Here is a 57,671-nt window from a genome sequence, read left to right as displayed (position 1 = left end):
AGATTCCGGAATTGAAAGCATTAAAGACCTGGAAGGCAAAACGGTAGCCACGCCGGCCCGGGGGTGCACCCATGATATTTCCCTGCGCATTCTCATGCAAGCCGCCGGACTTAAAATGCAAGACCAGGGTGGGACAGTGAAGCAGGTTACCCAGACACCGGCAGATATGCTGACCCTGTTCCAGCAGAAACAGCTGGATGCGGCGGTGGTTTCCGAACCATGGGCCTCGCAAATGGAGGCGTTGGTGGGGGCAAAAGTGATTGTCGATGCCGGCCAAATGCCCTGGCAAGGCAATCTGCCCAGTACCGTTCTTGTTTCAACCAAAAAATTTGTGCAGCAAAACCCAGAGGTCGTGAAGAAGATTCTGAAAGGGAATGTCGATGCCATCAATTTCATTCAGGAAAATCCTGCGGAAGCAGCGGCTTTAATTAATCAAAATTTAACCCAATTGACGAAGAAGAAACTGACGCCGGAAGTCGTGCAAAAATCCTTGGCCCGCACCCATATCACCTCTGACTTGGACCCGCAAATCCTCGCAGACATGGAGCAAAAGGCTCAGGAATTTAAGCTCGTCCAGGGTAATATTGATACCAAAGGTCTGGTTGACTTGACGTTGTTGAAACAAGTTTTACAATTGAAAGAAAGCAGGTAGGGTATGAAAATTTTTGATGACGTCACCGAACTGATTGGCCAAACACCGGTCGTAAAATTGAACCGGCTGGTTCCTGAGGATAGTGCCGAGGTTTATGTCAAATTGGAATATTTTAACCCCAGCCGCAGTGTCAAAGACCGGGCCGCCCTGAACATGATCCTGGCGGCTGAGGCTGCGGGATTACTAAAGCCTGGGGCAACCATTATCGAACCAACCAGCGGCAATACTGGAATTGGCCTGGCGATGGTGGGGGCTGCCCGTGGTTATACAACCATCCTGGTGATGCCGGATACCATGACCAAAGAGCGGATTGCCATTCTCAAGGCCTATGGTGCCGAAGTCGTCTTAACCCCGGGCCATGAACGCATGCCGGGTTCGATCAAGAAAGCCGAGGAGATTGCGGCATCCATCCCGGGTAGTTTTATTCCCAACCAGTTTATCAATCAGGCGAACCCGGACATGCACCGCCGGACGACCGCCCTGGAAATCATTGAGCAAATGGCTGGGCAGCTCGATGCTTTTGTGTGTACGGCAGGCACGGGGGGAACGATAACCGGAACCGGAGCAGTTTTAAAAGAAAAAATCCCGGGCATCAAAATTTATGTGGTGGAACCCTTGGGCTCGCCGGTGCTGTCCGGAGGCAAACCGGGTCCGCATAATATCCCGGGCACCAGTCCCGGTTTTATTCCGGAAACCCTCAATACCAATGTCTATGACGAGATTTTTTTAATTGCGGACGAAGAGGCCGCCCAAATGACGCGCGCTTTGGCCCGCAGGGAGGGGATTCTGGCAGGGGTTTCCGCCGGAGCGGCGGTCCATACGGCCCTTAAAGTTGCGAAGGGCCTGGGTCAGGGTAAAAAGGTTCTGGCTATCGCGCCGGATACCGGCGAACGTTATTTGAGTGCCAATGTATTTGCGTAAAGAGAGTCTTTTTAGATGTGAGAAATAACACTTGAATCATCCGCAAGGAATTCGAAGAGAAAACAGGAGGGGAAGGATATGGAAATAACGGTTAAACATGTGCAGGGCATGCACTTTCAGGGCACTGGGAGTACGGGTAAAATCATCGAGGTTGACCGCCCCGTTGACGCCGGCGGGGACGGCACCGGGGCCGGACCCATGGAACTGGTGCTGATGGCTGTGGCCGGTTGCAGCGGGATCGATATTGTCGATATACTCCGAAAAATGCGGGTGAGCCACTCCCGTTTCGAGATGTTTGTGACTGGGCAACGGGCAGATGACCATCCGCGGGTTTTCACCGGCGTTCATATCGTCTACAGGTTCTGGGGGAGGAAGTTACCGTTGAATAAACTGGAACGGGCGGTCTCGCTGTCGTTAAGCAAGTATTGCAGCGTAGCCAACATGGTGAACAAGACCGCTGAACTGACTTATGCAGTCGAGGTGGCAGAGGAAGAATAACTCTCACGTTTGGTTAGATCAATGGGTTTCCCCACCCAAAAGGCGAAGATAACCAGCAAGGCAAGAACGGTGAGCGGAAATGATGCTTTGCTTTCCCCGCCTTTTAATACTTTAAAGGAATTGGCATTGCCCTTGCGGATGATTTTTATGCCAAATTCCCAGAGTTTTTTCAGGAAAGAGCCAAAGGAATTCTCCTTGTGGCTTTTTTGTCATGCTTTTCCCAGTAGTTATCTTTATAGGATACGGCGCTGGTGTCCGCAATTTTTTCGCTGCTGTAATAGCCGCCTCCGGTGGGGGCATGCACCTTGCCCTGCTTCTCCAGATAGATAATGCCTTCGAGCAAATCGCCGTTGGCTGCATCCAGGGCGGCTTTGGCTTCCTCGTAGCTGATAAATAGTGAAATCCTAAGTAAATATTAGATGGGTTTAGCTATTGGTATTCTTATCTTAGATCATGATTGTGGCAAGAAATATGTGCAACAATTTACAAATCGGTCCGGAAGTACTATCCTATATCCAGAAAGCCTGAGCAAAATTAACCTTTCATAAAAAAGGCTATAGGGAAAAGAGGAGTAATAACAAAAATGAATCCGTACTTGTGGCTTTTAAGCATTGGGCATCTGATTGTCGATTTGGGCCAGGGGGTCCTTCCTATTTTAACGCCCTTACTGGCCCAAAATTTTCATTTAAGCTATTTTCAAATCGGGACCATCACTTTGGCATTTACATTTAGTTCGGCCATTATCCAGCCGGTTTTCGGAGTCTTGAGCGACCGCTACAGCATGCCCTGGTTAATGCCTTTAGGGCTTTTCCTTTCCGGCTTCGGCTTGGCTCTGACCGGAATCATTCACTCTTACGGCTTATTGCTGCTGGTAATTTTATTAAGCGGAATCGGGGTGGCCGGATACCACCCGGAAGGGTCGAAGGTAGCCCATTACGTAAGCGAAGAGGGCAAAGCCGGAGTCTCGATGGCGGTCTTCTCCGTCGGGGGGAATCTCGGCATTGGCCTTGGCCCCATGCTGGGCATGTTTGTCCTGAGTTTTAACGGTCTGGGCTCCATTCATGGTGTCATGATTCCGGGATTATTGGGTGCTCTCCTCTTTATGTTTTTCCACCCAAAAATTAAGAAAATCCTGGCGCAACACTCGCTTCAGCAAAAAAAGAGCACGGCTCAAACCGCTGCCGGTGGCAATAGGCTGGGCAGCTTTACCTTCCTCATGCTGTACGTCACCATCCGGTCCTGGATCCATGCCGGTCTGATCTATTTTATTCCCTTTTACTTTCCCGGTTTCAAAGGGATTGCCGAGCCGGAATATCTGGTGAGTACGTTTTTGCTGGCCGGGGCTTTAGGCACCGTGTTGGGCGGGCCTTTTGCCGACCGTTTCGGCGGCCGGAGCGGTCTGTTAGTTTCCATGATCATTTCCCTTATGGCAATTTATCCTTTTGTGCATTTAAGCGGCACTTGGCTGCCCGTATTAGCTTTTATTGTCGGCGCCTCCCTGATCTCAACCTTTTCCACCACGGTGGTTTTCGGGCAAAGCCTTTTTCCTGAAAATATCGGGCTGGCTTCGGGGCTCTTACTCGGTTTCGGGGTCGGGATGGGCTCGATCGGAGTCACCCTGCTGGGAGCGGTCGCGGACCGCATGGGCCTGCCCTTTGTCATGAACGTGATCAGCCTGCTTCCGGTTCTCGGGATTATCCTTGCCTTTACCCTGCCGGATGTCAGGGCCGGGGGAACTGTAGCGAAGGCGGGAAAAGCCTTGCAGCAGCAGGCCTAATGATAGTTTGAGCTCCTAACAATATTTTGAGATAATATGAATATATCGACGTTGGGGGTGGATAAGATGCCGCATATTAGACCGAGCTCTGACCTGAGGAATAGGTATAATGAGATATCGCATTTGCCATAAATATTCTGAACCTGTGTATATCACAAAAAACGGTCAAGGTGATTTAGCGGTGATGAGCATTGAGACCTACGAACGTCTCGTCGGCAAATTTGAACTATCTAAGCATCTGAATGAAGGCATGGACGATATCAGGAGTAATAGAGTTTTACCCGCGGAGGATGTATTCCGCCAAGTCGAGCGTGAGATTAAGGAATGATAAGTTACAAATCGTTCGGATTCTGTATGTAAGACGGGATTGGGTTAATCTGCTTTAAGTCATTCTAATTATGGGTCGCGAAGTTGTCGTTGCGATTACGGAAGGCAAACTGGACTTTGGCCCGTGAGAGCAGATGTTTTACGGTGAATTCGACGGTTGCCGTCGCAAACGTGTATTGGTCAAGATTATTGGGGAAGGAAGCTCACGCCCAAAGCGTTAGTTGATGAGGACGCAGGTTTGGAATCATTTGGGAGATTAATTGTCCTAGAGGGAGTGGGTACGGTAGGGTGAACAGGCCGTGAAGAAGTTTTGGGTGTTGAGTTAATACTGGGTCGTGAGTTAGTGTGATTCTAAAGAAAAGTGAGACGGTAGTTCGGGTCGATAGACCGCTGGTTGTTTAGGGCATTAAAATGAATCGTTCAACTATGTCGAATCCTGAGGGGGTCATCCTGTGGGGGTCAGACCCCGGGCGAGCGACCGACCCCGGGCGAGCGACCCCGGGCGTGCGCGGGCGTGCGAAGTGAGCAGTGGGCATACCTATTTTTGCCGGATGCTATAGCATGTGCTATATTTACAATGGGGTGTTTCTGATGCAGTATTGTGATATTGTTAAAGCTGTGAGAGTTAACTTAGGAATTACACAAGAACAACTTGCGCGTGAATTAAATATCAGCTTTTCGACAATTAACAGATGGGAGAATGGTCACACCATCCCTAGCAAGTTGGCAATAATGCGTTTTATAGATTACTGCTTACAACGAGACGTTGACAATACCATCATTGCCGTGTTGAAAGACTTATAGAATCTAGCACCTTGTAGAGAATTAAGCTCTTACTCAAAAATTTGGTACGAAAAAAGTACATGGAGGTTAACTATGCAAACGGTATTCGAACTCTGTAAACCGAGAGCGAGTGTTTTCGTTGATACGACCAGAGATGATGTCTTAAACCTCAGCGATCTAGTTGAGGATAGAATTGATGTGGATAAGTTTTTCAACGAAAACTTCCAGACCAAAGGGATGGAAATCCTCTTAACCACTGCATTTAAGCGATTCAAAGGGGAATCGAGCACCGGGGTAGTCAAGTTAACCCAAGCTATGGGCGGCGGCAAGACCCATAATATGTTGGCGCTTGCTTTATTGGCTAAAAATAAAGAATGGCGCAAGAAAATTTTGGGTAAAGAGTATGATTCAATCAGTGATATTAGGGTTGTGGCCTTTTCTGGGCGGGAAAGTGATGCGGATTACGGGATTTGGGGCAGCATTGCCGAACAGCTGGGCAAAAAAGAAGTCTTTAAAGATCTTTATACCCCTCTCAAAGCCCCGGGCGAGAGTGCGTGGATCAAGCTCCTGCAAGGGGAAAAGACCTTAATTCTGCTGGATGAGCTGCCACCTTATTTAGAAAATGCTAAAGCAATTACCGTGGGCAATTCTGATTTATGCAAGGTCACGATTACGGCGTTGTCAAACTTATTCTCTGCCTTGGGTAAAGAGCAGTTAGCTAATGTCTGTTTAGTATTCTCGGATTTAAAAGCTACATATGAGTCCGGTAGCGAGATGTTACAATCAAGTTTTAAAGAACTGGAAAATGAGGCGAACCGTTCAGCGATTAACATTGAACCTGTGGCTCTGAACTCTGATGAGATTTATGACATATTAAAGAAAAGACTATTCGAGAGCTACCCATCCAGCAATTCAATGGCTGTGAACGAAGTGGCGGTGGGGTATAAAGAAGCACTTACCAGAGCCAACAAAACAGGGCTAACCAATTATACAGGTGAGAAAGTTTATTTAGGCATCAAGGATTCCTATCCTTTTCACCCATCGATCAAAGAATTGTATGCGCGGTTTAAGGAAAATCCTAACTTCCAGCAAACCAGAGGCCTAATCAAATTAATGCGGCAGATTATCCGGCAGTTTTATGAAAACGGAAGTGCCAAGTTTAAGTATCTGATTAATGTATTTGATATTGATCTTAACGACCGTAATATGCTGTCCTATATCAAACAAATCAAGCCTTCGCTGGAAGCGGCGATTAGTCATGACATTGCCCAGGCCGGAAAATCGGTTGCTGAAGGAATTGATGCGGAAAACGAATCTGACAAGATAACCTATGCCCAGGATGTCGCCAAATTACTACTAATGTCCTCCTTGAGTGAAGCGACACATGGTTTATTGGGGTTGACGGAATCGGAAATTCTCGGATACTTGTGTGAACCACAAGTTGAACTAAATAACTACAAAAAGGATTTGGAAGAGATCAAGACCCAAAGCTGGTATTTGAAAATGGATAATCGCGGTCGCTTGTATTTCCAGAATACCAAAAATATGATCGCGGAGATGAATACGCTCGTTGAGTCTTACAACAACGAAAGCGCGAAGAAAGAGCTCAAGAAATTCCTCGAGGAAAACTTTAAACCCGAGGATAAAAAATGTTATGAACTCCTTTATGTATTACCGGCGATTGATGAGATCCAGCTTGACATGAACAAAATTTCCCTGGTTATATTTGAACCTTACGCCGGCAATAAGCTTCATCCTGACCTGCAGGCTTTTTATGATAACGCAACGTTTAAGAATCGCGTCATGTTCCTCTCGGGCCAGCGCAACGTCATGGAAAAGCTATATCACAACAGCAAACGTCTAACCGCGATCCGCCAGATCATTGCCGGTATGAAGGGAGAACATGTTCCGACAACTGATCAGCAATACAAGGAAGCCGACAGCCAACACGATAAAGTACTGCAAGCGTTATTGCAAAGTATCCGCGAAACATTTATCACCTTGTATTTTCCGACCAGGAAAGGGATTATGTCCGAAGACTTTAAGCTGGAATTCAAGGAAAACTCCTTCAAAGGTGAGGAACAAATCGTCAAAGTCTTAGCCAGTCAGCAGAAGTTCTTCGACTATCAAGCCGATGACCGCTTTATGGAAGAAATGCGTGAACGCTGTGAGGATCAATTATTCACACAAAAAGAAATGACCTACAATCAGATTAAGGAGCGGGCTGCTACCGAAGTGCGCTGGCCGTGGTATTATCCCAATCAGCTTGACGACTTAAGAAAGGATTCCCTAAAAAAAGATAAATGGCGGGAAATCGGCGGATATCTTGTGAAAGGACCTTTTCCGAAAGAGCCAACTTCCGTAATCGTCGAGCAGACCGATTATGATCAGAAGACCGGGGAATTTACCCTGAAAGTGCGTGGGGTCAGAGGCGACAAAGTGTATTATGATATCGGAGCCGAGCCAACAACCGCTTCAGCAGAGGCCCCTGCGATATTTGTTACCAAAGAACCGCTGATGAACTTTATTTGTGTAGATACGTCAAATGAGCATCCTACCGGACCGGTTAAAGAATTCATCTGTTCTGTTCCACTAAAATACGATCAGAGAAGAAGTGTTAATGGCAAAATCCTTCAGCTGCAGACCCATAAAGATTTTGAAATACGCTATACTACAGATGGCAGCAGTCCAAGGGAAAATGGCGGTATCTACACGGGCGAAATCGTACTGCCGAAAAATTGTAAGTTTGTCCGAACCTTTGTGACATACAAAGGCCGACCCATTGAGGAAAAAGATATTGCTATTGCCGAGACTAAGGGGGAGTACGAGTTTAAGATTAATGACAGTGCCCCCCTGGAGTTTGAGTGGAACATTCAGAAGAAATGCAAAGATACAGAATCGACGTATCAGGAACTGGCGAAATTAAAGAAGCTGGAGGGCTCGTTCATTCGGCATTTCACTGTCGTCATCTCGGAAAAAGAAAACAATAGCAATTATATGGAGATTTCTACGGCAAAAGTTCCGTATGACGCGGATAATTTGCAGGCTACAGTAGACCTAATCCGGGACACAGCTTTCAAGAATAAGGAAGTTACAGTTGAATTTGATTACAAAACTATTTTGTTTACCTCCGGTCTGCAGTTTAAGAATTGGATCGAAGTAAACAAATATGACATCACGGAAATACAAAAAGAAGGAAAGATAAGACAATGAGTGTTCGGGAAATAACCTACGGCTTCGGAGTTAACCCTCAGCAGAATGCGAATCATTTCTTTGTTGTTTTGCCAGCGGATAAAGAACAACCTGTCCAAGTCTATGAACGTTTTCAATGGACTGACGGTAGGGAACAGAAGTTAGAAAAGGCGGACCGATTAAGAATGGAAATTTCTCGATATAAATGGAGTAAAGTCAGTGCCGATTTAACATCTGAATTTAATGCTCGCCTGCGGAAAGATAGGTTAAGAGCCGGACGATTTGTCGTTGGTGGAACTCCGGTGGAAAAACTATTCGGCAAAGAAATGATGGTCTTGCTTTGGGGGATTGAAGACTGTGATCCTTCGGTCATTCCGACCGCTATTAGAAATTGGAAAGGGTTAATGCCTGAAGAGCGTTGGTGGCTCTATACCATGACTAACGCCAGTACGGGACAACTCAAAGACAAAAGAGGATGGCGGATCGCTCTTCGGTATGCCTTATGTGAAAATCCTATCAGGGAAAATCCGCAACTCAGTCTGCTGGAAATGTTCGAGGAGGAATAAAAGTACGATGACAGTTTCATTTATAGAAAAGCAGTTTCCGGTTTCCAAAGTGAGTAAAGAAAGTTATAAAGAACGTAAAGCTGGAGCGAGTCAAACTTTAACAGGTCTTGGTAAGTGGTGGGGTAGGAAACCCTTGGTTTTAGCACGGGCTGCAATCCTTGGATGCTTGATGCCTGCCAGTGATAATCCGAAACGAGATATGGAGATCTTTCTCAAGATTATGAGCATGGATAATCATGGCCTTGAGCTGCGTAAGGAAAAATCCTATACAGCAACCGAAATGTATGAAATCGCAATGAATAGTAAAAAACTACGCCACCGCATTAACGACTGGTTTGACACTACTGGGGACAAGGTCAAGCTTAACATTGGTGTGAATAAACGAGAGGTAGAATTCGCTGTATTTAACACACTAGGGTACGATGAAAAATTAACGAAGTGCATCCGGCCGGAGCAGCTGGAAAATCTCGACGAACAAACATGGAACGAAATCAATCAGCATCTTGGCACCTCGGCTCAAAGTCTCCAAGAGCTAGTCGAGCAATTGTCGGTAAAAAGGTATGGTCGGAATGTCGTCGTAGGGGATTGTTTCTGTGGTGGTGGGAGTATCCCTTTTGAAGCGGCGAGAATGGGTTGTGACACTTTTGCCAGTGATCTTAATCCAGTGGCAGGGTTGCTAACTTGGGCGAGTATCAATATTCTAGGAGCAAGTGATCAGGAACTGCAGGAAATCAAGCGATTTCAGCAAGATGTCTATAAAAAGGTTGAGCAGGAGATAGCAGATTTAGGCGTTGAGCATAATGAACAGGGAGACAGGGCCTTTGCATATTTGTATTGTGTCGAAGCCAAATGTCCAGAATGCGGGAAAAGGGTGCCACTTGCACCTAGTTGGGTCATCGGAAAAGGAACCAAAACTGTCGCCAAACTTGTAGAAAATGACAAGAGCTTTGACATTGTCGTTAAGATGGGGGCTACTCCTGCTGAGATGAAGGAAGCTGAAAACTCCGGAACAGTAGGAAATAATGGTCTAAAATGTCCCTCGTGCGGGAAAACCACCCCAATATCATCGTTGCGGCGAGATCGAAGGGGTGAAGGTGGCAATATAATCTATGGACTCAGAAAATGGGAAAAAGCCGAGGTTGATTTTCGTGAAGATGATATCTATAGTGAGAGACTCTATGCCATAAAATATGAAAAGGCTGATGGTAAGCGCTATTATCGGCATCCCAATGAAAGAGATCTACAAAATGAAGCCAAAGTAAAACAAATTGTCGCTGATCATATTGTTTCTTGGCAGGAACAGGGATTAGTGCCGAGCATGGAGATAGAGAGCGGGTTAGAAACCGAAAGGCTTTATAAAGAACGTGGGTGGACTCATTGGCATCATCTTTTTAATGCTAGGCAATTACTGTCGATGGCCTATTTATTGAAGGAAATCTTCACTTTATCAAGGTCAAAAAGGGATAAAGTAGCAGGAATTCTAGGAGTAAATAGGTGTGTAAACTATAATTCAAGACTATGTAGATGGTTAAGTAACGCTGATACAGAGCACGGAAAAGACACATTCTATAACCAAGCTTTGAATACTATATTTAATTATTCCACCCGTTCATTTTACGATTTGAGTGGAACCTTTTCTATCGAAGGAAAGACTTCAACTGTGCAAAAATCAAATAATAAAGAGGTACTTATAGGCGATTCACGTGATATTAATAGATTTTGTAACATTTGGATAACTGATCCACCATATGCTGACGCAGTTAATTACCACGAATTATCTGAGTTTTTTTTAGCGTGGGATAATACACTTATACAGCAAACATTACCCAATTGGTATACTGACAGCAAAAGGATTCTAGCTGTAAAAGGGAATGAACTTTTTTCACAAAGTATGATTGATATTTATACGAATCTAGCTAATCATACTTATGATGACGGAATGCAGGTTGTAATGTTTACCCATTCTGATCCCACAGTCTGGGCACAGCTAGCATTGATTATGTGGAAATCAGGGCTTAAAGTCACCGCTGCTTGGAATATTGCTACAGAAACTGACAGTGGCGGGCTTAAAGACGGTAACTATGTCAAAGGAACTGTTTTACTTGTCTTAAGAAAACAAACCGAAAATGAGACAGCGTATCTTGACGATATAAATTTTGATATTAAAGACGAAGTCAAAGAGCAAATCGATTCAATGCGGGCTCTTGATGACAAGGAAGAGCCAAATTTCTCGGATCCGGACTATGTCCTTGCTGCTTATGCGGCGTCTTTGAAAGTGTTAACATCTTATAAAAAGATCAGCGGGCTGGATCTTGACTATGAGTTGGACTTAGCGATCAATAATCCGTCAAAATCCAAAGTCGTGGCGATTATCGAAAATGCGAAGCGTATTGCTTATGATTTTATTATTCCGGTAGATTTTGATACCTATTTGTGGAAAGACCTAACCCATGCGGAACGGTTTTATATCAAAGGCTTGGAAGCGGAAAAACATAACAACTACCAAATCTCCACGTATCAGGAGTATGCACGAGGATTCTCGATCGGATCCTACAGTCAGCTGATGGCCAGCGAAAAAGCCAATACCGCCAGGTTGAAAACGCCCACCGAATTTGCCATGCGAACCGTAAGTGACATTCCGGATTTTGAAAAATCGGTATTGCGCACCGTTCTAGCAGCAATTTATATTGCGATCAAGGAAGACGGGGTGCCGGAGAAAGGATTATTCCATCTTAAGCAGCAGGTTCCGGATTACTGGGGACGCCGGGATATGATCAAGCAGTTGCTGCTGGTCTTAAAGGATACAAAAGACATTGAGAATATGCCGCATTGGGCTGAAAGTGCGGAAATGGCCGACCATCTGTACGTTTTGGTCGATAATGATCACGTTTAATAAGTAGGTGAGCAGATGATCAATCGGTATTCGTCTAGGCGCAGCAAACTTAGCCAAGCCTTTCTGAACGAAAAATTAAAGAATGCTGTGAGTTATGATCGGATCGCCGGATATTTCTGCTCATCTATCCTGGAGATCGCCGGGGAGAGTATAGAGAATGTCACTGGCAAGGTTAGGATTATTTGTAATTCCTCCCTGAATGCGGAAGATGTGCAGATTGCAGCCTATGCTAATCTCAGAATGAAACAGGAATGGTGTGAGTATTTACCAGAGGAAAAGTATTTTGATGAGAACTCCGCTCTTAGATTAAGAAAGCTTTATGCCTTATTATCATCAGGGAAACTCGAAATTAAGGTTATGCCCGATGAGATCTATGGGCTGATGCATGGTAAAGCAGGCGTTATAACTTACCGGGATGGAAGCAAAACCTCTTTTTTAGGTAGCATCAATGAAACCAAAAGTGCCTATACAGTTAACTACGAAATGCTTTGGGAAGATGACAGCCCGGAAGCTATTGTTTGGGTGCAGGAAGAATTTGATTTCTTCTGGAACAGCAGATACGCCGTCAATCTCTGTGATTTTGTAATTACCGATATTGACCGGATTTCTAAGCGTGTTGTGATTCCTCTGAAAGATTGGCGCGAAGATAGCGATGATGTTGTGCCGGCTGTGGCAGTAGAGGAGACGGTATACCGCCGAGATTTTGGGCTATGGGAGCATCAGAAATACTTTGTCGAGCTAGCTTTTCGTGAACACAAGCAAAAAGGTGGCGCTCGCTTTCTATTAGCCGATATGGTTGGGCTGGGGAAAACGATTCAGCTCGCCATGTCAGCCAAACTGATGGCCTTATATGGAGATAAGCCTGTCTTAGTCATCGTACCTAAAACGCTAACTTATCAGTGGCAAGAGGAACTTAAAACATTATTGGATATGCCGAGTGCCGTTTGGACTGGCCGAGGCTGGATCGATGAAAACGGCTATGAGTACCCTGCTGATAGCAATCGGAGTATTTTAAAATGCCCTCGCCGCGTGGGTATTATTTCGCAAGGACTGATTACACGGAAGTCAGAAGCGGCCGAATTGTTAAAACAGCTGAAATATGAATGCGTTATCCTCGATGAGGCACACCGGGCAAGGCGGACCAACGCTGCGAAGGACCCAGACTTGCATAAGGCGCAACCTAATAATTTGCTCGCTTTTTTAAATGAGATTACTTTTCAGACGAAAAGCTTGTTGCTTGCCACCGCGACCCCGGTCCAGATCAATCCAATTGAGGTCTTTGATTTATTGCACGCGTTATCCTTGCCAAATGAGGCTACCAAAGTATTGGGAGATAAGCACAGTATTTGGAGAAAAAGGCCGCAAACCGCTTTGAACTATGTCTCTGGTAATGTGGATGTTCCTACTTTGGAATCGGAAATGTGGGAGATTGTCCGGAATCCGTTTCCCCAGAAAATCGAGAATAACCGCCGTATTGAAATTATCCGAAATCAATTGGATATTTCCGACGATACTTTTGTCTTGCCGCAAAACATGTATTCAGAATTGCGCTTAGCGCAGAGACAGAAAATTAAGGAGTTATATTTTGACGATAACTTTGTGCAAAACCATAATCCGTATATCCGTTCAATTATCCGTAGAACAAGGAAGTTTTTAGAAGAGACTATAAACAAAGAGACAGGCGAGTATTATCTGGAAAAGATCGAAGTTGAACTCTTCGGAGAGAAGGATGAAGAGGCTCTTGAGCTTATGGGGTATTTGTATCAAGCGTATAAGACCGCTGAGGAATTCTCTACCTTGCTTTCTTCGCGCGTAAAAGGTGGCGGTTTTATGTCAACATTGATGCTCAGACGAATTGGTAGCACCATGCTTGCCGGCGAAAATACGGCCAAGAAGATGCTAGCTTGGACTGCAGAAGGAAAAGAACGCATTAAAGATTTGTATGATGATCTTTTCGATGAAGATGATGAGGATGATGAAGAAAGACGCAGTGAGATTAAAGAGCTTACCTTAGAAGAAGTTCGCTGTTTGGAAAAACTGGTTAAGGTCTTAAAAAACAATAGAGATACGGATCCTAAATATGAAAGAGTACTGAGTATACTGCAAAATGGGGTTAATGACGAAGGGGCTTGGAAAGATAAAGGTTGCATTATTTTTTCACAATACTACGACAGTGCTAAGTATGTTGCCGAATTATTATCCAAAGACTTAAAAGACACGCGGATTGCTTTGTATGCCGGTGGTGATAAGTCTGGGATATACGAGAAAGGCAATTTTCGCAAAGAGACTAAAGAAAATATTAAGAAGGCAGTTAAGAATCATGAACTAAAAATTCTCGTGGGTACAGATGCTGCCTCAGAAGGCCTAAATCTGCAGACGCTTTCCACCCTCATCAATCTTGACTTACCTTGGAATCCCACACGCTTGGAGCAAAGAAAAGGACGCATTCAGCGGATTGGCCAGATCAGCAAAAAAATATTGATCTATAACATGCGGTATAAGGATTCTGTTGAGGATAAGGTGCATCTAAAGTTATCGGAAAGGCTAAAGAGTATTCACGATATTTTTGGCCAAATCCCCGAAGTCCTTGAGGATGTCTGGATTGCGATGGCCCAAAACGATGAGAAACGCGCTGAGGAAGCGATCAATAAAGTACCGAAACGGCATCCTTTTGAACTGAAATACGAGCAGAATATCCTTAAGACCCAGGACTGGCAGTCGTGTACTTTTGTTTTGAATAAAGAAGAAAAGTTGAAGGAACTGCTGAAAGGTTGGTAAGCCTGTTTGGGGTTGAAATGGTTGATTAATATTTTGCCAAAAGACTTTGAGTATCCTAAGTCTTATGATGTTATGAAAGCGAACAATGAGCGGGATTTTAATATTAGTCAAGAGTAGGGAGGTGTCCTATGAATGCCAAAATTTCCGATATAGTAAAGAAGTTTGCTACCACTCCGTTTCTGTTCGTCGGTTCCGGGTTGACCCGTCGATATTATAATTTGCCCGCTTGGAGAGGCCTGCTCGAGATCTTTGCCCGGAGGGTAAAGGATGATGACTTTGCCTATATGAGTTATGAAAGCAAAGCCAAAGCAAGCAATCCACAAGCTGGGCTGTATCCGAAGGTTGCTGAACTTATCGAAAACGATTTTAACGAAAAATGGTTTACCACTCCGGCAATGCGACAGCTAAATGAGGCTTACTTAAAGGAAGTAAAAGAAGGAGTTTCTCCTTTTAAAGCTGAAATTGCCATGTATATCCAGTCTCATTCGGGACTCGTTGGAGAATACCGTGATGAAGTGGAGAAATTACGTACTATTTCAAAGAACAGTATCTCTGGGATCATCACGACCAACTATGATCGTTTTTTGGAGTCTGTGACAGATAATTATGCTTGCTATATAGGGCAGGAACAGTTAGTGTTTTCGGCTATCCAAGGAATTGCTGAAATTTACAAGATACATGGCTCTACTTCACAGCCCGATAGTATTGTGATAAACGAAGTAGACTATTTGGAGTTCGATAAAAGAAGCGCTTACTTGGCGGCAAAACTAATGACTATCTTTTTAGAGTATCCGATAATTTTTCTCGGCTATTCTATAGGGGATCCCAATATCCAAAAGATTCTAAAGGCCATTGTAGAGTGCTTGTCCGTTGAAAACGCTAAGAAATTAGAGAATCGCTTTGTGTTTATCGAATACGAAAAAGGGTTTGGAAGTGTTGAAATAGCTCCCCATACAATGACATTTGATGGCAAAATGATTTCAATGACCAAAATTAAGCTTGAGAATTTTGCTTTGCTTTATGATGCATTGGCAGAAAAGAAAACGAAATTACCCGTGAAGCTCCTCAGGATGTTTAAGCAAGAGTTTTATAATTATGTATTAACCAATACACCGACGGCAAATTTACGTGTGGCCGGAATAGATGATACCAGAGTCGAGGATGAGGAGTTAGTCCTAGCTATTGGTAAGGCAACCGATTTTGGGCTCAAAGGTTTAAAAGGCCTAACCAGCAATGAGTGGTATCGAGATATCGTTATGGATGACCTAGAGTTCACTGCAGATGAATTATTGGAATTTGCTTATCCAAGTATTATCGTGCAAACCAATAGGCTTCCATTGAATAAGTATTTGTCTCAAGCGACCAAAGATTTTCCTAGATGCAGAGAAGATGCTGCAGCAAATGAATTTGAGAATATCATTAGCAACAGTATTAAAAAGTACCGCCATAGAGTAACTATTCCAGATCGAAGTGTCAAGGGAATTATTGCTGATAAGCAAAATTCATTTGAAAAGGCGACAAGATTAATAGCCCATTTAGAACAAAATGAAATAAATGTAGATGACTTAGAATCCTACCTTAAATCCATTTTTCTTAACAACGAAAATATATTAGAAATGGCAACAACTGCTGAAAAAACAAATCTTCGACGTTTAATTCGAATTTATGATTATCTCAAATTTGCGCAAAAGTAAAGGAGCCTTGGTTAAAGTGAATAGCATTTATCCACCGCTCCAAAGCTCCTTTGGTCCGACACAAAGCACAGTACAAATGGAGTGCTAATCAGATTAACACATATTTGAGAGTGCTTTATTAACTAGTTTATGCAACAATAATGTTGTTATTAATAATACAATAATAAAGTTGATTTGTCTATACTGGTAAGCCTATCCAAGCCTATCCACAAATCGGGAAATAGAATAGAATCTTTCTCCGAAAATAAGAGTCTCGGGTTGATTAGGATAGGGCAATAAGCAGAAATAAATTTGTGGTTCGTTTGATAGTACAATTAATTTCAGGTGGGAAGCGAATTCATGTAAATGTATGTTGGGATTACCGATTATGACCGGTTTAAAACACTAAAACAGGCCCAATGTGATGAAGTGAACTTCTGGAAACCGGGAAGTCATGCTTATTTTTGATGCATTATCCTCTCTATGTCGTTCTATTTTGATGAACAGGACTGGATACCGGTTCCACAGGACTGGAGTCGCAATATTATTCAAGGTAAAACATATGACTGGTCCGAGGAGACTGGTCTGGCATTATATAAACAGGTGCAAGAAAAACTAAGATTTCAGAGTATGACACTGAAAATGTTTGTCTTTGATAGTGAGATAAGATTCTACGCCTTTTACGAGCAAAAAGATAAAATCGAAAAAATCTTGGAGAGCTTTCATGGGAAAGACTTAATGCTAGTATGGGGTATTCAGAAATTAAAACAATTTAGGGATGTTTTCAAAGAATATTTGTCCTGAATTATAAGAATGGGGGTAAGCAATTTTGTTTGACTACATACTAACGTACTCGAAAATCAAGTTTTACCCGTTGGAGCCGGTTAAGGAAGACATCAAAATTGAGGATATTGCTCATTCCTTGTCATTGATGACTAGGGCTAATGGGCATTGCAGCCATTTTTATTCCGTTGCACAACATTCGGTCAATTGCTGTCAAGAGGCTAAAAGCCGAGGGTATTCTGAACGGGTCCAACTCGGTTGCCTTTTGCATGATGCCAGTGAAAGCTACATATCTGATTTAACAAGGCCGGTAAAACGAAACTTGCCGGAGTACTTTGCCATTGAGGAAAAGCTGCAAAGTGTAATCTATGACAGATTTGGGTTGGATAATTTATGTCAAGAAGAACTTAAGCAGATTGAAGAAGTTGACGACGCTCTGCTGCATTATGAGTTTGAAGAATTAATGGATTTTAAACTATTAGATGCTCCGCCAAAACTGGTCACTGAGCATGACTTTAGCCAAAGGGATTTTGGCAGCGTGAAAAAAGAGTTTCTAGCTAAATTTAATGCAATAACTCGTAAGAAAACTAGTATTAAATGCGTAGGCATTGATGGTTGTAAAGGTGGCTGGGTTGTTGTTACATTAACTGATACAAGCTTTGAAATTAATATGATTAAGAACATTGGTGAGGTCTTTAATGCCCATAACGATTACGACAGTGTAATTGTTGACATGCCAATCGGATTGCCGGAGAGTACTACTGACGTTCGTCCGGACGGTGCCGTCAGATCGCTCTTAAAAGGCAAGGCTTCAAGTATTTTTAATACCCCATGTAGGCAGGCTGTTTATGCAAATAGTTATGATGAAGCCAATGAAATCAATAAGCGGATATTGGGGAAGGGACTGAGCAAACAATCCTATGCAATTTGCGGAAAGATTAAAGAGATAGATAAGTTTGTAAGTGATTTTCCGGAGTATAAAAATCACTTAGTAGAGAGCCATCCGGAGTTATGCTTTGCGATGCTCAATTCGGGAGAGCCAATTTATGACAACAAGCATACATATCAAGGCGCAAGAAAAAGAATAGAGCTGCTAAGCAGGTATTACGATAAAACGGAAGAGATAATTAGCTATGCTAACAATTCTCCAAAACTCATGAACTGCTTGGATGATGTAATTGATGCACTTTGCATGGCGGTTACCGGTATGATTGCTCATGATAACCTATTGAAGACTATCCCTGAAAATCCTATGATGGATAAACAGGGTATATTGATGCAAATGGTTTATGCAGAGAGAATGTAGAAGGCGAGCTGCAAGAGGAAGCAACTGTTGCATATTTTGCAACAGTTCAAAATGAAAGCCAAAGAAAAGTTGAACGGAAGGTTGCGTACTAGGAACCTCCTAAATCTGAGGGTAAGGGAATTATATGCAATTATTAGCTGTAATTATTGCCTTGATCATAGTTTTGCTTTTTGGCTTTTGGTCAGGTCGACGAAAACAAAAATTAACGAAAAAGCAAGAAGTAAAAGTTTACCCCTTGAGAAAGCGCAGCCGGGCTAATTTGCGGAGGATTAAATAAGCCAGTAAACTATATTGCGTATGGAAAACAGTTAAAGCTTTTTTATTCCTACCAATACACGGTGTGGACCGGGAGTTCCGGGTGGAAGAAAGGCTACCCGGTCTCCCGGTTTAATCAGTCCTTCTCCTAACGGGTAAGCTTTGTGATTAATGAACACGGCTTCTATTTTTTCCAGGGGTAAATTCAACATAGTGGCTAATTCTATTGGGTTACACTCTCGTTCAAGTTTAAAATAATAAGGTATGGGCCAGTTCCGCTCTCGAAAAACATCACGCAAAAACATGAATGCCCGAATCTCAACTGTGTCCGGAACAGTAGTTTCCTGAGAATTGTTGTTTACCATGTTCACCCTCCATGATTCTTCTCGTTCAATTAAGCCTGCTCTAAAACCTTAGTATATATTAATCAGCTCTCCATATCCATAACATTCAAATATACGGTCATGATCCAAAAAGGAAATTGCTCCTGGGCCGCTGGCAGGGCATTTACTTTTGTGAATTTGACGGGCCCCCGTTTTCGTACCTGTTTTGTAAAGATTCTAACCTGTAGTTCGTAAAAGGCTTCACTATGCGCATTATTTGTATAAAAAAACCAGCGGGGTTTAATGGTTTCCGCTGGCGAGTGTAAGTCTTATCTTTTCTTCTTTTGTCGTATTTCAGCCTGAATCCAAACGGTTTAGATAAATCCGATGATACCTTGCAAAAGCATTATAACAAAGTTGCTTACAACCGGAATGAGCAGGGATACCATGAAGATATCTTTGTAGGAATCCTTATGGGTAAGACCAACGATCCCCAACAGAGTGATGACGGCGCCGTTATGGGGCATCGTATCCATGCCGCCGGAAGCAATTGAGGCAACCCGGTGGAGGAGTTCGGGACTGACACCTACCCGGTTGGCCCACTCCAGGTACTGTTTGCCAAAAGCATCAAGGGCGATGCTCATGCCGCCGGAGGCAGAACCGGTGATGCCGGCCAGAACGTTTACCGCTACAGCTTCCGAGGGAAGCGGACTGCCGGAATGCCCGATGCTGAGCAGGGCATCGGAAATAGTTTTGAAGCCGGGCAATGTTTTGATAACGTTACCATATCCCACCTCTGAGGCGGTGTTCATCACAGCGAGCAAGGAACCGATCGCTCCGGCGTTAATCGCCTTGGCGACATTTCCTTTGATTGCTCTGGGATTAATAGCTATGGCAATCAGGATACCAACCACGAGAGCAATGATTAAGGCCCAGTTGTTCATTGTCCCGACAATTCCTGCTTTAGGAATGCTGTAGGGAGGCTGGGTTACCCAGGAACTGATGTCCCAATTTGGAAATACTGCTTTTTGCAGAATGAGGGTGATGACGAGAACAGACGCTAAGGGAATTAGAGCTACCCAATGATTGGGCAAAGTTTTACCCTCGAGCGAATCCGGTTCGTTCAGAGTATGTCTCCCATAGCCTTCCCCGGCGGCTTGCGCCTTGCGTTTCCGATATTCCAGCCAAAGCATGCCTGCGCCAAAAATCAGAATAGCAGCCAGAGTTCCGTAGACCGGTGCAGCAAACAAGTCGGTGTTAAAAAACTTCATGGGAATGGCATTCTGGATTTGCGGTGTCCCGGGAACCGCTGTCATGGTAAAAGTAAAGGCACCCAGGGCAATGGCTCCGGGCAGGAGCCGTTTGGGAACGTTGGCTTCACGAAAGAGGGAAGCGCCGAAAGGATAAACGGCAAAAGCCACCACGAAAAGACTGACACCGCCGTAGGTCAGGATTGCGGCTGACAGTACCACAGCCAGGATGGCCTGTTTGGCTCCGACCTTACTGACAATAGCTTTAGCAATAGACTGAGCCGCTCCCGATTCTTCCATCACTTTGCCGAAAACCGCTCCGAGCAGGAAGAAGGGAAAGTAAACCTTCGCATAATTAGCCATGTTCGGGAGGAAGACCTCCGTATATGTTGGCATTAACGCCATACCGGACAATACGGCTGCCAACAGGGCAAAGACAGGAGCAAAGAAGATGACGGAAAAGCCGCGATAAGCCATATAAATCAGTAGTGCAAGGCTTAATATAATACCTAAAACCGCCAATTTAATACACCTCCATTTGATTCAAAAAAATCCTAACCCCTTCACGACTTGCCTCTATCTCTCCACCCTAAAAATTCTCTAAACCTGCAGCTCCGCTAAATCCTTAAATAGCTCCAAGGCGGCGGGATTCGCCAAAGCATCCCGGTTGAGGACCGGCTCATTGTGGATGATATTCGCAACAGCCATTTCCACCTTTTTCCCGTTTAGCGTGTAAGGAATATCCTTGATCGCCAGGATCTTGGCCGGCACATGCCGGGGTGTGGTGTTTTCCCTGATCGTCTTCTTAATTCTTTTTTGCAACGCTTCATCCAGTTCAATCCCCTCTGCCAGCTTGACAAACAGGATCACCCGCACGTCATTATCCCACTTTTGCCCGACTACCAGACTATCCTGGATTTCGGGCAGGGATTCTACCTGGCGGTAGATTTCCGCTGTGCCGATGCGTACACCGCCGGGATTCAAGGTCGCGTCGGAACGGCCGTAGATAATCACGCCGCCAGTTTCGCTAATCTCCACATAATCTCCGTGCCGCCAAACATTGGGATATACGTCGAAATAGGCCTTTTTATACTTGATTTGGTCCGGGTCGTTCCAGAAATAAATGGGCATCGAAGGAAACGGGGCGCTGCAGACAAGTTCCCCCTTGTTCCTCAAGAGCGGTTGGCCTTGACTGTCATAGCTTTCCACTTTCATGCCCAGGCCGCGACACTGGATTTCACCTGAATAAACGGCTCCGTTAGGATTGCCCAAGGCGAAGCAGGAAATGATGTCTGTCCCGCCGGAAATGGAAGAGAGACAAAGATCTTGCTTGATATCCCGGTACACAAACCGGAAACTGTCCTCAGAGAGCGGGGAACCAGTCGACAGAATAGCTTTTAAGCGGCTTAAATTGAAAATCTCTCCCGGTTTTAACCCTTCCTTTTCCACGGTACTTAGATACTTGGCGCTTGTGCCAAAAACAGTGATTCCTTCGTCCTGCGCACACTGCCAAAGGGCTCCGGCATCCGGATAAAAAGGCGAGCCGTCATAGAGGACCAAAGTTGCGCCCACGGCCAAAGAACTGACCAGCCAATTCCACATCATCCAACCGCAAGTTGTGAAATATAGGATGGTATCTTCTCTTTTCAGATCGGTATGGAGCATTAATTCTTTCAAATGCTGAATCAATGTCCCCCCTGCGCCATGCACAATGCATTTAGGCACACCGGTCGTCCCCGAAGAATACATGATATACAGCGGGTGGTTGAAAGGCAGCTGCGTAAACTCGATTGCCAGACCATCCTCGGGCGCCAGAAACTCATCAAACAAAACCGATTTTGCCACTCTCCGGATGTCCGGTTCTTTTTCGGTGTACGGAACCACCACGACTTTTTCAATGCCCGGTATTTGGTGCAAGATTCCGGCCACCCGTTCCAAAGAATCTAAAGCCTTACCATTGTAGTAGTAACCATTGGCGGTAAAGAGCACTTTGGGTTGGATTTGGCCAAACCGGTCCAGTACTCCTTTGATCCCAAAATCAGGCGAGCAGGAAGACCAAATGGCTCCGATACTGGTCGTTGCCAGCATGGCAATGACTGTTTCCGCCATATTCGGCATAAAGCCCGCCACCCTGTCTCCTGTGGTTACGCCCATGGCACGCAAGGATTTGGCCAGCCGCGCCACCCGGTCATAAAGCATGCCATAAGTTAGCCGGACTGCCTCCTGTCCTTCTCCCTTAAAGATCAGGGCGATCTTGTCATCCCGATAACGCAGCAAGTTTTCCGCGAAATTTAATTCCGCGCCTGTAAACCAGCGGGCAGCCAACATATTATCAAAATTCTCCACAACCTGGTCATAGGTACGGGAAACTTTAATTCCGCCAAATTCCCACATTGCCGCCCAAAAAGCCGGGGCATCCTGAATTGACCACTCATATAATTCGTGATACGATGATATCTGCTGCTGATATTTTTGATTAACCAGTTGCATAAATTCCGTCATATTGGTCTTGGCTTTGCGTTCTGATGACGGTTCCCACAATTTTTCCTTCATTCATCCCGCCTCCAGTAAATCCTGTCCGACATTTTCTCCGCCCTTATAGCTGGCTCCACCCCCCGTCAATGGTATACCCTTGAGCCGTAATGGAAGCAGCGGCATCGGAACACAAGAATAAAGTCAGATAGCCGATCTCTTGCGGAGTGAGCAACCGCTTTTGGGGTACCGGGCGCAGGATCACTTCCTGCAAAGCCTGTTCTTCCGTTATCTGGTGGCTCTGGGCCAGACCCTTCAGTTGATTGCGCACCAGCGGGGTATCGACATATCCGGGACAGATCGCATTGGACGTAATTCCGTTAGTAGCTGTTTCCATCGCAATTACCTTGGTCAGCCCTAATAACCCATGTTTGGCCGAAACGTATCCCGCTTTGAAAGCGGAAGCAAGCTTGGCGTGGACAGAGGCAATATTGACAATCCGTCCGAAGCCCCTGGATTTCATGCCTGGCACCACAGCCTGCGCCAGTAAAAAGGGGCCAACCAGCATAACTTCCAACATGCGGCGGTAAACCTCCGGGGCAAAGTCCTCCAGAGGTGACACATGCTGAAAACCGGCATTATTGACTAAGATATCTATTTGTTCCTCCTTTACTTTTTGGCTAAAGTCTGGCTGGGTAATATCGCCCGCAAACACTTCCACATTACTCACGGCCGCAAATTCCTGCAACTTTTCTGCGGAAACATCGTTAACCAGTACTTTGGCTCCGGCGTCATGGAGAGCCCACGCAATGGAGTTGCCAATGCCTGAGCCGGCACCGGTAACCAGGGCAGCTTTCCCCTGCATGTCGACTGAAAAATTCATGGTTTAGCAGCACCTCCAATTTTAATGATTGTGACAAAACTAAGTTTCTAACGTCGACGTTGCCAGTTAAACAGAGCAAAAGCCATGCCAACTCGCAGGCCTTGCTCGCAAGAAGAAAAAACCCCGCACTTTAACCGGTGCTGCGGGGGCAGTTTAATCTAATCTGAAAATAATTTGAAGTGTAGCAATTCAGCAACATCTATAGATTAGAAATTTACTGAATACTTAGACTACAAGGCTTCGCCTTGTTGATGTAGCGCAGTTGCTACATGCTGCAGCTGCGCTACATCAATCAACCTACCTGTTGTCCAGCAAACCGTATTTCTCCATTTTACGGTAAAGATTTGTGCGATGAATCCCTAATATTTCTGCGGCTTTGACTTTGTTGCCGCCTGCAGCTTTCAATGTCCTGATAATTGCCTCTTTTTCCGCTTCGGCTAATTCCTGAGCCAGAGAATTCAACTGACCATTGCCTTGTCTTCTCATCGGTTCCCTTAGATATAGGGGTAAATCCTCCAACATAATCTTATTTCCTTCGGCTACATTCACTGCCCGTTCCAGGACATTTTGCAGTTCCCGGACATTACCCGGCCAGGAATAAGTCAGGAAAAGCTCCAGCACAAGAGGATCGAGTGCTGTCTCGGTCAAACCCAATTCCCGGTTGAATTGATCTAAAATGTACTTGCTCAGGAGGAGAATGTCTTCTCGGCGTTCGCGCAACGGTGGGATTGTGATCGGAAAAACATTTAGACGGTAATAGAGATCCTGCCGGAATTCTCCGGCCGCGACCATCTCCTCCAAGTGGCGGTTTGTCGCGGCGATTACCCGGATATCCAACTGTTGAAGCAGATTACTGCCCACCCGTTCTATTTCCTTTTCCTGTAACACCCGCAGGACTTTCGCCTGCATGGACAAAGGCAAGTCTCCCACTTCATCCAGAAAAATCGTCCCGCCATTGGCCAATTCAAACTTGCCGGGTTTGCCGCCTTTTTTGGCTCCGGTAAAAGCCCCCTCGGCATAACCAAACAGTTCAGCTTCCAGCAGTTCCGCCGGAATAGCGCCGCAATTGACGCGGACAAAAGGATTGCCACTGCGGGAACCTGCGGCATGAATGGCATGGGCAAACACTTCCTTGCCGGTGCCGCTTTCCCCACGCAAAAGGACCGTAGATTTTGTTTGGGCCGCTTTCTCCGCCAGTTCTTTGGCTTTCACTAGGGACTGACTGTGGCCGATTATATTCCCAAACGTATAACGGTGTCGTTGATAACGCTGCAGTTCTTTTTCGTAAAATTTCAACTTGTGTTCAAGTAAATGGAGTTTTTCCATTAAGGTGCGTAATTCCTGGACATCCCGAAACATGACTTTGCCCACAGCCCCAATGATCCGGTCGCCTTCACGCAGGGGCAGACGCATGACCACAGCTTCTTTTCCATGCAGGTTCATGGCCTCGCCGATTTCGGCCTTGCCTGTGCTGGCCACAATTTGCATTCTGCTGTTGGGGATGATTTCCGTCACGTGCCTCCCCACCGCTTCTTTGGGATCTATTTGCAAAAAACGGCAATAGGCATTGGTGATTCTGGTGACAATTCCCTGAGTGTCCGTCACCACAACCCCGTCATAGGCTTGTTCAAAAATCTTTTCCAGGCTGGTAAGCTCGGTTTGGGTATCTCTTAATTTGGCTTGGAGTGCTTGCAATTCGCGGCCGTCCTGAAAAATGACCATAACTCCAACCAATTGACTTTCTTTGTAATAAGGTGAATAGTTGGCAATAACCAAATGTTCGTTTATAATTATATGTTCGGAACAGGGGGTTGAGGTTTGCAAGACTCGTTCCAAACACGAATTAGAAAGAATGCCGGTAAATTTTTGGCCAATTGCGTTGGTTGCTGAGAAGTTAAGCAAACGGGCTGCCGTCTGGTTACAAAGAACTATTTCTGTTTCCGTGTTCATAACTATAATTCCGTTTGTTGCGCTATCCAAAATAGCAGTGATTTCGCTAACAGCAGTTATTTCGCTTCTTTCCCAAGCCATCTATCTCACCTCTAATAACTATTGCCCCAGCCAGTCCGGCTTTTCCCCTGTTCTTGTATACTTAACCTTATTTTACAGCTCAGGAGCCATCAACCGCAAATAGACATGATGTTGCATATTTTGCAACAGCTCAAAATGAAGTGGGTTAGAATCTGATCTTAAAAAGGACGCTATTTGGCATACAAGCACCGTAAAAACACAGTAGATCGTTGAAATCCTAAACTTTTTAATCCCGTATCAGAATACGGGGTTTTTATTTTCGTTTCTTTTGAGTCGAATAGTGTCAAAATAATACATATTCTTTTAATTGAAATAATATTATAATCATTATAAAATAATACTTAAAATAAGCATAATTTAGAAGGGGGATATCAATATGTTAATCAAGATAAACCTCATTCTGAAGTCCAAAACCAAGTTGGAGTAACTATGAGACAATCATTGATTATATTACTATCGTTCGGGTCTTAATCCAATTGTGAATTAAGGAAGACCAACAAGAAATACTTGATCAAATTGACAAGCTTACTGACTTTGTAAATTTATACTTAAGAAAAGAAAAAGTTTTCAATTAATTGGGGAAGAGGGCGAAAACGGTGAAAATAATTACGAAAAGAGAGGAATTGAAAGCTTATCTTGGTGCGGAAGTTCAGGAGTTGCTCTTTAGCATATATGACGGTTTTGTCAGAGTGATAGACCCAGTCAAAAACAGTGTTGAAGTAACGACTAGCGATCTCATTGGGCTTCAAAATAAGCCGGGATCTACGTGTTTTGAAATATGGAATAAGAATAAAGTGTGTTCAAATTGTACTTCCCTCCGTGCAATGGTTAACAATGAGCCCATAAGTAAGATTGAAACCAGAGATGGTCTGGTTTATCTGGTTCATTCAATACCTTTTAAATTGCCTGAAGGTAGAAAAGTCGTACTTGAAGTGTTAAAAAGTTTAACCAAAATCCCTGTACAATTAGGTATCTACAATTATCCGGATACTGATTTTATAACCTTGTTGCATACGGTAGACAGATTAAACGAAAGAGTGTACAGAGATGCCTTAACCAATGCGTTTAACAGAGAATATCTAACAGTAAAATTAGCGGATTTAATTACAAAAGGAAATTGCACTTTGCTAATGGTTGACATAGATAACTTTAAAAGAATTAATGACACCTATGGTCATCCTGTAGGGGATGCCATCCTTAAGAAATGCGTCGGCGTGATTAGTTCGCATTTAAGATACAACGATATAATTGTCCGCTATGGCGGAGACGAATTTTTAATAGTCCTTGTGAATATTGGTAACAAGGAAGCGAAAGAGATAATTTCCCGTTTGCAGCAGGCTGTTAAGGACGATTCGTTTGAGTATGAGAATATGTCTATTAATTATGATGTTAGTATTGGAAGTTATACTGTTAAAAAGAGAAATTTAGATTTAGCCGAGATAATGAAGAGAGTTGATCATTCGATGTATGAGGTTAAGAGACAAAAGCAAAGTATGTGAAAGACTGCTAACAGGACAAGAATCGCGGCCCCGGCCATTTCTTGGCTCGGAGACGGTTGAACTCATCTTACGGACGCTGACAAGGCGTCTTTTTACTTTTAGCAGGATTTGCTTATATGATGGTTGAATAAGTATTTGATAATTGATTAGTGATTGAACACTGGGGGTATCATTATGTTTAACAGTAACAGGATAAAAAGTATTTAATAAAAATCAGTTGGCACAAATCAGGTGTCCCAACAATCAACTCAATATGCAACTTCAAATTTTGGTTATGCAGTGATGTTTGATGTCGAGACAACTGGACTTAGCCCGTCAAGGAATGAAATTATCGAATTTGCAGACACGGGAACCAAGAGTTGATATATCCCATTGTGCTTTGGCTGATGTTAATGCATGTATCGAACTTCTTGAAAAGGCCAAGATGTTGGCATCAAAGAGCAGAAATTTTACCCAAAGAGGAATCCCTCAAAATCTATAAAAAAGGAGAACCATACGTGATTCACGAGATACGACTTCAGACTAAGAAACGAGACGATATGCTCGACATAACGGCGCAGGTTGAGAAAATTCTGGCTCAGGAGAATGTTCAAGAGGGACTGGCCGTAGTCTACTCATCCCACACCACGGCAGGGATAACGATCAATGAAAATGCCGACCCGGATGTCCAGAAAGACTTTCTGCGCAGGCTTGATGAGATTTATCCATGGAATATGTCTACAGACCGGCACATTGAGGGCAATTCCGCTGCCCACATGAAAGCAAGTACGGTAGGGGCATCCCAGACGGTTATCATTCAAAACGGGAAATTGCTCCTGGGCCGCTGGCAGGGCATTTACTTTTGTGAATTTGACGGCCCGCGGCCGCGTACCTGTTATGTAAAAATTCTTAAGTAAGTGAGGAATTATCACCATGGGCAAAACAGTGGAATATTCACAGGTAGTCATGTCAAACGTTATGCTGCCGCAGCATGCTAATCCGGCAGGGAACGTTCACGGCGGGGAGATTATGAAATTAATAGATAGTGCCGGTGGAGTGGTAGCCCACCGGCATGCCCGCTGTAACGTTGTTACCGCAAGGGTAGACGAACTTGAATTTATTCATCCGGTTCGCGTTGGGAATATTGTAACTTGTTATGGGAAATTGACTTTCGTCGGTAAAAGCTCAATGGAAGTTTCAGTCACTGTCACCGTTGAAGATGTCTTAAAGGAGGAACCGGCAAAGATTGCCTTAAAGGCATACTTAACTTTTGTTGCATTAGATGGAACCGGAAAACCAAAACAGGTACCGCCTCTGGAAATTGTCAATGAAGAAGAGCGCCGCTTATTTGAGGAAGGGCGGCAGCGTTATCTTGCATATAAGCAGCGTAGGAACAAAACTAGTTCTTAACTGTTTTGGCAAATGGGGATTTTAGGCCAGGAAGTTCACCCTGGATTGCTTAAGGAAAATTCAGAGTGTTTCATGGCAATAATTTTAGTTCGGGACCACTCGCTATGTAGGTGTTCGTCCACGAAATTATGTTGTAAGATTTTTAATAGCTCTTGATCCTGATGGTTATCTTGGGTCAATTTCTCGATTAAAACTTTATAATCTTTCATTGCTTTTTGCTCTAACAGGATATTCATGGAAAGTGTCTCATCTAAACCCGCCATGGAAATAGCACTTCCCGCGAGCTTACCGATAATGTGTGAAATCATATCGCCCAAGACTGTGGGCTTGCCTCCGAGTTCTTTGATTTTTTCGGCGATGTTATCCGCATGATCTTGTTCAACGCAGGCTAAACGTTCAAAGACCAAACCGCTGTACGTACCTTGAAAGGCTCTGTATTGGGCATGATATAAATCCACTTGATTCAGTTCTAAGCTATAAAACCAGTTGAGCTTTGAAATTAGTGCGTCTGTTTCCATGGTATAATGCCTCCGTTCAATCTTAATATCCCATGAAAACAGGCCGTTTATGTAAAGGCGGGTAGCACCAGGATAATCGAATAATCCTTCTTGGATAATATTTGAGTAAGAAGTCACTGCCAGAGTTAACACCCGGCAGTTTTTTTGCGGAAAGACGCGATGTATACACTATATTTTCTTAAATCTATACCAAATGTCCCGCGGATTGTGGTATTATTTTGAGTATGTAGGTTCTTTTTGACGCATTTATAGTTACATTCCGAACGGTAAGCTTATTTAACCCAAAGATAACTTAACATCTAGCGTTTAATAATGAGAGAAAGAGGAGGATTACCAATGACCAAGACCAAAACGATGGATGGCAACGAAGCAGCGGCCTATGCATCCTACGCCTTTACCGAGGTGGCTGCGATTTTCCCGATCACTCCATCTTCGCCCATGGCCGAGTTTGCCGACGAATGGGCGGCCCACGGCGAAAAGAACATTTTCGGCCAGTCTGTGAAAGTTGTCGAGATGCAATCCGAGGCCGGTGCCGCCGGGGCAGTACACGGTTCTTTGCAAGGGGGCGCGTTGACCACAACCTACACAGCTTCCCAAGGCTTGCTGCTTATGATCCCGAACATGTATAAGATTGCCGGGGAACTGCTTCCGGGAGTCTTTCACGTGACCGCCCGGTCCTTAGCGGCTCATGCTTTGTCCATCTTCGGAGATCACCAGGATGTGATGTCTGTACGGCAAACCGGTTTTGCCCTGCTCTCATCTGCCAGTGTTCAGGAAGCCATGGACTTAGGCTTTGTGGCTCACTTAAGCGCGATCAAGGGCAGGGTGCCGTTCTTGCATTTCTTTGACGGCTTCAGGACGTCTCATGAAATCCAAAAGGTCGAACTCATTGACTATGAAGATGTCAAAGGATTGGTTGACTACCAGGCGCTCCAGGAATTCAAAAACAGAGCGCTGAATCCGGAGCACCCGGTACTCAGAGGCACTGCCCAAAACCCGGACATCTACTTCCAGGGTCGGGAAGCCTCCAACCGTTTTTATGACGCGGTACCGGAAATTGTTGATAGCTACATGCAAGAGCTCAAAAAACTGACCGGCCGCGAGTATCATCCGTTCGATTATTACGGGGCGCCGGATGCGGAGAAAGTCATTATCGCCATGGGTTCGGTTTGCGAAACCATTGAAGAGACCGTGGATTATTTGATGGCGAAAGGGGAAAAAGTAGGGGTTATCAAAGTCCATCTCTATCGTCCTTTCTCGGCCAAGTATTTCTTCAACGTCCTGCCGAAAACCGTCAAAAGAATTGCGGTGCTGGACCGGACCAAGGAACCCGGCTCCTTAGGTGAACCCCTCTACCTGGATGTCACCAATCTGTTCTATCAAAGTGAACTGAAGCCTTTGATTGTCGGCGGCCGCTACGGGTTAGGCTCCAAAGATGTCACTCCTTCCCAGATCATGGCCGTGTTTGACAACCTCAAACAAGCCGTGCCGAAGGACCGCTTCACCATCGGCATCAATGATGACGTTACCCATACTTCTTTACCAGAAGGCGAAGCCATCCAAACTTCTCCCGAAGGAACCATCGCCTGCAAATTCTGGGGTCTGGGCTCAGACGGAACGGTCGGCGCCAATAAAGAAGCCATCAAAATTATCGGGGACCACACCAACCTCTACTCCCAGGCTTACTTCCAATATGACAGCAAAAAATCAGGCGGGGTCACGATTTCCCACCTGCGCTTTGGCAAGAAGCCGATCAAGTCTCCCTATTACGTGACGGACGCCAACTATGTCGCCTGCCATAATACCGGGTATGTCTACCAATACGATTTGCTGCAGGGCTTAAAGAAAAACGGCACATTTGTTCTTAACTGTCCCTGGACAGAGGATGAACTGGGCGCTAAACTGCCGGCTTCCATGAAAAAGTATTTAGCGAAAAATAACATTAACTTCTATATTATTGATGCTGTCTCCATTGCCGGGGAAGTTGGGCTGGGCGGCAGGATTAATATGATCATGCAGGCTGCCTTTTTCAAACTGGCCAATGTGATTCCGGTGGATGAGGCGATCGGCTATCTTAAGAAATCTGTGGAAAAAGCCTATGGCAAAAAAGGCCAAGGCATTATCGACATGAATCATAAAGCGATTGACCGCGGCATTGAAGCCTTGGTCAAAGTAAATGTCCCCGCAGATTGGGCAGATGCCATGGATGAAGCAGCGGCTGCAGCGGATGAACCGGCCTTTATTAAGGATATCTTACGGCCGATGACCCGTCTTGAAGGGGATAACCTCCCAGTGAGTGCCTTCACGGGCATCGAAGACGGCACCTTCCCCGCCGGAACCAGCGCTTACGAAAAACGCGGCATCGCTGTAAGCGTGCCGGAATGGCAGGCCGAAAGCTGCACCCAGTGCAACCAGTGTTCCTTTGTCTGCCCCCATGCCGCGATTCGGCCGTTCCTCTTGAATGAAGACGAAAGCCAAAAAGCACCGGCCGGCTTTGTAACCAAAAAAGCCATCGGCAAAGACTTTGAAGGGCTGCAATACCGGATTCAAGTCAGCCCGCTCGATTGCACCGGCTGCGGCAACTGTGCCGAAGTTTGCCCGGCCAAACAGAAAGCACTCGTGATGAAACCCGCTGCCGAGCAGACGGAAAGTCAAAATCCCAACTGGGCCTTCGCAACCACGCTCAGCAATAAAGGAGATCTGGTCAAACCGAATAATGTGAAAAACAGCCAGTTTGCCCAGCCGCTCTTTGAATTCAGCGGTGCCTGCGCCGGCTGCGGTGAGGCGGCTTATATCAAACTGCTTACGCAATTGTATGGCGACCGCATGATGATTGCCAACGCCACCGGCTGCAGCTCGATCTACGGCGGCAGCGCTCCTTCCGTTCCTTATACCACCAATGCCGAAGGCAAAGGACCCTCCTGGGCCAACTCCCTCTTTGAGGACAATGCCGAGTTCGGTCTGGGCATGTACCTGGGAGCGAAGAGAAACCGTGAAAAACTCGCTGATTTGGCGCAAGAAGCGATTGAGACTGCTATCAGCGACAGACTGAGAGACGCTTTGCGTGAATGGCTGACCGGCATGGATGACGCTGCTGCCTCCAAAGCCGCTGCGGCCAAGCTTATCCCGGCGCTTCAGGCAGAAGCCGCAGGCAATGACCTGTTAGGGCAAATCCTGGCCAAAAAAGACTATCTCATTAAGAAATCTCAATGGATCATCGGCGGGGACGGCTGGGCCTACGATATCGGCTACGGCGGTTTAGACCATGTCCTGGCCTCCGGGGAAAATGTGAATATCCTGGTTCTGGATACGGAAGTTTACTCCAACACCGGCGGCCAGTCTTCCAAGTCGACCCCGACTGCTGCGGTAGCTAAGTTCCAGGCTGCAGGCAAGCGCATCCGCAAAAAGGACCTCGGCATGATGGCCATGAGCTACGGCTATGTGTACGTCGCCCAGGTGGCCCTTGGTTCGAACATGGCCCAAACCTTGAAGGCCATCCAAGAAGCGGAAGCTTATGACGGGCCTTCCCTGATAATCGCTTATTCGCCTTGTATCAACCACGGCATCAAGTCCGGAATGGATAAGAGCGTCCTGGAAGCTAAGAAAGCGGTTGAAGCCGGATACTGGCATCTCTACCGCTTTAATCCGGAGCTGGCCGATCAAGGGCAAAATCCGTTCAGCCTTGACTCCAAAGAACCGGTCTCTTCCTTCCGCGATTTCATCCTGGGTGAAGTCCGGTATGCCTCCCTCCAGAAAACTTTCCCGGAGGTAGCCGATCAACTCTTCAACGCTGCCGAGCAGGATGCTAAGGTCAGGTACCAATCATATAAGCGGCTGGCGGAGTAAAGTTTTCGCCGGTGGAACACTAGGATAAGCTGAAACACAGAAAGAGAGATTGATCAGAATCTGGTCAGTCTCTCTTTTTCAATGGGGTAATTCCAAGGAGATTTAACTCCCGCACAAGCTCCCACTGAAGATAATTCGAACAGATGCTATCAACCACATCAATGGTATTGCTTTCCTTGTCTGCTACCTCGTACGGAAAATACTCGAAGCCGGCACTTGCGGAAATGCGGCCGCTGTATTCGTATTTGCCAAGGAGCAAATGGAGAAAAGTTGTCTTGCCTCTGCCGTTTCTGCCGGTAAAGCCCAATTTTCAATAGAGCTTTCGAGTACAGCTAAATCCCGGGCTTGGGGTTCTCCTGCTCATAAATCTTATCCAAACTAACTCCTAATCCGGCAAAATGATAGGAGAGCGCGGTCTCATGGTTTTTATAGGTGGTGCTGTCAGAGATATTGTTCTCCTCAAACAGGTAGACAGTGACTTCCTTATTGAGAGGATTAATGATCCAGTATTCTTTAATTCCGGTGGCCATATATAAATCCAGCTTCTTAATTAAATCCTTGCTGCGGGTACTTTCGGAGATGATTTCCACCACCAGCGCGGGAACGCCCATATAGTAGTCTCGCTCATCTAGTTTCTCTTCCAGGTCACAGATAACCATCAAATCCGGCTGAACGACGTTAATATTCTCCTGACTTCTCTTTAAGGTGATATCAAAGGGGGCCAACATGGGCCGGCATTTTTTCCCCTGAAACCAAGTATAAAAGATGAAGTGAAGCTCCCCGAGGATCTTCTGGTGAAGTGTTCCAGGTGAAGCAAGGAGATGAATTTCCCCGTCAATGTATTCGTAGCGCTCATCACTGTTTTCAGTCAGCTTGAGGAACTCTTCGTAGGAAGCTTTGCGCGGCCAAACCTCGTAATGCTCGGCCTGCTCCCTGATCAATCCATCCTCAAGCGAAACCTCGTCCGGATCATCACATGAGGAAAGTTTGGCCACTTTGCGGCCGTTGCTTGTGATGAAAATATCTTCTCTGGCGGCGAGGCGCAGGTATTTTCCGAGATTGTTTTTGAGGTCGGTTGCATTGACTATCACTAAAAAACACCTCCAATTAGCTATTTTAGCTAAAATGGCTAATTGGATTATACCAAAATATTTCCAGAGAGTCAAAGGGAGCCGGCGATAAGGCGGAACTGCTGGATTTCAAACTTACTGCATTTTTTGGATATTTTAGGAGGAAAGGATAGGAAGCGTGTTGAATGCTTAGAAAAGAATCTTTTCATTCAACGAGTACCAAGACTGCTGTAAATTGAATGCTCTTACCGAATGGGAGGAAGAGGATGAATTTTATTGGAAATCTTATCTGGCTGTTATTAGGCGGGATTATTGCGTCTGTTTTATGGTTTATAGCCGGTTTAATCCTGTGCGTCACAATTATTGGGATACCATTTGGTTTTCAATGTTTTAAGATCGCGCAATTCGTACTGTGGCCTTTTGGCAAGGAGATAGAACTGGGTCACTTCGGAGCGGGAGGGCTGCTTTTGAACCTGATCTGGCTCGTCTTTTTCGGATGGGAGTTTGCCGTAGCTCATCTTGCAATAGGACTAATATTTTGTATTACGATTGTGGGTATACCTTTTGGAATTCAGCATTTTAAATTTGCTAAGCTGGGGCTCATACCATTTGGGGCCAAAATACGATAAAGCGGGAGGAGAATAGAAATGTATTCTGATATTAACGAAAGATTAGAAGAAAACCGACAGGGCATAGCACGCCTGCATAAAATTGATGCCATTCTGCAAGAGTTGGAATCGGAACAACGGAATCTAAAACGCAGGGAGAAAGAGCTGAAAGTTATCCTGGAAAAAGAAAATCAGGATGTGGAGAAGCTTGAACATACAAGCATGGCTTCACTTTTCTATGCGATGTTGGGCAGTCTGGATGAACACGTTGAGAAGGAACGCAGAGAAGCCTTGGCCGCACAGCTGAAATATGAACAAATGAGAAAAGATTTGGAGGATATAAAGGATCAGATCACAAAATTGTCCGCTGAACGCTCGGGCTATCTTGAGTGCCAAAAGAAATATGACCGGCTCTATGTGCAAAAGAGAGAAATCCTCTTGCGGGAAAATGGAGAAACGGCTCAAAAGATACTCGAACTAACAGATAAATTAAACCTCGCGAAAGTGAATCTTAAAGAAATCAATGAAGCTTTATCCGCTGGAAATGCAGTGCTAGACAGTCTCAACCGTGTTCTAGGCAGTCTTGACAGTGCTGAAGGATGGGGGACTTGGGACCTTATAGGTGGGGGATTGCTCACGGATCTGGCCAAACATTCCCATATTGACGATGCCAAGGCGGAAACAGTAAATACCCAGAGGTTGCTGCGCAATTTTAGGACAGAGCTAACCGATATCAAAATCGACTCAGAGATCGTCATGGAAACAGACGGCTTTGGGAAATTCGCAGACTTCTTCTTTGACGGACTGATCGCAGATTGGTTTATGCAATCGAGAATTCATGAATCCCAGTCAAGCACCGAGGAGGTAAGAGCCCAGGTGCTGAGCGTTATGAACAAGCTTGAGCACATGAAAACCCAGGAAATAGCCATTCTCAAAAGGCTTGAAGCGGATATCAGTGAGCTTATTGTGAAAGCGTGATAGCAAGGGTGAGCGTCGGTGTTTATTACCAAGAAGGGAGACATAGTTGCCATGAGTATAGAGCTATATGAGCGACAACAGGCTTTAATTGAGCTTTACAGCAAGTTGTTAGAGGCTGAGGCAGAAATCGCTGACGGCGCGGAGGGAAAAGATTTTTTTGAAGTGGCCGAAAAATTGAGGGCTAGTGTTCATGGAACGGGATAGTATCGGTTCGCTTCAGCAAATGCCGGAGCGCTGTCCACTAGTAAAAAACACCATGCTGCGATTGAAAGGATATCGGAGCATGGTGATAGAGAATTACGTGGTGTTTTATATTGTGAGCGGCGATACCGTGCAAATAAGACGTATACTTTACGGCCGCAGGCAGTATGAATATTTGCTCTGAGAAAACTAATCGTTCTGGTCGCTCTCGATGAATTTTTTGAGAGCAGACAGTTTTTCATCCCAATAGTGTTCAAAAAAGGCAAGCCATAGTTTAAGTTCCACCAGGGGTTCCGGCTGAAGCTGGTACCGAGTTTCCCGACCGGCCTTCTGACTGATTACAAGGCCCGCATCGGAAAGAAATTGCAGATGCTTGTTCACAGCAGTACGGCTGAGTGAGAAGCATTCCGTAATCGCAGCAATCGACATTTCCCTCTCGGCAAGCAAGTGTAAGATCTTGCGCCGAGTAGGGTCGGCGATTGCCTCAAATACATCGTGCCTAAACCCTGAGGAAGCCATCTAAGCCTCGAGATATGAGGGAAGCTTCTCTTTAACGGTTTTCTCCCAGCCGCCGTCCATCATGTTGCGAACGACAGTATGTGGTTGCCCGAACTCTGTGACTTTGTCTGCAGCCCAGCCGGAATGAATCAGGGTAAACTCCGTTTTTCCGTCCCCTAACTCTTTTAATTCAAAAACAAGGTGCCAATCTTTACCCCAGTCAAAACCGATCCGCTTCGGTGGGTCGAGTTCCGTTACTTTACAAGGTGAATCCCCGAATTGACCTGTGTGCAGTACGAAGTCATGTCCTAAAATAGGTTCAAAAGTATTAGGCATCCACCAAGCACTAATACCTTCTGAGGTTGCCGCAGCTTTCCATACTTTTTCAATCGGAGCATTGATAACAACCGTCTTTCGGATTTCCGGGAGTGTTTGCATGATCATACCCTCCAAATTTAATATGACACCAGAAGGTGTCATAAGTTATTATAACACCATTTTGTGTTATGTCAATGCTCATGTCCCGCTCTATGGGAACTGGTGATTCAAAATGGCGAACATTAAACTAAGTTTTGTCGATAATAATCGGAAAAAGTATTGACGCAGTCAGAGGCATTTGTTATTCTAAGCTAGCAATGCTGTAAGGTATTCCTGCTTCCGCTTGTGGCTTTTTTTATTTATTGAGGGAGGTTAAGATGTTCACGTTAGTTGATTTAGTCCAACCGGAGACTCTGGAAGACGCTTATCAATCGCTGATAAGCAAGAGAAGCAATACTGTTCTTGGCGGCTGTGCTTTTCTAAAGCTGGGTTCTAAGAGAATCATGACGGGTATTGACTTGTCCAAACTGAACCTGAACTACATCAGAGAGCAGCATGGTTTTATCGAGATTGGAGCTATGACAACCTTTCGGGATGTGGAAACAAGTTCACTTTTAAAAGAGTCGTTCAACGGGATTCTGCCGCAAGCGGTTAGTCAGATTATCGGGGTGCAATTTCGCAATGTCGTAACCGTGGGAGCCTCTGTTTTCTCTAAGTATGGTTTTTCAGATTTAATCACGGCTTTGCTCGTTCTCGACACAGAAGTCGAGTTATATCATGATGGCCGCATGAGCTTACAGGAGTTCTTAAATCAACCACCGAAGAAAGACATTCTTACGAAGGTATTCATCAAAAATGACCAGAGAATAGCTTCCTGCCAAAGCCTCAGAAATTCCGCCAGTGATTTCCCGATTCTCAATGCTGCAGTATCCCAAGCGGACGGACGCTGGACAATTGCTGTAGGAGCCAGACCTTTAAAAGCTGAATTAGCCCTTCAAGCCTCGGAACTCTTGTCTCAGGCTAATGTCTTAAACGATGAAACGATCGAGGATGCGGCTAAAGCGGCTTCAGAAGAATTGACCTTCGGGACGAATGTCAGAGGCAGCGCTGAATATCGTCAAGCCATGAGCAAAGTCCTTGTTCAGAGAGGGATCACGGAGGTGCTGGCATGCTAATCAATCTGAGTATTAATGGCAAAGACGTGAGGATAGACGTAGCAAAAGATGAATTCTTAGCAGATACCTTAAGAGCGCAGGGTTTCTTAAGTGTCAAAAAAGCATGCGATACCAGTTGCTGTGGACTTTGCACCATCTGGATCGACGGCAAGCCTACGTTGTCCTGCTCCGTGTTGAGCATAAGGGCCGACGGCAAAAAACTCACAACGATCGAAGGCCTGCAGCAAGAGGCCGCGGAGTTTGCCGAAGTGCTCACGGCTGAAGGGGCAGAGCAATGCGGCTTCTGTAGTCCGGGCTTTACGATGACCGTATTGGCCATGAAAAGTGAACTGAAAAACCCGAGTGACGATGAAATTGTTCATTATTTAACCGGGAACTTATGCCGCTGCACCGGCTATATGGGCCAGCTCAGAGCGGTTAAAAAGTATTTGGAGGTGCTAGCGTGAAATTTGTAGGACAAAGCATCTCCAAAATTGACGGGATGGCTCTGGTGACAGGCAAACCCGTTTACACGGACGACATCGCCCTCAAAAACGCCTTAGTTGTCAAGCTGCTGCGCAGCCCCTATGCTTTTGCTAAAATCAAATCCATCGACACCTCCAAGGCCGAGCAGCTGGATGGGGTCGAGTGCATCCTCACCTATAAAGATGTTCCCCAGGCCAGATTTACCTTAGCCGGGCAGTCTTATCCGGAACCTTCTCCGTATGACCGGCTCATCCTTGAAGATATTGTCCGTTATGTCGGGGACGAAGTAGCCATCATTGCTGCTGTGGATGAAAAAACCGCTCTCAAAGCGATGAAGTTGATTAAAGTCGAGTATGAGGTTTTTGAACCTGTCTTGGATTTTGAAAAGGCGATAGGGCATACATCGGTGGTCCACCCGGAAGAAAACCTCTCGACCAACTTTGAAATAGGCTTGCAGAAGGAAAAGAATATTGTGGCTTCACACCGCTTTGAAGTCGGGGATGTGGACGGCGAATTGGCCCAATGCGATGTGATCGTTGAAGAAACGTATTATACCCAAGCGCAAGCCCATGCTATGATGGAGACTTACCGCACGTTTACCTACCTTGACCATATGGGAAGGCTTGTGGCCATTAGTTCCACTCAGGTTCCCTTCCACATTCGGAGACAATTAGCGAGAGCCCTGCAAATTCCCGCCAGTAAGATCAGAGTTATTAAACCAAGGATTGGCGGGGGTTTCGGAGCTAAGCAAACCGGTGGGGGCGATGTTTTTGCCGCTCTGGTCACGTTAAAAACCGGGAAACCGGCAAAGATTATCTATGACCGACAAGAAACCTTTTCCTGTACCACCAGCCGCCATGCGATGCGCATTAAGGTTAAAATGGGGGCAGATAAGGAGGGCTTGATTAAAGCCTTGGAACTTCAAGTCCTATCGGATACAGGAGCCTACGGAGAACATGCCTCAACCGTGCTCGGCTGTGTCGGGGAATATACACTCCCGCTTTATAAGGCTAAAGCGCGGCGCATCACGGGACATGCTGTCTATACCAACAAGATGCCCGGGGGGGCGTTCCGAGGGTATGGAGCAACCCAGGGTACCTTTGCGGTCGAATCTGCCGTGAACAAACTTGCGGAGAAATTAGGACTGGACCCAGCCGCAGTCCGTCTGAGAAACATTGTCAAAGCCGGTGATACCCTTATTAATTACCCCAACCATCCTTTAGGAAGCTCAACTCTTGATCAATGTATTCTTAAAGGTCAGGAACTGATCGGGTGGAAGGATAAATACCCTGTGCGTCAAGTTGCCCCCAACAAGGTCAGAGCACTGGGCATGGCGGTCACGATGCAAGGCTCGGGCATCGCCAACATTGATACCTCAACCGCTGAGATAAGACTCAATGATGATGGCAATTTTACGCTTCTGATCGGTGCTACTGACATGGGCACAGGCTGTGACACGATTCTCACGCAAATGGCTGCCGAAGTCTTAGAAACTTCGATGGAACAGATTATTGTCAACGCCGCAGACACCGACATTTCTCCGTACGATCCGGGTTCTTATGCCTCCAGCACCACCTATGTTGCGGGCATGGCGGTTGTGAAGGCGGCAGAGGACTTAAAGCAGCAAATCCTAGCCCAGGGTGCACGGTATTTGGAAGTATCCGCTCAGGATGCTGAACTGGACGGGAATGTTGTCAAAACGCTTAAGGGAGACAAGGAAATAAGCCTGTATCAGATTGCTGAGCTGTCTGTGTTAGGAACGGGCAGACAGCAATTAGTAGGGCATTCAACCTATGGCAATGAAATATCGCCCCCGCCATTCGTCGCCGGTTTTGCCGAGGTTGAAGTCGACTTGGAAACCGGGAAAGCGGAACTTGTCGATTATGTTGCCGTTGTGGACTGCGGTACCGTCATTAACCCCAGCCTGGCCAGGGTCCAGACCGAAGGTGGAATTGCTCAGGGAATCGGAATGGCGCTGTACGAAGACGTGAGGTACGATCAAAAAGGGAGAATGCAGACCAACTCTTTTATGCAGTATAAGATTCCTTGCCGCAAAGATATCGGTACGGTTCGCGTTTTCTTTGAGAGCAGTTTTGAACCTACAGGACCGTTTGGCGCTAAGTCCATCGGGGAAGTCGTTGCCAATACTCCTGCACCGGCCATTGCCCATGCGGTATACAATGCAGTTGGAGTAAGGGTACAAAGCCTTCCGATCACTCCGGAAAAAGTGTTTATGGGTATGCAGGAACTTGCAAGGCTTTGATTTTATTTGTTATTGACCATACGGGAATCCTCTGTTAAACTCAAACTAAGTTTACAACTGCATAGAGTTCATATAATCGCGGAGATATGGTCCGCAAGTTTCTACCAGGCTGCCGTAAATAGCCTGACTATGAGCGAAAATGTACCTAGGGCGTTTTGGATAAAAACCCAGGCGGGCAGGTTTCACTCATTTTGATCTGAAATCTTCCATCTGGGTTTTTTGTTTTACTTAAAAGAGTATTACTTATTACTTATTACCTAGTACTTACTTCCAATCACCCTAACAATGTGAGTGTGGTGTGTCATATGCTGGAAATCCCCAAAATTGATAATGAAGAACTATCTTCTAACGCACGGAAAGTCTTGCTTAGCATGCTGCGTGAAGGAACATTTGATGAAGCTGGGAAATTGCCGGCAGAAGAAGTGCTTGCGCAAAAGTTAGGTATTAGCAGGACAGTTATACGTGATGTGCTTGCATCCCTTGAAGGAGAGGGTTTTATAACCCGCCGGAGAGGAATTGGAACGATTGTCAATAAGCATGTTCTGAAAGTAAATTGCCGGCTGGACCTTGAAAAGGAGTTTCTTGAAGAAATCGCAGATGCTGGGTATCATCCTTCCATTGCCTATGTAAAACCTAGCATTACTCAAGCGAATCAAGTGGCGGCCCAACGGCTGTTAATCAATGAAGGGGATAGTCTTATTACAGCAGAGCGCCTTATCCTTGCTGATGATAAACCGGCAATACTCTGTGTTGACCATATTGCCCAGTGGGCTTGTAGACCTATCTATGCTTGAAGAGTGGAAGTTAATACGATTTAACGAGGATAAGTCGATCTTAGAAATAGGCTCCTTAGTCACTCATGCTAAGCTTGAAGAGCATCCTCTTATTAAACAGTTTTGTCCGGCTTTGAGTATGGCTGCATCAGTTGTTGGGAGTCCTCAAATACGAAACCGGGGGACAGTCGCAGGCAATCTGCAGAGCGCTTCCCCAGCCGCAGATTGTGCCCCGCCGCTTTTAGCTGTACGCCTGGAATGGTCTTAGCTTCGAAGGCTTTATTGGATAAGAATCCAAACCCCACTGATGAAGAAATTCGCAGGGGACTTTCCGGGAATCTTTGCCGCTGTACCGGTTATCAAAAAATTGTGGATGCGGTTAAAGAGGCAGCAAAAAGTTAAACCGCATCTTATTCCCCGCTCTCCAGCAGCCGCTCCACCACCTCAGTCTTCGGCGTGAGGTATAAGGTCCAGTTCTTATCGTAAATAACCATACCCGGCTTTCCTTCTTTGGGTTTCTTAATATTCTTCACATGGGTGTAGTCCACCGGGACTTGGGATGAACCCCGGGCTTGGCTGAAGTAAATCGCCAGGGCTGCGGCTTCTTCCAATGTGGCGTCATCCGGGAATTCCTCTCCGTCTGCCAAAGGCACGATCACATGGGAGCCGGGGATTTCTTTCACGTGGAGCCAAAGATCGGTAGGTTTGGCTTTTTTCAAAGTAAGCCATTCGTTTTGCTTGTTATTTCTTCCAACCAGAATCTGGCGTTCTGTGCTTGAATAATAAGAACGTGGAACCGGGTCCGGCAGTTTGCCGGATTTTTTGTTTCTTTGACCGGGGCCGCTCTTAGCTGCCACATAACCTTGTTCAGCGAGTTCGGTGTGAATTTCCTCAAGCTCTGGCAGGCTGGCCGCTTGTTCCAGGCTTACGAGCAAAGATTCAAGATACCTTAACTCCGCGAGCGCGCTCTCTTTAAGCGGCTCTGTTTTGTTCAGCGTCGCCTTGGCTTTGTTATAAAGGCGGTAATAGCGCTGGGCGTTTTCGTTGGGAGTGAGCTGGGGGTCGAGGGGAATCGTGAGCTGGGGCAGGTTGGCTTCGTAGTAATCTTCGACGGTGGTTTCAGAGGCTCCCGGCTGGATGCGGTAGAGATTGGCGGTCAGGAGTTCGCCCCATTTCTGGTAGGCGAGGGAGCTGCGGGCTTCAGCCAAGGTTTCTTCATAGATGTTCAGTTTTTTGCTTAGATGGGCTTGATGCTCCTGAACCACCTTTTTGAGGGAGCCCCGTTTGGCTTCTAAGGTGTTGCCCGAGCTTTTAAGGTCATAGAAACGGGAAATGCACGCATTCAGGCTGGCGAAGCTTTCGCGGCTTAGGCTTTGATACTGCTGGAAGGGGAGAAATGTAAAAGCGGAAGCCTGCTTAGTCATATAATAAAGGCAAGGTTCAATCGGACTCTCCGGTTGCGGACAGGCCAAACGGCGGTAAGACTGAAAGAGGCGGCTTAAGTCGATGTCCCCGCATTGTTCGAGCCGGGTGTCTTCGACCAGTCCGGCCTGCAGCACCAGTTCGCGCGCCAGTTCCGGGCTGACTCCGGCCAGGCGCTTAAGCAGGATGCCGGTGAGCTTGGAACTGAGGTTTTCGCTCTCATCCTCTCTGTTATCTTCGCCATATAGGGCGGCGCGCCAAGTGTCTTCGTCTGAGGTTGGCTCTAACTTGCCCTGAGAGGGCGGGGTGAGGTAAGGGCGCCCGGGAAGTACTTCCCGGTAACGGCTTAGAGCATGCGAGTAGCGTTTGAGCCCGTCAATAATATTAACTCGTTCAACGAGAATCAAGTTGCTGTGCTTGCCCATGATTTCCAGGTGCAAATGATACGTAGCCAGATCCCCGCGCTCGTTATAGTTCTGAAACACGAACGTAATCAGCCGTTCCAACCCCTCTTGTTCCACGGCGATGATTTTAGCACCTTCCAAGTGTTTGCGCAGAATCATGCAGAACATAGGCGGAGTGACGGGGTTTTTCTTATTCACCGTGGTGATATGAAAGCGCGCGGCAGTCGCGCTGGCATTGAGCAGGAGGCGGTATGAGCTGCCTTGGCCGCGCAGCAAGAGATGAACTTCTTCTTTTTCCGGCTGATGGATTTTATCCACCCGGGTTCCGATAAGCTGGGGTGCAAGCTCTCGGACTAAGTAGTAGAGTGTGACGCCGTCGAGGGCCATAACGGGAACTCCCTTTCGTTGAAAAAGATTGATAGGAGTCAGGAGTCAGCTAGAAATCGCTACTGAATTCTGACTACTGAATTCTGAATACTAATAGTAAATTTTCGCCCTCTAAGTATACCAGCCCATGGGTATTTTTTCTAGGGACAAGGCATAAGCATGTACTAAATCAGGTATGAATGAGAGGAGGAGCTTAGGTACATGCGGCAACAAGCGTGGCACGTCTTGCCTTGGCTGGAAGTGGTTAAAACCCTGGGCGTGCATCCGGGCAAGGGACTAAATCTGAAAGAGGTAAACCGCCGCCTGAGTGAAGTAGGGCAAAATGTCTTAGCGGTAAAAAAAGGGGTTCACCCTGTTTTTCTATTCCTGGGGCAATTCAAGGACTTTATGGTGCTCGTGCTCCTGGCGGCTACGGTGGTGTCCGGGCTCCTAGGGGAGCTGGCCGATGCGATCACCATCATGGCGATTCTCATAATTAATGCGATTCTCGGATTCATTCAGGAGTTCCGGGCCGAGCGTTCCATGGAATCTTTGCGTTCCCTGACGGCCCCGGAAGCGAAAGTCATGCGCGAAGGGGTGGAACAGCGCATTCCGGCATCTGAGCTTGTCCCCGGGGATATTGTGCTGATCGAGGCCGGGGACCGCATTCCCGCAGATATCCGCTGGATTCAGGCGGTGAATCTGGAAGTGGAAGAGTCTGCCCTGACTGGGGAATCCCACCCTGTAAGCAAGAGTATTGCCCCCATCATGGACGAACTGACTCCGATGGCTGACCGTCAGAATATGGGGTACATGGGAACGGTTGTAGTCAATGGGCGGGGTGCAGGGGTTGTGGTCGCGACCGGAATGGAGACGGAGATGGGTGTCATTGCCGGGATGATCCAGAGTGTCGAAGATGAAGAAACTCCTTTGCAAAAACGCCTGGCCCAGCTTGGCAAATGGCTGGTTATTATCAGCGTCTTGGTGTGCGTGGTCGTAGTGATTACCGGGATTTTGCGCGGGGAAGGCTTCTATAAAATGTTTTTTGCCGGGGTCTCGCTTGCGGTCGCAGCGATTCCGGAAGGGCTGCCGGCGATTGTGACGGTGGCCCTGGCGATCGGGGTGCAGCGAATGGTCAAGAGACAGGCCATTATCCGCAAGCTCCCGGCGGTGGAAACCCTGGGCTGTGCCACCGTCATCTGTTCGGATAAGACCGGGACGCTGACTCAGAATGAGATGACGGTGAGGCAGATTTTTGCCGGGGGCAAAATGGTTACGGTCTCGGGTCAGGGATATGATCCCAAAGGGGATTTTCACGGCGGGGAGCCGGGCAGAGAAGGAGAGCCCCTGCGTGAAGCGCTTAAAATCTCGGCCTTGTGCAATAACTCCAAACTGACCAAGAAAGGGGTTCAAGTTGCCGGGCTCTTCCGCTCGGCAGCCAAAGAAGCACCTTGGGGCATCGAAGGGGATCCGACGGAAGGCGCGCTCCTGGTCGCTGCGGCTAAAGCCGGGATTTGGCGCGAGACCTTGGAGCGCAAGGAAGAGCGGATCGGGGAAATCCCGTTTGACTCCGACCGCAAACGCATGAGTGTCATGTACAGCTCCAAAAAAGGGAAATATGCCTATGTCAAAGGGGCGCCGGATGTCATCCTGAAGCTGTGTACCCATGAACTCACCGATCAGGGGCGGATCGAATTAACGGAGCTGCGCAAGCGCAGAATTCTGCGGGCCAATGACGAGATGGCCAAACAGGCCCTGCGCGTCCTGGCTTTGGCGGAGAAGCCGCTGGCCGAAAGCGGCGCGCCGGACGAGCGGAGTGAACAGGGGTTAACTTTCGTCGGACTCATGGGCATGATCGATCCGCCGCGCGCCAGTGCGGCCAAGGCGATTCAAGTCTGCCGCCGGGCCGGGATCAAGCCGGTGATGATCACCGGGGATCATCGGCTGACTGCGGAAGCGGTGGCCAAAGAACTCGGGATCATGCGGCAAGGGTCGGGGGAAATCCTCACCGGGGCGGATTTAGAGAGCATGTCGGAAGAGGATTTGGCGAAAAAAGTGATGAATGTTTCGGTCTATGCCCGGGTTACGCCCAAGGATAAACTGAGAATTGTACGGGCATTTAAGAAACACAACCAAGTGGTAGCCATGACCGGAGACGGGGTGAATGACGCACCCGCCGTCAAGGAAGCAGACATCGGGGTGTCCATGGGCAAGACCGGAACGGATGTCACCAAGGAAGCATCGGCCATGGTCCTGGGGGATGATAATTTCGCCACCATCGTGGCGGCGGTGGAGGAAGGCCGCGCCATTTACGACAACATCCGCAAGTTTATCCGCTACTTGCTCTCCTGCAACTTAGGAGAAGTCTTAACCATGTTCCTGGCGACTTTGGTTGGCTTGCCTTTGCCCCTGCTCCCGATTCAGATTCTATGGGTGAACCTGGTGACGGACGGGCTGCCGGCTATGGCGCTTGGAGTCGACCGAGCGGAACCGGATATTATGAACCGGCCGCCGCGCACACCGGGTGAAAGTGTGTTCGCCCGGGGCTTGGCCCGTAAAATCGGGATTCGGGGGACGCTTATGGGAATCGGAACCTTGTTTGTCTTTGTATCCGCCCTTTTCATCGGAGTTGATATCCTGGGGGCGCGCACCATGGCGTTCACCACTCTGGTTTTTTCCCAGCTCTTCCATGTATTTGACTGCAAGTCGGAGACACGCGGAATTTTCGAAGTCGGGCTGCTTTCGAATCCCTATATAGTGGCAGCCGTTGCGACTTCCGTAACCATGCAGCTAAGTGTTATCTATTTACCGCCGTTGCAGGCAATTTTCAAAACCACGGCCCTAGTGGGCTGGCAGTGGGGCTTAATCCTCGCCGTAGCCGGGGGACCGTCGGTCCTAATCGGACTTGTCCGGCTCTTGCGCCGTCCGATGCGTGTTAAACCTTCCCTAGCCCAGCGTTAAATTAATTCGACCCATTGCTGCGGTTAAGTCTAAACGGCAGCCCAAGAAAAGATGCGTACAAGCATTGAACGAGACTTCATGCAGTCGTGTATACATTCCTGCAAACAGTTGACCGGCGGCAGATGCTCGTAGTATTCTTGAACAGGAACAGTGAGCGCCGCGTAAGCTGTAGGGGAACAGCCTGAAAGGCTAAGAGCTGCATAAGATGGTGTAATACTTAGCGGCACTGAGCCATTGGATGTATGATAGTAAGGCGACTGGGAGGGAAGAACATGGAATTTGTTAAAATGCACGGTCTGGGAAATGACTTTGTCTTCCTGGACCATTTTTCTGTGTCCCCGGCAATGGATTATCCGGCACTGGCCCGCCGTCTCTGCGACCGGCATTTCGGCATTGGTGCAGACGGTCTGATCGTCATTCTTCCATCGAATACTGCCCATGTGCGCATGCGCATTTTTAATGCGGACGGATCGGAGCCGGAAATGTGCGGCAACGGCATCCGGTGTGCAGCCCGATTTGTTCATGATAAAGGATATGTTGCGGTTAACCCCATCACCGTAGAAACCCTGGCCGGAATTCTGAGCTTACGCCTTGATTTTGAGGGTGAGGAAGTCGCAGGAGTACGGGTCGATATGGGTGAGCCCATCTTAAAAGCGGGCCTAATTCCGGTGCTGGCACAAGGAGAACCAGTGGTTAATGCCACTTTGGAAGTCGAGGGCCAACCGATCCATTACACAGCGGTATCCATGGGCAACCCGCACTGTGTGATTTTCGCAGATGATTTTGAGGACTTGGATTTTGACCGTTTGGGTCCTGCTATTGAAAAACACCCTCAGTTTCCGCGGAAAACGAATGTGGAATTTATTCGGGTTGACTCAAACTCGGAACTGACGATGAAAGTCTGGGAGCGCGGAGCCGGACCAACACTGGCTTGCGGCACCGGAGCCTGTGCCTCGGCTGTGGCGGCGGTGCTCAATGATAAGACGGGGCGCGCTGTAACGGTGCATTTGCCCGGAGGCGACCTTTTCATCGAATGGGCGGCGGACAACCACGTCTATATGACCGGCCCGGCGGCCTATGTATTTAAGGGAGAACTCCTTCAAAGTTAATCATTCGAAAAATTATCTCTTCCTAAAATAAAAAGCAATTCAATGTCTATGTGAGCTCTACTGCTTTAAATGCAGATAATAATTTTTCTTAACTGAGGAGGAAGTAACATTGGAAGAAGCACTAAGAATCAAAGCCTTGCCGCCGTACTTATTTGCCCGCATTGATGAGAAGGTCTCTGCAGCCAGGGCTAAAGGAGTGGATGTCATTAGCCTGGGCATCGGGGATCCGGACATGCCGACGCCGGATTATATTATCGAGCGCCTGACCCAGGCTGCCCGGAACCCAGCAAACCACCGCTACCCCTCTTATGTGGGAATGCTTCAGTTCCGCCAGGCTGTGGCGGATTGGTATAAGCAGCGCTCCAAGGTAGAGCTTGACCCTAAAAAAGAAGTCGTGACTTTAATCGGATCCAAAGAGGGGATTGCCCATATCGCTTTTTGCTACATTAATCCGGGAGACATTGCTCTGATTCCGGACCCGGGCTATCCGGTTTACGGGATTGGCACCATGCTGGCCGGAGGAGTTCCGTATAAGATGCCCCTGAAAGCAGAAAACGGATTTTTGCCTGATCTGGACAGCGTCCCGGAAGATGTGGCCCGCAAGGCCAAGCTTATGTTCCTGAACTACCCGAACAACCCGACCTCGGCGATTGCGGATGAGGAATTTTATCTGAAGGCTATTGCTTTTGCCAAGAAATACGATATCATCCTTTGCCATGATGCGGCTTACTCCGAGATTGCTTTTGAAGGGTACAAGCCTCCAAGTTTTCTCAGTCTCCCGGGTGCGAAAGAGGTGGGAATTGAATTCCACTCCATGTCCAAGACCTATAACATGACCGGGTGGCGGGTTGGCTGGGCCGCCGGGAACTCCCGTGTAGTGGAAGCCCTGGGCCGGATTAAGTCAAATATTGACTCCGGTGTTTTCCAGGCGGTGCAGGAAGCAGCGATGGCAGGCCTGGCATCCCCTCCGGCTTTCGTCGAAGAGATCTGCAAGACTTACCAAAAACGCCGGGATATCGTGATTGACGGTTTGAATGCTCTGGGTTGGAATCTGCCCAAGACGAAAGCAACCATTTATGTCTGGCCCCAAGTGCCGCGCGGCTATACTTCCGCTTCCTTTGCCGAGGCGGTGCTGGATAAAGCGGGAGTGGTGGTGACTCCGGGCAACGGCTACGGTGAGTACGGGGAAGGATACTTCCGCATTTCACTCACGGTTGGAACGGAGCGGCTGCAGGAAGCGCTCAAACGCATGCAGCAAAGCCTCGGGAAGTTTGAATTCTAAATAAGCCGGAATCAATGTATAAAAAGGGCCGTGAGGCCCTTTTTGTCTTGGCCAGGCTAAGAGGTAACGAGGCAGAGATGAACGTTCTGAGCTTTTTAATATTGGGAATTGATAGTAGAGATATGATATAATCTGAATGATATTTCTGACTGGTGCATATTTTTTATCGAGCTTATGACAAGGGGTGCATAATAAGTGGCGACCAGCATGACAGGATTTGGCCGGGGTGAGGCCAGTGGAGAAGGTTACCAGTTTACGGTGGAGCTAAAAGCGGTCAATCACCGCTTCTTGGAAGTGGTGGTGCGGCTTCCGCGCAACATGATGAGTTTCGAGGAACCGGTGCGCAAACTGGTGCAGGAGAAACTCCAGCGCGGGCGGGTGGAGGTTTATCTTAATCCGGCGCAAACGGAAGAAAAAAAGAGATTGGCTAAGGTTGACAAAGATTTAGTGCTGTCGTATGATAAAACACTGAAGGAACTCGCATTATCCTTACATACTGCCTATGAGCCGGATATTTACCGTTTGGCGGCCTTGCCGGAGGTTCTTTCCCTGGAAGAAGCGGAAACAGATCTTGACAAGTTGTGGCCGGTCTGCGCTGAAGCCTTAACCTCCGCTCTGGATAATTTTATCCGGATGCGGCTAAAAGAAGGGGAGAAACTAACGGAAGATCTTTGGGGGCGCCTTAATCTACTGGAAGCGTCTTTGGCTAAAATCGAGAAAAGGTCGGATTTGGTCGTCGCTGATTATCAAAAGCGCCTGCGGGAAAGGGTGCAGGCAATGCTTGGCGAAACCGTGCTCGATGAGGCTCGCCTGGCTAATGAAGTTGCGTTTTTTGCGGACCGGGCTTCGATTACGGAAGAGATTGTGCGGTTTCAGAGCCATTTGGAGCAAAGCAGAAAAGCACTTAAAAGCGCTGAACCGGTGGGACGCAAGCTCGATTTTATCATTCAGGAAATGAACCGGGAGATCAACACCATTGGTTCCAAAGCCAATGATTTAGAGATTTCCCAGGTTGTCATAGATGTCAAAAGTGAGTTGGAAAAGGTCAGGGAACAGGTTCAGAATTTAGAATAGGTAGGGGGTTTAACTTTGGATATCAAGCTAATTAACATCGGGTTTGGCAACATTGTCTCAGCGAACCGGATCATTTCCATTGTCAGCCCGGAATCCGCTCCGATTAAGCGGATTATCCAGGAAGCGCGGGATGCCGGCATGCTGATTGATGCGACCTATGGCCGGAGGACGCGGGCAGTCATTATCTGTGACAGTCATCATGTCATTCTGTCGGCGGTACAGCCTGAAACGGTCGCACATCGTCTCTCCAGCAAAGAATCCGGTTCCCATGCGGAAGATCCGGCTGATTAGGTGAGTGAGTGTGGAGAAAGGTGATGGCTTACTGATTGTCCTCTCCGGTCCTTCCGGAGCCGGCAAGGGTACGCTCTGCCGGGAACTGCTCCGTCTGGAGCCGAATCTTCAGTACTCTGTCTCAGCGACCACCCGTCAGCCCCGCCCTGCGGAAGTGGAGGGAGTGCATTATTTTTTCCGCACCAAAGCAGAGTTTGAGGAGATGATTGCCAAAGGTGAGTTGCTGGAATGGGCGGAGTTTTGCGGCAATTATTACGGAACCCCTATTTTTGGAGTGGAACAGGCACTAACCGCAGGCAAAGACGTTATATTAGAGATAGAGACCCAAGGGGCGCTTCAGGTGAAAAAACGCAGCCCCCATGGATTGTTTATTTTTGTTGCTCCGCCCTCGCTTAAGGCCTTGTCCGAAAGAATTCACAAGCGCGGGACGGAAGCGGAAGATGTGATTGCCAGGCGGTTAGCCACTGCCCGTCAGGAAATAAACCTTCTGACGGAATACGATTATGTCGTGGTCAATGATGAAGTTCCTGCCGCGGTGCACAAGTTGCGCAGCATTATTGTCGCAGAGAAGTGCCGTGTTGAGCGGAATCGATTTCTCTTTAAGGAGGAACATTCATGAGACAGCCTTCACTTGATGTATTAATGGATCAAGTAGACAGTAAGTACACGCTGGTGGTCGTTACGGCCAAACGGGCGCGCTCATTTATGGAAGACGGCAATTCTGAGGGTGTGAACAAGGGTATTAAGCCGGTGAGCTTGGCCCTGGAAGATATAGCCCAGGGCAAAATCCGCTACGAACGGACGCGCGAAGGGATTAAATAAGCAGATAAGGTTGTTTACAAGTTAAGGCTTTGTTTCGAAGGTAAAGGTTTATTAATGAAGTAAGTTATTATGAAAGTAAAGCTATTATGAAGGTAAGGCTATTATGAAGGATAAGTTTGTTCTGGTCGGAGTTACCGGCGGGATCGCCGCGTATAAGGCTGCTGAGGTTGTCAGCCGTTTGCGCAAGCTTGGGGCAGATGTGCATGTGGTCATGACGAAGGAAGCAGCCCAGTTTATTGCTCCGCTGACGTTGCAGAGCCTCTCGGCCAATCCGGTTCATGTGGAGATGTTTGCCGAACCCAAGCTTTGGAATGTCGAGCATATTGCTTTGGCCGAACGGGCGGAGGCGGCGGTTGTCGCTCCGGCGACCGCTAATATAATAGCCAAGCTGGCCGTGGGCCTGGCGGATGATTTGCTCTCGACCGTGCTTCTGGCGCTCCGGTCTCCGCTCTTTCTGGCTCCGGCCATGAATCATTGGATGTATCATCATCCCGCAACCCAAGAAAATCTTAAACGTCTGAGAGAACGCTCGGTGCATCTGATCGGCCCGGCTGCCGGCTTTCAGGCCTGCGGGACGGATGGGGACGGGCGCATGAGCGAGCCGCCGGAGATTGTGGAGGAGCTTGAACGCTTCTTCCGGGGAAGGCAGCTATTAAAAGGAAAAAAAGCGCTGGTCACGGCAGGAGGCACCCAGGAACCCCTTGATCCGGTGCGCTATATCGGAAACCGCAGTTCCGGACGCATGGGATACGCCATCGCCCAGGCCTTGCAAGAAGCCGGGGCCGAGACAGTGCTCGTGAGCGGACCGACATCGCTGGAGCCCTTGTCCCAGGTTGAACATGTGCCGGTCATGACGGCCCTCCAAATGCGAGACCAAGTCTTAAAACGCTTTCCGGAAACCGATATCGTGATTAAGGCTGCGGCGGTCGCCGATTACCGGCCGGCGGTGCAGTCGGAGCAGAAGATTAAGAAGCAGGGAGAGGGAGAAATTCTTCATCTGGAACTTATTCCGAACCCGGATATCCTAGCTGAGCTCGGGCGCTCGAAGACCAGGCAGGTTCTCGTGGGTTTTGCTGCGGAAACCGAAGAACTGATTAAACATGCGCAGGACAAAATGCTGCGGAAAAACGTGGACTTGCTGGTAGCCAATGATGTGACCAGGCCGGGGGCGGGTTTTGGCAGCCCCACCAATATTGTTAGCTTTCTCTTCCCGGACGGGAGAAGAATAGATTTACCCCAGCAAGATAAAATCGAAATTGCGCGCAAGCTGGTGCAAGAGATTGCGGTTTTGCTCGGCGTGAAGGGCGTAAAGGAGGAAATTTAACAAACAATGGCTAAAAAACTTTTTACCTCTGAATCTGTAACCGAAGGGCATCCGGATAAAATCTGCGACCAGATTTCGGATGCAATTCTTGATGCAATCTTTGAAAAAGATCCCAATGCCAGGGTGGCTTGCGAAACCTCGGTCACAACCGGGCTGGTGCTCGTGAGCGGAGAAATTACCACCTCCTGCTATGTGGACATTCCCCGGGTTGTGAGGGAGACGATCAGGGAAATTGGCTATACCCGGGCCAAGTTTGGGTTTGATGCGGATACCTGTGCCGTGCTTACCTCCATCGGGGAGCAGTCCCCGGATATTGCCATGGGAGTGGACAAGGCCCTGGAGGCGAAAACCGGGGAAATGTCCGACCAGGAAATTGAAGCCATCGGAGCCGGTGACCAAGGCATGATGTTTGGCTATGCCACCAATGAGACGGAAAGCTATATGCCTCTTCCGATTGACCTGGCACACCGGATGGCTTTGAGCCTGAGTAAAGTGCGTAAATCCGATCTCCTGGACTATCTGCGTCCGGACGGGAAAACTCAAGTGACCGTGGAATACGAAGACGGCAAGCCGGTGCGCATCGACACGATTGTCATCTCAACCCAGCACCATCCGGAAGTCAGCCAGGAGCAAATCCGCAAAGATCTGCTCGAACATGTGGTCTTTCCGACGGTACCGGCGGAACTGCTGGATGAAAAAACCCGCTATTTCATTAATCCCACCGGGCGCTTTGTCATTGGCGGTCCCCAGGGGGATGCGGGTCTTACCGGGCGCAAAATTATCGTAGATACCTATGGCGGGATGGCTCGTCACGGAGGCGGAGCTTTCTCCGGCAAAGATCCCACGAAGGTTGACCGTTCTGCGGCCTATGCCGCCCGCTATGTGGCCAAGAATATTGTCGCGGCCGGTTTGGCTGAGCGCTGCGAAATCCAGATCGCTTACGCCATCGGGGTGGCTCAGCCGGTGTCCGTATCCGTGGAAACCTTCGGTACCGGTAAAATCTCGGATGAAAAAATCATTGAATTGGTGAAGAAAAACTTCGATTTGCGCCCGGCCGGGATTATTAAAACTCTGAACCTGCGCCGGCCGATCTACCGTCAAGTGGCGGCTTACGGCCATTTCGGCAGGCTGGATCTGGATCTGCCCTGGGAGAAGACCGATAAGGCGCAAGACTTAAAAGCGCAAGCCGGGCTCTAAGGTGGGGAGGAAAAGGGCGTGCTGCAAGAGGAAGAGATGGTAAAGGAACTGCGCGAAACCGTTGCCAGAATTCTAAGAGTTCCCTATTATCAAAAGCGTTTGGGAGAGCTGGGAATTACGCAAGCGGAAGACATTCAGTCGCTTAAAGATTTTCAGCGTCTGCCGCTTACCAGTAAAGAAGATTTAAGGCTCAACTACCCGTTTGGGTTAATGGCCGAGCCTGTGGACAACTTGGTGCGGGTGCATGCTTCATCCGGAACCACCGGCAAGCCCACGGTTGTAGGGTATACCCGCAAAGACGTTCAATTATGGGCCGAGATCGTGGCCAACGGCCTGCGCCTGGCGGGGGTTACTTCCAAAGATGTGGTCCAGGTCGCATATGGCTATGGACTATTCACCGGGGGTATGGGGCTGCACTACGGATGTGAAGAACTGGGTGCCCTCGTCGTGCCAATTTCCGGGGGCAATACCCAGAGGCAGCTTATGCTTATGAAAGACTTCGGGACCACCGTTTTGGCCTGTACTCCATCTTATGCCTTATACTTAGCCGAGAGCTTGGAAGAAACGGGGATCTCGCGGGATGAACTGCGCCTTCGTATCGGAATCTTCGGAGCGGAGCCCTGGACGGAGGGTATGCGGGAAGAGATCGAGTCCCGCCTCGGCATCAAAGCCATAGATATTTACGGCTTGAGTGAAATCATGGGTCCGGGGGTGGCGATCGAATGTGAGGGTCAGCACGGGCTCCATATTGATCCGCACTTTTATCCGGAAGTTTTGGACGAAAACGGCAGCCCCTTGCCAGAGGGAAAAAAAGGAGAGCTGGTGTTTACCACGCTCGAAAAAGAAGGATTTCCGGTGCTGCGCTACCGCACCAAGGATTTGACCACTCTCCGCTATGGCAAATGCGAGCATTGCGGACACGAGGGCTGGACCATGGACCGGGTATCCGCCAGAGTGGATGATATGCTGATCATCCGGGGTGTTAACGTTTTCCCCAGCCAAGTGGAGGAAGGGATTTTGGCGGTGGGCGGCTTGGAGCCGCATTACCTGTTAGTGGTGGAACGGGTTGGAACCCTTGACCAATTGGAAGTTTGGGTGGAAGTGAACACGGCGAGCTTCCTGGATGAGGTGCGGGAGTTGGAGAACCTGCAAGAACGGGTTAAGCGCAGTATTGAAGACATTATCGGCATCTCCGTGCGCGTGCGTCTGGTTGAACCGAAAAGCATCCCGCGCAGTGAAGGAAAAGCCAAGCGGGTTATCGACAAACGCAAAGGTTAAAGGAGGGAACGAAGGTGCTGCAGCTATCCATCTTTTTAGAGAACTCCCAGGGCCGGCTGGCCCAAGTCTTAAGCGTCCTGGCAGAGTTAAAGGTCAACATCCGGGCGCTTTCCCTGGCAGATACCAAGGATTATGGCGTTTTGCGCATCATGGTGGACGAGCCGGAAGCCGTAGCAGCCAAGCTCAAGGAGCGGGACTACGTGGTTTCAACCACTCCGGTATGGGTGCTTAAGGTGCATGACCGCGCGGGCGGGCTGTCCGAAGTCTTGAATCAATTGGTCGAACAAGGGGTTTCAGTTGAATATATGTACGCCTTTGTTGAGAAGGCTGGGGAAGCTGCCCAAGTGGTGATCAGGGTTCAGGATGAGCAAGTGATGAGTGAGGCTGTGAAAAAGCTTTAACTAAAGTATACAGGAGTCAGAATTCAGGAGTCAGGAGACAGGATCCAGAATGAGAGAATCGCCGCAACATTTGAGTAACATCTAATTCTGAATAACTGCTTAGTAACAAGCAATAAAGAAACACCCCTGGGTTCAGGTCATCCCAAGGGGTGTTGTCTTGCCGCTTCAAATTTTATATCTTTCTTAGTTCTTTTCCGGATCGCGCAGCACCAGGTTCATAATAATGCCGACGGCAGTGGCCCAGGCCACACCGTGATTGCTTACGCCGATGCCGAGAGCGAAAATAACCGAGGCTATAATCAGGTTTTTGGTGTGAGAGAAATCGACTTTCGCTTCAATCAGGGTGCGTAAGCCGGCCGCGCCGATCATACCGAAGAGGAGAATCGTCACTCCGCCCATAACTGACTGCGGAATAGACATGACCAAAGCTTGGAGCGGATTGAACATGCTCAGGATGATGGCGATGAAGGCGGCAACCCAGAGATTGCGCGAACTATAAACGCGGGTGACGGCTAAGACGCCGATGTTTTCCCCGTAGGTTGTGACCGGGGGTCCACCGAGGAAGCTGGCGACACCGGTAGCCAGACCATTGCCCAAAAGGACGCGGTGAAAGCCGGGGTTCTCAATGGGGTCAGAGTGGGTAATGTTGCCGAGAACAATCATGTGTCCTAGGTCTTCGATGATCGTGACCAAAGCCAAGGGAGCCATCAAGAAGATTGCTTCTTTATTCAAACTGGGCAGCTGATAGGTTGAGAAGTTTACCGGGAAGGCAATAAGGTGTTCAAAAGAGGCCTTTACCCCAGTGAAGTCCACAATTCCTAAGAAAGCAGCCACAATGTAACCGACGATGATAGCGGCCAGAATCGGAATAATCTTAAGAAATCCTTTGGCGTAGATGGACAGGATCAGGGCAACAGCCAGGGTAAAACTTGCTACATACCAGTTGGTGGAAGCCATTTGAGCTGCCACCGGGGTAAGACTCAAGCCGATAATGGCAACGACCGGGCCGGCTACAACCGGAGGGACAATTTTATGAATCCAGGCTGTGCCGAAGACTGACATGAGCAGGTATACTATGATATAAACAAGTCCGACTGCGAGGGCTCCTCCCATCGCGGAGGGCAGATCATTGGAGTTTTTGACAAAGATAGTTAAGGTTCCGATGTAAGCAAAAGATGAACCGAGGTATGCGGGCACCCGGCTTTTGGTGAGGAGCAGGAAGATAATTGTGCCGATGCCTGAGGAGAGAAGTGCGATCGCCGGACTTAGACCGGTGAGAAACGGGACCAGAACGGTTGCGCCAAACATTGCAAAAACGTGCTGCAAACCAAGTGGGATTGCTTGGGCAAGGGGGAGTTTTTCGTGGATTTGAACTTCTGCGGCCATGGAAAAACCTCCTTTTTTCATTAAAGAAAACTTGGCTTGTGCCAAGCCCCTAGGGCGCAGGTAGAAGCCTTAGTTGCACTTATGCGCCCACAGACTTGCACTTTCCGAATAGCTAAACAAAAAACCTCTTCCTTGCCCGCGAGCAAGAAAGAGGCACCCATGCCAAAAAATATCATGGTTCACCATTTCCTTCTTAGCCTCACGGGACTAACTTAAAGGGAAAAGAATTTTGTTTCGTTCAGAGCATACCATAAAAGTACAAGTTTTGACAAGATATTTTTTTGATGAGTTTCCGCTTTTTGCATGCAAACTTTTTGCATGGAACTAGCTTACGACCTTTTTCTGTTTCTTGATTTTACCGGTGATAAGTACTCCAATTACGATTCCAATAATTAATAGCCATTTTAGATAGCTGTTCTCTTCAAAAAAGGGTTTGAGAAACGGCTCGTCCGTAATCATTTTTCCGGCGGTGTAGGCAATAACAGCGGATCCAATGTAAATAATCACCGGATATTTCTCGATGACTTTGATAACCAAGGTGCTGCCCCAGACCACGATCGGCACACTAACCAAGAGACCGATCACAACCATTAAAAAGCTGCCGTGGGCCGCCCCGGCTACCGCCAAGACATTATCCAGCCCCATGACTGCATCCGCTATAATGATCGTGCGAATGGCCGCCCACATGGTGGCGCCTGACTGCACATCGTGTTTTTTCTCTTCCACCAAAAGCTTATAGGCCATCCAGATAAGGACTAACCCTCCGGCTAAGAGCAACCCGGGAATTTTCAAAAGCCAGACAACCACTAGGGTGGCGGCGGCTCTGATGATAACAGCGCCCAGGGTCCCCCAGGCAATGACCGCTTTTTGGTTTTTAGGGGGCAGGTTGCGGGCGGCGAGACCGATGACAATGGCGTTGTCTCCGGCCAAAACCAGATCAATGATGATAATCGAGAACAGGGCTGAAAAAAACTCAGTAGGCAGGAAATTCAAACAAACCACTCCCTCTTAGATTATATATATAGTAAGTACTCAGGAGATAGGAGTCAGGAGCATAATAGAGAATCGCACATTCAAATTACTGAATTCTGACTACTAAATTCTGAATACCTATAAATATGATTTCCGTTTTTTAGAAAAAAATCAGGGTTGTTGCACAAAAAAGACCTTTACCATGATGGTAAAGGTCTTGCAACAACATTCCGTTGTCTGCAGAGCCGAGGGCAAACCCTGAGCTGACGGCTTTGCAGTAAAGCTACTCCCCTTAAGCTATTTGATATGATGATACCGTATGAATGGGGCGGAGTCAATCCCTTAATGAAAAAACGAAATTAAACTATTTTGAATCGCTCTCAATTTAGTCTCTGGTAAGGAAATATGCTAAAATAAG

47 protein-coding genes, 6 pseudogenes and 1 riboswitch (1 of these 54 running past the window's edge) are annotated in these 57,671 nt (G+C 47.4%); of the genes and pseudogenes, 39 read left to right on the top strand and 14 right to left on the bottom strand.

The features are described 5' to 3' along the window. The 3 genes from J0X21_RS14545 to J0X21_RS14535 form a co-directional block, all read left to right on the top strand. Positions 1-652, top strand: partial view of an ABC transporter substrate-binding protein gene (locus J0X21_RS14545; protein ID WP_206812934.1) — the 3' portion only. The gene continues 446 nt to the left of window position 1, outside the view; the window shows 652 of its 1,098 coding nt (coding positions 447-1,098); its start codon lies beyond the left edge, outside the window; its stop codon occupies positions 650-652. Positions 653-655: 3 nt separating this feature from the next. Beyond that, entirely contained in the window at positions 656-1,573 is a 918-nt protein-coding gene (cysK, locus tag J0X21_RS14540) for a cysteine synthase A (RefSeq protein ID WP_206812933.1), read from the top strand. Positions 1,574-1,651: 78 nt separating this feature from the next. Next, on the top strand, positions 1,652-2,071 hold the full coding sequence (locus tag J0X21_RS14535) for an OsmC family protein (protein WP_206812932.1): 420 nt from the start codon (positions 1,652-1,654) through the stop codon (positions 2,069-2,071). A gap of 20 nt (positions 2,072-2,091) precedes the next feature. On the opposite strand, the pseudogene J0X21_RS15845 reads toward J0X21_RS14535, so the two are convergent. Further along, a pseudogene (locus J0X21_RS15845) lies at positions 2,092-2,474 on the bottom strand (ubiquitin); the annotation flags it as partial. A gap of 180 nt (positions 2,475-2,654) precedes the next feature. Here J0X21_RS15845 and J0X21_RS14525 point away from each other — a divergent pair. The 10 genes and pseudogenes from J0X21_RS14525 to J0X21_RS16135 all read left to right on the top strand — a co-directional run bounded on the left by J0X21_RS14525 (position 2,655) and on the right by J0X21_RS16135 (position 18,149). Continuing rightward, positions 2,655-3,848 carry an MFS transporter gene (locus J0X21_RS14525; protein WP_206812930.1) on the top strand — a complete coding sequence of 398 codons (1,194 nt, stop codon included), beginning with the start codon at positions 2,655-2,657 and terminating at the stop codon, positions 3,846-3,848. Positions 3,849-3,914: 66 nt separating this feature from the next. Then, positions 3,915-4,176, top strand: a pseudogene (locus J0X21_RS14520) (type II toxin-antitoxin system prevent-host-death family antitoxin). 67 nt (positions 4,177-4,243) lie between these two features. Continuing rightward, a pseudogene (locus J0X21_RS14515) lies at positions 4,244-4,396 on the top strand (YjbQ family protein); the annotation flags it as partial. Between the two features lie 340 nt (positions 4,397-4,736). Next, positions 4,737-4,979: a helix-turn-helix domain-containing protein gene (locus J0X21_RS14510; protein ID WP_328813005.1), complete on the top strand. Its 243-nt coding sequence runs from the start codon at positions 4,737-4,739 to the stop codon at positions 4,977-4,979. 72 nt (positions 4,980-5,051) lie between these two features. Further along, positions 5,052-8,171 carry a DUF499 domain-containing protein gene (locus tag J0X21_RS14505; protein ID WP_206812928.1) on the top strand — a complete coding sequence of 1,040 codons (3,120 nt, stop codon included), beginning with the start codon at positions 5,052-5,054 and terminating at the stop codon, positions 8,169-8,171. Then, positions 8,168-8,716 (top strand): DUF3780 domain-containing protein, encoded by a 549-nt coding sequence (locus J0X21_RS14500; RefSeq protein ID WP_206812927.1) that lies wholly within the window; start codon positions 8,168-8,170, stop codon positions 8,714-8,716. Before J0X21_RS14505 ends, J0X21_RS14500 begins: the two co-directional genes overlap by 4 nt. A 7-nt stretch (positions 8,717-8,723) precedes the next feature. Next, complete coding sequence (locus J0X21_RS14495) at positions 8,724-11,609, top strand: anti-phage-associated DUF1156 domain-containing protein (RefSeq protein WP_206812926.1); 2,886 nt, start codon at positions 8,724-8,726, stop codon at positions 11,607-11,609. Between the two features lie 15 nt (positions 11,610-11,624). Then, positions 11,625-14,387, top strand: a complete 2,763-nt coding sequence (locus tag J0X21_RS14490; protein WP_206812925.1) for a phospholipase D-like domain-containing anti-phage protein — start codon at positions 11,625-11,627, stop codon at positions 14,385-14,387. Positions 14,388-14,515: 128 nt separating this feature from the next. Beyond that, positions 14,516-16,081 (top strand): SIR2 family protein, encoded by a 1,566-nt coding sequence (locus J0X21_RS14485; protein WP_206812924.1) that lies wholly within the window; start codon positions 14,516-14,518, stop codon positions 16,079-16,081. 808 nt (positions 16,082-16,889) lie between these two features. After that, on the top strand, positions 16,890-18,149 hold the full coding sequence (locus tag J0X21_RS16135; protein WP_206812923.1) for a DUF429 domain-containing protein: 1,260 nt from the start codon (positions 16,890-16,892) through the stop codon (positions 18,147-18,149). 308 nt (positions 18,150-18,457) lie between these two features. Here the strand turns inward: J0X21_RS16135 and J0X21_RS14475 are convergent, their stop codons facing one another. Further along, positions 18,458-18,769: a MoaD/ThiS family protein gene (locus J0X21_RS14475; RefSeq protein WP_206812922.1), complete on the bottom strand. Its 312-nt coding sequence runs from the start codon at positions 18,767-18,769 to the stop codon at positions 18,458-18,460. Between the two features lie 113 nt (positions 18,770-18,882). On the opposite strand from J0X21_RS14475, the pseudogene J0X21_RS16225 reads away from it, so the two are divergent. Further along, positions 18,883-18,982, top strand: a pseudogene (locus tag J0X21_RS16225) (YjbQ family protein); the annotation flags it as partial. Between the two features lie 119 nt (positions 18,983-19,101). Here the strand turns inward: J0X21_RS16225 and J0X21_RS14465 are convergent. The 4 genes from J0X21_RS14465 to J0X21_RS14450 all read right to left on the bottom strand — a co-directional run bounded on the left by J0X21_RS14465 (position 19,102) and on the right by J0X21_RS14450 (position 25,363). Beyond that, positions 19,102-20,499, bottom strand: a complete 1,398-nt coding sequence (locus J0X21_RS14465; RefSeq protein WP_206812921.1) for a GntP family permease — start codon at positions 20,497-20,499, stop codon at positions 19,102-19,104. A 78-nt stretch (positions 20,500-20,577) separates the two neighbouring features. Next, positions 20,578-22,530 carry an acetoacetate--CoA ligase gene (locus J0X21_RS14460; RefSeq protein ID WP_206812920.1) on the bottom strand — a complete coding sequence of 651 codons (1,953 nt, stop codon included), beginning with the start codon at positions 22,528-22,530 and terminating at the stop codon, positions 20,578-20,580. 43 nt (positions 22,531-22,573) lie between these two features. After that, a complete protein-coding gene (locus tag J0X21_RS14455) occupies positions 22,574-23,332 on the bottom strand; it encodes a 3-hydroxybutyrate dehydrogenase (protein WP_206812919.1) in 759 nt (252 codons plus the stop codon). 297 nt (positions 23,333-23,629) lie between these two features. After that, positions 23,630-25,363 carry a sigma 54-interacting transcriptional regulator gene (locus tag J0X21_RS14450; RefSeq protein WP_206812918.1) on the bottom strand — a complete coding sequence of 578 codons (1,734 nt, stop codon included), beginning with the start codon at positions 25,361-25,363 and terminating at the stop codon, positions 23,630-23,632. Between the two features lie 596 nt (positions 25,364-25,959). Here J0X21_RS14450 and J0X21_RS14445 point away from each other — a divergent pair. From J0X21_RS14445 to J0X21_RS14435, 3 genes are all read left to right on the top strand, one after another. Then, positions 25,960-26,862 carry a GGDEF domain-containing protein gene (locus J0X21_RS14445; RefSeq protein WP_206812917.1) on the top strand — a complete coding sequence of 301 codons (903 nt, stop codon included), beginning with the start codon at positions 25,960-25,962 and terminating at the stop codon, positions 26,860-26,862. A gap of 497 nt (positions 26,863-27,359) precedes the next feature. Next, positions 27,360-27,758: a secondary thiamine-phosphate synthase enzyme YjbQ gene (locus J0X21_RS14440; protein WP_206812916.1), complete on the top strand. Its 399-nt coding sequence runs from the start codon at positions 27,360-27,362 to the stop codon at positions 27,756-27,758. A gap of 16 nt (positions 27,759-27,774) precedes the next feature. Further along, positions 27,775-28,251, top strand: coding sequence for an acyl-CoA thioesterase (locus tag J0X21_RS14435; RefSeq protein ID WP_206812915.1), 477 nt, complete (start codon positions 27,775-27,777; stop codon positions 28,249-28,251). Between the two features lie 35 nt (positions 28,252-28,286). On the opposite strand, the gene J0X21_RS14430 is transcribed toward J0X21_RS14435, so the two are convergent. After that, positions 28,287-28,769: a ferritin-like domain-containing protein gene (locus J0X21_RS14430; RefSeq protein ID WP_206812914.1), complete on the bottom strand. Its 483-nt coding sequence runs from the start codon at positions 28,767-28,769 to the stop codon at positions 28,287-28,289. Positions 28,770-29,105: 336 nt separating this feature from the next. On the opposite strand from J0X21_RS14430, the gene nifJ reads away from it, so the two are divergent. Beyond that, a complete protein-coding gene (nifJ, locus tag J0X21_RS14425; protein ID WP_206812913.1) occupies positions 29,106-32,615 on the top strand; it encodes a pyruvate:ferredoxin (flavodoxin) oxidoreductase in 3,510 nt (1,169 codons plus the stop codon). Positions 32,616-32,703: 88 nt separating this feature from the next. On the opposite strand, the pseudogene J0X21_RS16220 reads toward nifJ, so the two are convergent. Beyond that, a pseudogene (locus J0X21_RS16220) lies at positions 32,704-32,925 on the bottom strand (Lsa family ABC-F type ribosomal protection protein); the annotation flags it as partial. A 22-nt stretch (positions 32,926-32,947) separates the two neighbouring features. Continuing rightward, the gene (locus J0X21_RS14420; RefSeq protein WP_206812912.1) at positions 32,948-33,706 is read right to left on the bottom strand and encodes a type II toxin-antitoxin system prevent-host-death family antitoxin; all 759 of its coding nucleotides are present in this window, start codon (positions 33,704-33,706) and stop codon (positions 32,948-32,950) included. Positions 33,707-33,951: 245 nt separating this feature from the next. Here J0X21_RS14420 and J0X21_RS14415 point away from each other — a divergent pair, with 245 nt between their 5' ends. From J0X21_RS14415 to J0X21_RS14400, 4 genes are read left to right on the top strand one after another with little or no spacing between them, the layout of a single operon-like run. Next, positions 33,952-34,314, top strand: coding sequence for a YccF domain-containing protein (locus J0X21_RS14415; RefSeq protein WP_206812911.1), 363 nt, complete (start codon positions 33,952-33,954; stop codon positions 34,312-34,314). Positions 34,315-34,332: 18 nt separating this feature from the next. Next, positions 34,333-35,271: a hypothetical protein gene (locus tag J0X21_RS14410; protein ID WP_206812910.1), complete on the top strand. Its 939-nt coding sequence runs from the start codon at positions 34,333-34,335 to the stop codon at positions 35,269-35,271. A gap of 51 nt (positions 35,272-35,322) precedes the next feature. Further along, a complete protein-coding gene (locus J0X21_RS14405; RefSeq protein ID WP_236006282.1) occupies positions 35,323-35,475 on the top strand; it encodes a hypothetical protein in 153 nt (50 codons plus the stop codon). Further along, entirely contained in the window at positions 35,462-35,656 is a 195-nt protein-coding gene (locus J0X21_RS14400) for a type II toxin-antitoxin system RelE/ParE family toxin (RefSeq protein WP_206812909.1), read from the top strand. The genes J0X21_RS14405 and J0X21_RS14400 overlap by 14 nt, the downstream gene beginning before the upstream one ends. Before the next feature lie 5 nt (positions 35,657-35,661). Here J0X21_RS14400 and J0X21_RS14395 read toward each other — a convergent pair whose 3' ends face one another. Both J0X21_RS14395 and J0X21_RS14390 read right to left on the bottom strand, forming a co-directional pair. Continuing rightward, positions 35,662-35,991, bottom strand: a complete 330-nt coding sequence (locus J0X21_RS14395; protein WP_206812908.1) for an ArsR/SmtB family transcription factor — start codon at positions 35,989-35,991, stop codon at positions 35,662-35,664. Then, positions 35,992-36,408, bottom strand: a complete 417-nt coding sequence (locus tag J0X21_RS14390) for an SRPBCC family protein (RefSeq protein ID WP_206812907.1) — start codon at positions 36,406-36,408, stop codon at positions 35,992-35,994. Between the two features lie 257 nt (positions 36,409-36,665). Between J0X21_RS14390 and J0X21_RS14385 the strand changes: the two genes are divergently transcribed. The 6 genes and pseudogenes from J0X21_RS14385 to J0X21_RS14360 all read left to right on the top strand — a co-directional run. Beyond that, positions 36,666-37,463, top strand: coding sequence for an FAD binding domain-containing protein (locus J0X21_RS14385; protein WP_206812906.1), 798 nt, complete (start codon positions 36,666-36,668; stop codon positions 37,461-37,463). Next, complete coding sequence (locus J0X21_RS14380) at positions 37,457-37,909, top strand: (2Fe-2S)-binding protein (RefSeq protein ID WP_206812905.1); 453 nt, start codon at positions 37,457-37,459, stop codon at positions 37,907-37,909. Before J0X21_RS14385 ends, J0X21_RS14380 begins: the two co-directional genes overlap by 7 nt. Then, positions 37,906-40,191, top strand: a complete 2,286-nt coding sequence (locus tag J0X21_RS14375) for a xanthine dehydrogenase family protein molybdopterin-binding subunit (RefSeq protein ID WP_206812904.1) — start codon at positions 37,906-37,908, stop codon at positions 40,189-40,191. Before J0X21_RS14380 ends, J0X21_RS14375 begins: the two co-directional genes overlap by 4 nt. A 48-nt stretch (positions 40,192-40,239) precedes the next feature. Beyond that, a riboswitch (purine riboswitch) is annotated at positions 40,240-40,341 on the top strand. Positions 40,342-40,496: 155 nt separating this feature from the next. Further along, positions 40,497-40,985 (top strand): GntR family transcriptional regulator, encoded by a 489-nt coding sequence (locus J0X21_RS14370; protein ID WP_206812903.1) that lies wholly within the window; start codon positions 40,497-40,499, stop codon positions 40,983-40,985. Further along, on the top strand, positions 40,873-41,232 hold the full coding sequence (locus J0X21_RS16215) for an FAD binding domain-containing protein (protein ID WP_407947654.1): 360 nt from the start codon (positions 40,873-40,875) through the stop codon (positions 41,230-41,232). The genes J0X21_RS14370 and J0X21_RS16215 overlap by 113 nt, the downstream gene beginning before the upstream one ends. Further along, positions 41,211-41,366 (top strand): annotated as a pseudogene (locus tag J0X21_RS14360) ((2Fe-2S)-binding protein); the annotation flags it as partial. The gene J0X21_RS16215 and the pseudogene J0X21_RS14360, both read left to right, overlap by 22 nt. A gap of 8 nt (positions 41,367-41,374) precedes the next feature. Here J0X21_RS14360 and J0X21_RS14355 read toward each other — a convergent pair. Continuing rightward, the gene (locus tag J0X21_RS14355; RefSeq protein ID WP_206812901.1) at positions 41,375-43,177 is read right to left on the bottom strand and encodes an Rqc2 family fibronectin-binding protein; all 1,803 of its coding nucleotides are present in this window, start codon (positions 43,175-43,177) and stop codon (positions 41,375-41,377) included. 201 nt (positions 43,178-43,378) lie between these two features. Between J0X21_RS14355 and J0X21_RS14350 the strand changes: the two genes are divergently transcribed. The 11 genes from J0X21_RS14350 (at position 43,379) to J0X21_RS14300 (ending at position 54,895) form a co-directional block, all read left to right on the top strand. Next, entirely contained in the window at positions 43,379-46,117 is a 2,739-nt protein-coding gene (locus J0X21_RS14350) for a calcium-transporting P-type ATPase, PMR1-type (protein ID WP_206812900.1), read from the top strand. A gap of 272 nt (positions 46,118-46,389) precedes the next feature. Continuing rightward, a complete protein-coding gene (dapF, locus tag J0X21_RS14345; RefSeq protein WP_206812899.1) occupies positions 46,390-47,226 on the top strand; it encodes a diaminopimelate epimerase in 837 nt (278 codons plus the stop codon). A 109-nt stretch (positions 47,227-47,335) separates the two neighbouring features. Further along, positions 47,336-48,508 (top strand): LL-diaminopimelate aminotransferase, encoded by a 1,173-nt coding sequence (locus J0X21_RS14340; RefSeq protein ID WP_206812898.1) that lies wholly within the window; start codon positions 47,336-47,338, stop codon positions 48,506-48,508. A gap of 195 nt (positions 48,509-48,703) precedes the next feature. Further along, on the top strand, positions 48,704-49,582 hold the full coding sequence (locus J0X21_RS14335) for a YicC/YloC family endoribonuclease (RefSeq protein WP_206812897.1): 879 nt from the start codon (positions 48,704-48,706) through the stop codon (positions 49,580-49,582). Between the two features lie 15 nt (positions 49,583-49,597). After that, complete coding sequence (remA, locus tag J0X21_RS14330) at positions 49,598-49,873, top strand: extracellular matrix/biofilm regulator RemA (RefSeq protein WP_206812896.1); 276 nt, start codon at positions 49,598-49,600, stop codon at positions 49,871-49,873. 10 nt (positions 49,874-49,883) lie between these two features. Further along, positions 49,884-50,492 carry a guanylate kinase gene (gene gmk / locus J0X21_RS14325; RefSeq protein ID WP_206812895.1) on the top strand — a complete coding sequence of 203 codons (609 nt, stop codon included), beginning with the start codon at positions 49,884-49,886 and terminating at the stop codon, positions 50,490-50,492. Then, complete coding sequence (rpoZ, locus tag J0X21_RS14320; RefSeq protein ID WP_206812894.1) at positions 50,489-50,695, top strand: DNA-directed RNA polymerase subunit omega; 207 nt, start codon at positions 50,489-50,491, stop codon at positions 50,693-50,695. Before gmk ends, rpoZ begins: the two co-directional genes overlap by 4 nt. A 103-nt stretch (positions 50,696-50,798) precedes the next feature. Continuing rightward, entirely contained in the window at positions 50,799-52,019 is a 1,221-nt protein-coding gene (gene coaBC / locus J0X21_RS14315) for a bifunctional phosphopantothenoylcysteine decarboxylase/phosphopantothenate--cysteine ligase CoaBC (protein WP_209011436.1), read from the top strand. 6 nt (positions 52,020-52,025) lie between these two features. Beyond that, complete coding sequence (metK, locus tag J0X21_RS14310; protein ID WP_206812893.1) at positions 52,026-53,216, top strand: methionine adenosyltransferase; 1,191 nt, start codon at positions 52,026-52,028, stop codon at positions 53,214-53,216. 36 nt (positions 53,217-53,252) lie between these two features. Beyond that, on the top strand, positions 53,253-54,494 hold the full coding sequence (locus J0X21_RS14305; RefSeq protein ID WP_407947656.1) for a phenylacetate--CoA ligase family protein: 1,242 nt from the start codon (positions 53,253-53,255) through the stop codon (positions 54,492-54,494). 14 nt (positions 54,495-54,508) lie between these two features. Next, positions 54,509-54,895, top strand: a complete 387-nt coding sequence (locus J0X21_RS14300) for an amino acid-binding protein (protein ID WP_206812892.1) — start codon at positions 54,509-54,511, stop codon at positions 54,893-54,895. Between the two features lie 183 nt (positions 54,896-55,078). On the opposite strand, the gene J0X21_RS14295 is transcribed toward J0X21_RS14300, so the two are convergent. Both J0X21_RS14295 and J0X21_RS14290 read right to left on the bottom strand, forming a co-directional pair. Next, positions 55,079-56,281, bottom strand: coding sequence for a solute carrier family 23 protein (locus tag J0X21_RS14295; protein ID WP_206812891.1), 1,203 nt, complete (start codon positions 56,279-56,281; stop codon positions 55,079-55,081). Between the two features lie 324 nt (positions 56,282-56,605). Continuing rightward, positions 56,606-57,274, bottom strand: coding sequence for a TerC family protein (locus J0X21_RS14290; RefSeq protein ID WP_206812890.1), 669 nt, complete (start codon positions 57,272-57,274; stop codon positions 56,606-56,608). Between the last annotated feature and the right edge of the window lie 397 nt (positions 57,275-57,671).

It is taken from the genome of Paradesulfitobacterium ferrireducens (genome assembly GCF_017310645.1).
Classification (GTDB): Bacteria; Bacillota; Desulfitobacteriia; order Desulfitobacteriales; family Desulfitobacteriaceae; genus Paradesulfitobacterium; species Paradesulfitobacterium ferrireducens.
This window is presented reverse-complemented; position numbering and strand designations above follow the sequence as displayed.

What these genes read in the sequence shown, in the direction of transcription:
- cysK (WP_206812933.1), top strand. Translation starts at nt 656, where the DNA reads ATGAAAATTTTTGATGACGTCACCGAACTGATTGGCCAAACACCGGTC.
- J0X21_RS14535 (WP_206812932.1), top strand. Translation starts at nt 1,652, where the DNA reads ATGGAAATAACGGTTAAACATGTGCAGGGCATGCACTTTCAGGGCACT.
- J0X21_RS14525 (WP_206812930.1), top strand. Translation starts at nt 2,655, where the DNA reads ATGAATCCGTACTTGTGGCTTTTAAGCATTGGGCATCTGATTGTCGAT.
- J0X21_RS14510 (WP_328813005.1), top strand. Translation starts at nt 4,737, where the DNA reads ATGTGCTATATTTACAATGGGGTGTTTCTGATGCAGTATTGTGATATT.
- J0X21_RS14505 (WP_206812928.1), top strand. Translation starts at nt 5,052, where the DNA reads ATGCAAACGGTATTCGAACTCTGTAAACCGAGAGCGAGTGTTTTCGTT.
- J0X21_RS14500 (WP_206812927.1), top strand. Translation starts at nt 8,168, where the DNA reads ATGAGTGTTCGGGAAATAACCTACGGCTTCGGAGTTAACCCTCAGCAG.
- J0X21_RS14495 (WP_206812926.1), top strand. Translation starts at nt 8,724, where the DNA reads ATGACAGTTTCATTTATAGAAAAGCAGTTTCCGGTTTCCAAAGTGAGT.
- J0X21_RS14490 (WP_206812925.1), top strand. Translation starts at nt 11,625, where the DNA reads ATGATCAATCGGTATTCGTCTAGGCGCAGCAAACTTAGCCAAGCCTTT.
- J0X21_RS14485 (WP_206812924.1), top strand. Translation starts at nt 14,516, where the DNA reads ATGAATGCCAAAATTTCCGATATAGTAAAGAAGTTTGCTACCACTCCG.
- J0X21_RS14475 (WP_206812922.1), bottom strand. Translation starts at nt 18,769, where the DNA reads ATGGTAAACAACAATTCTCAGGAAACTACTGTTCCGGACACAGTTGAG.
- J0X21_RS14460 (WP_206812920.1), bottom strand. Translation starts at nt 22,530, where the DNA reads ATGAAGGAAAAATTGTGGGAACCGTCATCAGAACGCAAAGCCAAGACC.
- J0X21_RS14455 (WP_206812919.1), bottom strand. Translation starts at nt 23,332, where the DNA reads ATGAATTTTTCAGTCGACATGCAGGGGAAAGCTGCCCTGGTTACCGGT.
- J0X21_RS14450 (WP_206812918.1), bottom strand. Translation starts at nt 25,363, where the DNA reads ATGGCTTGGGAAAGAAGCGAAATAACTGCTGTTAGCGAAATCACTGCT.
- J0X21_RS14435 (WP_206812915.1), top strand. Translation starts at nt 27,775, where the DNA reads ATGGGCAAAACAGTGGAATATTCACAGGTAGTCATGTCAAACGTTATG.
- J0X21_RS14430 (WP_206812914.1), bottom strand. Translation starts at nt 28,769, where the DNA reads ATGGAAACAGACGCACTAATTTCAAAGCTCAACTGGTTTTATAGCTTA.
- nifJ (WP_206812913.1), top strand. Translation starts at nt 29,106, where the DNA reads ATGACCAAGACCAAAACGATGGATGGCAACGAAGCAGCGGCCTATGCA.
- J0X21_RS14415 (WP_206812911.1), top strand. Translation starts at nt 33,952, where the DNA reads ATGAATTTTATTGGAAATCTTATCTGGCTGTTATTAGGCGGGATTATT.
- J0X21_RS14410 (WP_206812910.1), top strand. Translation starts at nt 34,333, where the DNA reads ATGTATTCTGATATTAACGAAAGATTAGAAGAAAACCGACAGGGCATA.
- J0X21_RS14405 (WP_236006282.1), top strand. Translation starts at nt 35,323, where the DNA reads ATGAGTATAGAGCTATATGAGCGACAACAGGCTTTAATTGAGCTTTAC.
- J0X21_RS14400 (WP_206812909.1), top strand. Translation starts at nt 35,462, where the DNA reads ATGGAACGGGATAGTATCGGTTCGCTTCAGCAAATGCCGGAGCGCTGT.
- J0X21_RS14395 (WP_206812908.1), bottom strand. Translation starts at nt 35,991, where the DNA reads ATGGCTTCCTCAGGGTTTAGGCACGATGTATTTGAGGCAATCGCCGAC.
- J0X21_RS14390 (WP_206812907.1), bottom strand. Translation starts at nt 36,408, where the DNA reads ATGCAAACACTCCCGGAAATCCGAAAGACGGTTGTTATCAATGCTCCG.
- J0X21_RS14385 (WP_206812906.1), top strand. Translation starts at nt 36,666, where the DNA reads ATGTTCACGTTAGTTGATTTAGTCCAACCGGAGACTCTGGAAGACGCT.
- J0X21_RS14380 (WP_206812905.1), top strand. Translation starts at nt 37,457, where the DNA reads ATGCTAATCAATCTGAGTATTAATGGCAAAGACGTGAGGATAGACGTA.
- J0X21_RS14370 (WP_206812903.1), top strand. Translation starts at nt 40,497, where the DNA reads ATGCTGGAAATCCCCAAAATTGATAATGAAGAACTATCTTCTAACGCA.
- J0X21_RS16215 (WP_407947654.1), top strand. Translation starts at nt 40,873, where the DNA reads ATGAAGGGGATAGTCTTATTACAGCAGAGCGCCTTATCCTTGCTGATG.
- J0X21_RS14355 (WP_206812901.1), bottom strand. Translation starts at nt 43,177, where the DNA reads ATGGCCCTCGACGGCGTCACACTCTACTACTTAGTCCGAGAGCTTGCA.
- J0X21_RS14350 (WP_206812900.1), top strand. Translation starts at nt 43,379, where the DNA reads ATGCGGCAACAAGCGTGGCACGTCTTGCCTTGGCTGGAAGTGGTTAAA.
- dapF (WP_206812899.1), top strand. Translation starts at nt 46,390, where the DNA reads ATGGAATTTGTTAAAATGCACGGTCTGGGAAATGACTTTGTCTTCCTG.
- rpoZ (WP_206812894.1), top strand. Translation starts at nt 50,489, where the DNA reads ATGAGACAGCCTTCACTTGATGTATTAATGGATCAAGTAGACAGTAAG.
- coaBC (WP_209011436.1), top strand. Translation starts at nt 50,799, where the DNA reads ATGAAGGATAAGTTTGTTCTGGTCGGAGTTACCGGCGGGATCGCCGCG.
- metK (WP_206812893.1), top strand. Translation starts at nt 52,026, where the DNA reads ATGGCTAAAAAACTTTTTACCTCTGAATCTGTAACCGAAGGGCATCCG.
- J0X21_RS14305 (WP_407947656.1), top strand. Translation starts at nt 53,253, where the DNA reads ATGGTAAAGGAACTGCGCGAAACCGTTGCCAGAATTCTAAGAGTTCCC.
- J0X21_RS14295 (WP_206812891.1), bottom strand. Translation starts at nt 56,281, where the DNA reads ATGGCCGCAGAAGTTCAAATCCACGAAAAACTCCCCCTTGCCCAAGCA.